This window comes from Asaia prunellae JCM 25354 (assembly GCF_000613885.1).
GTDB classification, from domain to species: domain Bacteria; phylum Pseudomonadota; class Alphaproteobacteria; order Acetobacterales; family Acetobacteraceae; genus Asaia; species Asaia prunellae.
In genome coordinates this window covers 57,414-115,084 of sequence record NZ_BAJV01000008.1, presented here as the reverse complement: position 1 = coordinate 115,084, position 57,671 = coordinate 57,414, and the positions used below count along the sequence as shown (strand labels likewise).

General features: G+C 56.8%; 49 protein-coding genes and 8 pseudogenes (2 of these 57 cut by a window edge). 33 read left to right on the top strand and 24 right to left on the bottom strand.

Annotation, left to right across the window (positions count from 1 at the left end):
* Window positions 1–191: the 3' end of a hypothetical protein gene (locus tag JCM25354_RS08360; RefSeq protein ID WP_148301447.1), read on the top strand. Its footprint begins 379 nt before the window's first position; only the last 191 of its 570 coding nucleotides appear in the window; its start codon lies off the left edge, out of view; the stop codon is at window positions 189–191.
* A 123-nt stretch (window positions 192–314) separates the two neighbouring features.
* Here JCM25354_RS08360 and JCM25354_RS17655 read toward each other — a convergent pair.
* From JCM25354_RS17655 to JCM25354_RS22445, 4 genes and pseudogenes are all read right to left on the bottom strand, one after another.
* Window positions 315–1,345 (bottom strand): annotated as a pseudogene (locus tag JCM25354_RS17655) (methionine synthase).
* A 46-nt stretch (window positions 1,346–1,391) separates the two neighbouring features.
* Window positions 1,392–2,369 (bottom strand): putative oxygenase MesX, encoded by a 978-nt coding sequence (locus JCM25354_RS08350; protein ID WP_025885679.1) that lies wholly within the window; start codon window positions 2,367–2,369, stop codon window positions 1,392–1,394.
* Between the two features lie 166 nt (window positions 2,370–2,535).
* Window positions 2,536–2,973, bottom strand: coding sequence for a LysR substrate-binding domain-containing protein (locus tag JCM25354_RS22450; RefSeq protein WP_243443973.1), 438 nt, complete (start codon window positions 2,971–2,973; stop codon window positions 2,536–2,538).
* Complete coding sequence (locus JCM25354_RS22445) at window positions 2,970–3,407, bottom strand: LysR family transcriptional regulator (protein ID WP_243443972.1); 438 nt, start codon at window positions 3,405–3,407, stop codon at window positions 2,970–2,972. Before JCM25354_RS22445 ends, JCM25354_RS22450 begins: the two co-directional genes overlap by 4 nt.
* 169 nt (window positions 3,408–3,576) lie before the next feature.
* Between JCM25354_RS22445 and JCM25354_RS08340 the strand changes: the two genes are divergently transcribed.
* The 5 genes from JCM25354_RS08340 (at window position 3,577) to JCM25354_RS08320 (ending at window position 9,634) form a co-directional block, all read left to right on the top strand.
* Entirely contained in the window at window positions 3,577–4,386 is an 810-nt protein-coding gene (locus JCM25354_RS08340) for a DUF2076 domain-containing protein (protein ID WP_025885678.1), read from the top strand.
* A gap of 133 nt (window positions 4,387–4,519) precedes the next feature.
* A complete protein-coding gene (gene surE, locus JCM25354_RS08335; RefSeq protein WP_025885677.1) occupies window positions 4,520–5,302 on the top strand; it encodes a 5'/3'-nucleotidase SurE in 783 nt (260 codons plus the stop codon).
* 108 nt (window positions 5,303–5,410) lie between these two features.
* Window positions 5,411–6,943 (top strand): FAD-dependent oxidoreductase, encoded by a 1,533-nt coding sequence (locus JCM25354_RS08330; protein WP_035447077.1) that lies wholly within the window; start codon window positions 5,411–5,413, stop codon window positions 6,941–6,943.
* Window positions 6,944–7,029: 86 nt separating this feature from the next.
* Window positions 7,030–8,826, top strand: coding sequence for an aspartate--tRNA ligase (aspS, locus tag JCM25354_RS08325; RefSeq protein WP_025885675.1), 1,797 nt, complete (start codon window positions 7,030–7,032; stop codon window positions 8,824–8,826).
* Between the two features lie 19 nt (window positions 8,827–8,845).
* A complete protein-coding gene (locus tag JCM25354_RS08320; RefSeq protein WP_025885674.1) occupies window positions 8,846–9,634 on the top strand; it encodes an EipB family protein in 789 nt (262 codons plus the stop codon).
* A 61-nt stretch (window positions 9,635–9,695) separates the two neighbouring features.
* Here the strand turns inward: JCM25354_RS08320 and JCM25354_RS08315 are convergent, their stop codons facing one another.
* The gene (locus JCM25354_RS08315; RefSeq protein ID WP_025885673.1) at window positions 9,696–11,318 is read right to left on the bottom strand and encodes a Hint domain-containing protein; all 1,623 of its coding nucleotides are present in this window, start codon (window positions 11,316–11,318) and stop codon (window positions 9,696–9,698) included.
* Window positions 11,319–11,527: 209 nt separating this feature from the next.
* On the opposite strand from JCM25354_RS08315, the gene JCM25354_RS08310 reads away from it, so the two are divergent.
* A complete protein-coding gene (locus JCM25354_RS08310) occupies window positions 11,528–12,073 on the top strand; it encodes a TetR/AcrR family transcriptional regulator (protein ID WP_025885672.1) in 546 nt (181 codons plus the stop codon).
* Between the two features lie 158 nt (window positions 12,074–12,231).
* On the opposite strand, the gene xth is transcribed toward JCM25354_RS08310, so the two are convergent.
* Together xth and erpA are read right to left on the bottom strand one after the other, a co-directional pair.
* Complete coding sequence (gene xth, locus JCM25354_RS08305; RefSeq protein ID WP_025885671.1) at window positions 12,232–12,999, bottom strand: exodeoxyribonuclease III; 768 nt, start codon at window positions 12,997–12,999, stop codon at window positions 12,232–12,234.
* 6 nt (window positions 13,000–13,005) lie between these two features.
* Entirely contained in the window at window positions 13,006–13,377 is a 372-nt protein-coding gene (erpA, locus tag JCM25354_RS08300) for an iron-sulfur cluster insertion protein ErpA (protein WP_035447137.1), read from the bottom strand.
* A gap of 58 nt (window positions 13,378–13,435) precedes the next feature.
* Here erpA and JCM25354_RS08295 point away from each other — a divergent pair, with 58 nt between their 5' ends.
* The 11 genes and pseudogenes from JCM25354_RS08295 to dld all read left to right on the top strand — a co-directional run bounded on the left by JCM25354_RS08295 (window position 13,436) and on the right by dld (window position 23,441).
* The gene (locus JCM25354_RS08295) at window positions 13,436–14,605 is read left to right on the top strand and encodes a deoxyguanosinetriphosphate triphosphohydrolase (protein ID WP_035447074.1); all 1,170 of its coding nucleotides are present in this window, start codon (window positions 13,436–13,438) and stop codon (window positions 14,603–14,605) included.
* A gap of 39 nt (window positions 14,606–14,644) precedes the next feature.
* Window positions 14,645–14,932, top strand: coding sequence for a hypothetical protein (locus JCM25354_RS23025; RefSeq protein WP_279379561.1), 288 nt, complete (start codon window positions 14,645–14,647; stop codon window positions 14,930–14,932).
* Window positions 14,933–14,952: 20 nt separating this feature from the next.
* Window positions 14,953–15,921, top strand: coding sequence for an arginine--tRNA ligase domain-containing protein (gene argS, locus JCM25354_RS23020; protein WP_279379560.1), 969 nt, complete (start codon window positions 14,953–14,955; stop codon window positions 15,919–15,921).
* Window positions 15,884–16,447, top strand: a complete 564-nt coding sequence (locus JCM25354_RS23015) for a DALR anticodon-binding domain-containing protein (RefSeq protein ID WP_279379559.1) — start codon at window positions 15,884–15,886, stop codon at window positions 16,445–16,447. The genes argS and JCM25354_RS23015 overlap by 38 nt, the downstream gene beginning before the upstream one ends.
* Window positions 16,444–17,490, top strand: coding sequence for an SPOR domain-containing protein (locus tag JCM25354_RS08285; protein ID WP_025885668.1), 1,047 nt, complete (start codon window positions 16,444–16,446; stop codon window positions 17,488–17,490). The genes JCM25354_RS23015 and JCM25354_RS08285 overlap by 4 nt, the downstream gene beginning before the upstream one ends.
* 5 nt (window positions 17,491–17,495) lie before the next feature.
* Window positions 17,496–18,284 carry a segregation and condensation protein A gene (locus JCM25354_RS08280; protein WP_051537315.1) on the top strand — a complete coding sequence of 263 codons (789 nt, stop codon included), beginning with the start codon at window positions 17,496–17,498 and terminating at the stop codon, window positions 18,282–18,284.
* A complete protein-coding gene (scpB, locus tag JCM25354_RS08275) occupies window positions 18,284–18,859 on the top strand; it encodes an SMC-Scp complex subunit ScpB (RefSeq protein WP_025885666.1) in 576 nt (191 codons plus the stop codon). Before JCM25354_RS08280 ends, scpB begins: the two co-directional genes overlap by 1 nt.
* A 38-nt stretch (window positions 18,860–18,897) precedes the next feature.
* Window positions 18,898–19,386: a Sec-independent protein translocase protein TatB gene (gene tatB, locus JCM25354_RS17640; protein WP_084294682.1), complete on the top strand. Its 489-nt coding sequence runs from the start codon at window positions 18,898–18,900 to the stop codon at window positions 19,384–19,386.
* A gap of 106 nt (window positions 19,387–19,492) precedes the next feature.
* Window positions 19,493–20,272: a twin-arginine translocase subunit TatC gene (gene tatC, locus JCM25354_RS08265; RefSeq protein ID WP_035447072.1), complete on the top strand. Its 780-nt coding sequence runs from the start codon at window positions 19,493–19,495 to the stop codon at window positions 20,270–20,272.
* A 22-nt stretch (window positions 20,273–20,294) separates the two neighbouring features.
* Window positions 20,295–21,570 (top strand): annotated as a pseudogene (gene serS, locus JCM25354_RS17635) (serine--tRNA ligase).
* Between the two features lie 135 nt (window positions 21,571–21,705).
* Window positions 21,706–23,441, top strand: a pseudogene (gene dld / locus JCM25354_RS17630) (D-lactate dehydrogenase).
* A gap of 512 nt (window positions 23,442–23,953) precedes the next feature.
* Here dld and JCM25354_RS17625 read toward each other — a convergent pair.
* Window positions 23,954–26,403: pseudogene (locus JCM25354_RS17625) on the bottom strand (DEAD/DEAH box helicase).
* 101 nt (window positions 26,404–26,504) lie between these two features.
* On the opposite strand from JCM25354_RS17625, the gene JCM25354_RS08245 reads away from it, so the two are divergent.
* The 3 genes and pseudogenes from JCM25354_RS08245 (at window position 26,505) to gorA (ending at window position 30,659) form a co-directional block, all read left to right on the top strand.
* Window positions 26,505–28,166, top strand: coding sequence for a S10 family peptidase (locus tag JCM25354_RS08245; protein WP_035447128.1), 1,662 nt, complete (start codon window positions 26,505–26,507; stop codon window positions 28,164–28,166).
* 141 nt (window positions 28,167–28,307) lie between these two features.
* Window positions 28,308–29,167 (top strand): annotated as a pseudogene (locus JCM25354_RS17620) (ferredoxin--NADP reductase).
* A gap of 101 nt (window positions 29,168–29,268) precedes the next feature.
* Window positions 29,269–30,659 (top strand): annotated as a pseudogene (gene gorA / locus JCM25354_RS17615) (glutathione-disulfide reductase).
* Between the two features lie 36 nt (window positions 30,660–30,695).
* Here the strand turns inward: gorA and JCM25354_RS08230 are convergent.
* Window positions 30,696–31,526, bottom strand: coding sequence for an alpha/beta fold hydrolase (locus tag JCM25354_RS08230; RefSeq protein ID WP_025885663.1), 831 nt, complete (start codon window positions 31,524–31,526; stop codon window positions 30,696–30,698).
* A gap of 671 nt (window positions 31,527–32,197) precedes the next feature.
* On the opposite strand from JCM25354_RS08230, the gene JCM25354_RS08225 reads away from it, so the two are divergent.
* From JCM25354_RS08225 to JCM25354_RS08215, 3 genes are read left to right on the top strand one after another with little or no spacing between them, the layout of a single operon-like run.
* A complete protein-coding gene (locus JCM25354_RS08225; protein WP_025885662.1) occupies window positions 32,198–33,556 on the top strand; it encodes a sugar porter family MFS transporter in 1,359 nt (452 codons plus the stop codon).
* Window positions 33,557–33,612: 56 nt separating this feature from the next.
* The gene (locus JCM25354_RS08220) at window positions 33,613–35,847 is read left to right on the top strand and encodes a beta-glucosidase (protein ID WP_025885661.1); all 2,235 of its coding nucleotides are present in this window, start codon (window positions 33,613–33,615) and stop codon (window positions 35,845–35,847) included.
* Window positions 35,848–35,858: 11 nt separating this feature from the next.
* Window positions 35,859–37,250, top strand: coding sequence for a carbohydrate porin (locus JCM25354_RS08215; protein WP_025885660.1), 1,392 nt, complete (start codon window positions 35,859–35,861; stop codon window positions 37,248–37,250).
* Window positions 37,251–37,325: 75 nt separating this feature from the next.
* Here the strand turns inward: JCM25354_RS08215 and JCM25354_RS22440 are convergent, their stop codons facing one another.
* Complete coding sequence (locus JCM25354_RS22440) at window positions 37,326–37,712, bottom strand: hypothetical protein (protein ID WP_025885659.1); 387 nt, start codon at window positions 37,710–37,712, stop codon at window positions 37,326–37,328.
* A gap of 137 nt (window positions 37,713–37,849) precedes the next feature.
* On the opposite strand from JCM25354_RS22440, the gene alkB reads away from it, so the two are divergent.
* The 7 genes and pseudogenes from alkB (at window position 37,850) to JCM25354_RS08170 (ending at window position 46,673) form a co-directional block, all read left to right on the top strand.
* Window positions 37,850–38,506: a DNA oxidative demethylase AlkB gene (gene alkB / locus JCM25354_RS08205; protein WP_025885658.1), complete on the top strand. Its 657-nt coding sequence runs from the start codon at window positions 37,850–37,852 to the stop codon at window positions 38,504–38,506.
* Between the two features lie 62 nt (window positions 38,507–38,568).
* On the top strand, window positions 38,569–39,963 hold the full coding sequence (locus JCM25354_RS08200; protein ID WP_025885657.1) for a class II 3-deoxy-7-phosphoheptulonate synthase: 1,395 nt from the start codon (window positions 38,569–38,571) through the stop codon (window positions 39,961–39,963).
* Window positions 39,960–41,164: pseudogene (locus tag JCM25354_RS17610) on the top strand (nicotinate phosphoribosyltransferase). Before JCM25354_RS08200 ends, JCM25354_RS17610 begins: the two are co-directional and overlap by 4 nt.
* Complete coding sequence (locus JCM25354_RS08190; RefSeq protein WP_025885656.1) at window positions 41,161–41,535, top strand: hypothetical protein; 375 nt, start codon at window positions 41,161–41,163, stop codon at window positions 41,533–41,535. The pseudogene JCM25354_RS17610 and the gene JCM25354_RS08190 overlap by 4 nt, the downstream one beginning before the upstream one ends.
* Window positions 41,535–42,293, top strand: a complete 759-nt coding sequence (locus JCM25354_RS08185; RefSeq protein WP_025885655.1) for a hypothetical protein — start codon at window positions 41,535–41,537, stop codon at window positions 42,291–42,293. The genes JCM25354_RS08190 and JCM25354_RS08185 overlap by 1 nt, the downstream gene beginning before the upstream one ends.
* Before the next feature lie 74 nt (window positions 42,294–42,367).
* Complete coding sequence (gene gltX / locus JCM25354_RS08180; RefSeq protein WP_025885654.1) at window positions 42,368–43,702, top strand: glutamate--tRNA ligase; 1,335 nt, start codon at window positions 42,368–42,370, stop codon at window positions 43,700–43,702.
* Between the two features lie 700 nt (window positions 43,703–44,402).
* On the top strand, window positions 44,403–46,673 hold the full coding sequence (locus tag JCM25354_RS08170; protein ID WP_025885652.1) for a TonB-dependent receptor: 2,271 nt from the start codon (window positions 44,403–44,405) through the stop codon (window positions 46,671–46,673).
* 80 nt (window positions 46,674–46,753) lie between these two features.
* Here the strand turns inward: JCM25354_RS08170 and JCM25354_RS08165 are convergent, their stop codons facing one another.
* The 3 genes from JCM25354_RS08165 to JCM25354_RS08155 all read right to left on the bottom strand — a co-directional run bounded on the left by JCM25354_RS08165 (window position 46,754) and on the right by JCM25354_RS08155 (window position 49,394).
* Window positions 46,754–47,566, bottom strand: coding sequence for a CDP-alcohol phosphatidyltransferase family protein (locus tag JCM25354_RS08165; RefSeq protein WP_084294681.1), 813 nt, complete (start codon window positions 47,564–47,566; stop codon window positions 46,754–46,756).
* A gap of 111 nt (window positions 47,567–47,677) precedes the next feature.
* Entirely contained in the window at window positions 47,678–48,355 is a 678-nt protein-coding gene (locus JCM25354_RS08160) for a phosphatidylserine decarboxylase (protein ID WP_025885650.1), read from the bottom strand.
* A 31-nt stretch (window positions 48,356–48,386) separates the two neighbouring features.
* Entirely contained in the window at window positions 48,387–49,394 is a 1,008-nt protein-coding gene (locus JCM25354_RS08155; RefSeq protein WP_148301445.1) for a methyltransferase domain-containing protein, read from the bottom strand.
* Here JCM25354_RS08155 and gloB point away from each other — a divergent pair.
* Both gloB and JCM25354_RS08145 read left to right on the top strand, forming a co-directional pair.
* Window positions 49,382–50,101, top strand: coding sequence for a hydroxyacylglutathione hydrolase (gene gloB / locus JCM25354_RS08150; protein WP_025885648.1), 720 nt, complete (start codon window positions 49,382–49,384; stop codon window positions 50,099–50,101). The genes JCM25354_RS08155 and gloB overlap by 13 nt on opposite strands.
* Before the next feature lie 17 nt (window positions 50,102–50,118).
* The gene (locus JCM25354_RS08145) at window positions 50,119–50,718 is read left to right on the top strand and encodes an HAD family hydrolase (RefSeq protein WP_025885647.1); all 600 of its coding nucleotides are present in this window, start codon (window positions 50,119–50,121) and stop codon (window positions 50,716–50,718) included.
* Here the strand turns inward: JCM25354_RS08145 and JCM25354_RS21065 are convergent.
* The 11 genes and pseudogenes from JCM25354_RS21065 to JCM25354_RS17600 all read right to left on the bottom strand — a co-directional run.
* Complete coding sequence (locus JCM25354_RS21065; protein WP_148301444.1) at window positions 50,699–50,830, bottom strand: DUF2474 family protein; 132 nt, start codon at window positions 50,828–50,830, stop codon at window positions 50,699–50,701. The two genes, JCM25354_RS08145 and JCM25354_RS21065, sit on opposite strands and share 20 nt — an antisense overlap.
* Before the next feature lie 12 nt (window positions 50,831–50,842).
* Entirely contained in the window at window positions 50,843–51,865 is a 1,023-nt protein-coding gene (gene cydB / locus JCM25354_RS08135) for a cytochrome d ubiquinol oxidase subunit II (RefSeq protein ID WP_025885646.1), read from the bottom strand.
* A 73-nt stretch (window positions 51,866–51,938) separates the two neighbouring features.
* A pseudogene (locus tag JCM25354_RS08130) lies at window positions 51,939–53,282 on the bottom strand (cytochrome ubiquinol oxidase subunit I); the annotation flags it as partial.
* A 256-nt stretch (window positions 53,283–53,538) separates the two neighbouring features.
* Window positions 53,539–54,375, bottom strand: a complete 837-nt coding sequence (locus JCM25354_RS08125; RefSeq protein ID WP_025885644.1) for a hypothetical protein — start codon at window positions 54,373–54,375, stop codon at window positions 53,539–53,541.
* Between the two features lie 330 nt (window positions 54,376–54,705).
* Window positions 54,706–55,287: a lysophospholipid acyltransferase family protein gene (locus tag JCM25354_RS17605; protein WP_369345752.1), complete on the bottom strand. Its 582-nt coding sequence runs from the start codon at window positions 55,285–55,287 to the stop codon at window positions 54,706–54,708.
* The gene (locus JCM25354_RS23420) at window positions 55,185–55,460 is read right to left on the bottom strand and encodes a hypothetical protein (RefSeq protein WP_369345754.1); all 276 of its coding nucleotides are present in this window, start codon (window positions 55,458–55,460) and stop codon (window positions 55,185–55,187) included. The genes JCM25354_RS17605 and JCM25354_RS23420 overlap by 103 nt, the downstream gene beginning before the upstream one ends.
* Window positions 55,461–55,685: 225 nt before the next feature.
* Window positions 55,686–56,276: a YdcF family protein gene (locus tag JCM25354_RS08115; RefSeq protein ID WP_025885643.1), complete on the bottom strand. Its 591-nt coding sequence runs from the start codon at window positions 56,274–56,276 to the stop codon at window positions 55,686–55,688.
* The gene (locus tag JCM25354_RS08110) at window positions 56,273–56,656 is read right to left on the bottom strand and encodes an FtsX-like permease family protein (protein ID WP_159103468.1); all 384 of its coding nucleotides are present in this window, start codon (window positions 56,654–56,656) and stop codon (window positions 56,273–56,275) included. The genes JCM25354_RS08115 and JCM25354_RS08110 overlap by 4 nt, the downstream gene beginning before the upstream one ends.
* Entirely contained in the window at window positions 56,653–57,180 is a 528-nt protein-coding gene (locus tag JCM25354_RS21355) for a hypothetical protein (RefSeq protein ID WP_025885641.1), read from the bottom strand. Before JCM25354_RS21355 ends, JCM25354_RS08110 begins: the two co-directional genes overlap by 4 nt.
* Entirely contained in the window at window positions 57,177–57,425 is a 249-nt protein-coding gene (locus tag JCM25354_RS23415; RefSeq protein WP_369345751.1) for an FtsE family protein, read from the bottom strand. Before JCM25354_RS23415 ends, JCM25354_RS21355 begins: the two co-directional genes overlap by 4 nt.
* A protein-coding gene (locus JCM25354_RS17600; RefSeq protein WP_369345750.1) for a cell division ATP-binding protein FtsE crosses the window boundary here: on the bottom strand, window positions 57,392–57,671 show its 3' portion. The gene runs 239 nt beyond the window's last position; the window shows 280 of its 519 coding nt (coding positions 240–519); its start codon lies beyond the right edge, outside the window — the gene reads right to left on this strand; its stop codon occupies window positions 57,392–57,394. The genes JCM25354_RS23415 and JCM25354_RS17600 overlap by 34 nt, the downstream gene beginning before the upstream one ends.

The window sequence follows — 57,671 nt, the reverse complement described above, 5'->3', positions numbered from 1 at the left end:
TTAATCTGAGATTCCAGGAATCCGAGCTCCATCTTGCGGATTTGGGGGGACAAGGGGCTTATCTCTCTTATGAGCGAAAAAGAGGGAGTGTTGCCTTTTTCGCTACAGGAGGGTGGGTAAGTGAACCCTCAAGCATTGGGAGGCTGACTGACACATGCATGACGGTTTTTGGTACAGGGACTCTAGACTAAGCGGGGTTACATGATGGCGCTATCCAGCTTTTCGGGACGCCGAGCAGCCCTCGCAGGATGGAAGGGCCAATAGCAGCCGTGGGCCGACAGATTTTGGCGGCAATAGCCATATGGTAGCTCTGATCAGGAGCAGGTCAGTTCCTTGCGGACGATCTCGGCGCCGGCGGCCAGCGCCTTGAGCTTGCCTCTGGCCACAGTGCGCGAGAGCGGAGCCATGCCGCAATTGGTGCAGGGGCAGAGATTTTCCGCGTCGACGAATTGCAGCGCTTTGCGCAGCGTTGCGGCAACTTCTTCCGGCGTTTCGATCCGGTTGCTGGCCACATCGATCGCGCCCACCATCACCTTCTTGCCACGCAGCAATTTGATCAGTTCCATTGGTACATGCGAGTTCTGGCATTCCAGCGAAACCATATCGATCGCCGAGGCCTGAAGCCTGGGGAAGGTGCGCTCATACTGGCGCCACTCATGGCCAAGCGTCTTTTTCCAGTCCGTATTGGCTTGATGCCGTAGCCATAGCAGATATGCACGGCGGTCTGGCATTTGAGCCCTTCAATGGCGCGCTCGAGTGTGGCGATGCCCCAGTCATTCACCTCATCAAAAAACACATTGAACGCAGGCTCGTCGAACTGGATGATATCGACACCGGCCTGTTCCAGCTCTTTCGCCTCTGCGTTGAGAATGGCGGCAAATTCCCAGGCCAGCTTCTCGCGGCTCTTGTAATGGGCATCATAGAGCGTATCGATCATCGTCATGGGGCCAGGGAGCGCCCATTTGATAGGGGTCTTTGTCTGCTGGCGCAGGAATTTCGCGTCTTCGACAAAAACAGGCTTCTCGCGTGCGACGGCACTTACAACGGTCGGTACACTGGCCTCGTAGCGGTTGCGGATCGTGACCGTCTCGCGCTTCTCAAAATCCACGCCAGCAAGATGCTCGATGAAGGTCGTCACGAAATGCTGGCGTGTCTGCTCGCCATCGCTGACAATATCGACCCCGGCAACCTGCTGCTCGAGCAGCGAGACTCTCAGCGCGTCCTGCTTCGCCTCGATCAGGGCATCCCCTTCCATCTTCCAGGGAGACCAGAGTTTTTCCGGCTCGGCGAGCCATGAGGGTTTGGGCAGGCTGCCCGCAGTGGCGGTGGGAAGGAGCTTGGTCATAGGTGTGACGTTCCGGAAAAGAAGGATCAGTGTTCGGTCGAGGGAGTCAGGCTGCGCGCCGGGTTACCCATTGCTCGAGAAAGGCGCGGTGAGGGGCGATGAAATGTTCACCCGCAAATTGGCCCTGCTCGATGGCAAGGCGCGTACGCTCCTCGCGGTCGTAAATGATACGCGTGTTTGAATAATCGCTCTGTTTGAGGCTGGGCCTGTACTGAGCGGCCGCCGCAGAATTCGCATTGTAGATTTCAGGACGGTAAATGCGCTGAAAGGTTTCCATCGTGCTGATTGTGCTGATCAGTTCGAGCGGGGTGTAGTCATTCAGCAAATCGCCGAAGAAATAGAAGGCCAGAGGCGCCTTCGCGCCAGGCGGCATGAAGTAACGGACCTGCATGCCCATCCGGCCGAAATAACGCTCGGTCAGTGAAGCCTGATCGGGCGTATATTCGACTCCCAGCACGGGATGCCGGTTGGTGGTGCGTGTATAGATCCTGTTTTCTGATACGCTCAGGCAGATCACCGGGGGTTTTCTGAAATGATCCTGATAGCTCTTCGAGGCAATGAAGGTCTGAAAGAGGCTGCCATGCAGCACACCGAAATCTTCCGGAACGGAGAACCCGTCACGCCCGCGATTATGCTCGGGCAAAACCACGCTGAAATCATAGTCGCGCACATAGGATGAGAAATTATTGCCCATGATGCCGTCGAGGTGCTTGCCTGTAGTGCGGTCAAATATGGTCGTCTGGAGCAATTCGATCGCCGGAAAGCTTTCGCGTGAGCCTGCAACAGTCATTTCGATGGAAACGATATCAAGCGAAAGCGTGTAGCGTGTCCCATCAGGGTTGTCCCATTCCGCGAGATCGTTGAACCGCTGATCAATCATCTGCAGGGCTGCGCGCAGATTGTCCTGACGGGACTCTCCTCTTGCAAGATTGGCGAAATTGGTGGTCAGCCTGGTGCCGGGAGCGGGAGCGTAATGCTCGTCAAAGCGCAGCTGTTTAATCGTAAAAGCGAAATCGTTGGTCATGGGGGGCGGGTATCCCGTTCTGGATCCTGTTTTCCGCGCCACGTGCTTCGTGCCGCCGCGCGGTGCGAGCGAGCCCCGGTTATCCAGCACAGCAATGCATGAACACAAATGATTATATATCGTTATAACATGACTTTTTGTCATGTTCTGGATGGGGTGCCCGGCCCTAGATCTCGACAGTTGCTGCAAGCCGGATAAAGCCATCCAGATAAGATGGGGCCAGGCCCGCGCGATGCCCCAGATGGATGGATTTGAGAATGCCATCCCCGATCCGGATACCTTTTACGCCCTTTACCTTGCGGAGCAGCCAGTCCGGGGTGGCGCTCACGGCGCGACCCGAGGCCACCAGGCGCAACATCAGATCGGTCGTCTCGACTGTGCGGTGACGATGTGGTGCGGCGTGAGCGGGAACAAGAAAGCGCGTGTAGATATCGAGCCGTTCGCGTGAGACGGGGTAGGTAATCAGCGTTTCGGTCGCTAGGTCCTTGGGGTCGATATGATGCTTCTGTGCCAGAGGGTGCGTCTCGGCCACCGCAAGAACGAGCTCGTAATCAAAAACAGGCGTGAACAGGAGTTCCGGGCGCTCCATGGGATCCGGGGTCACGAGAATATCGATCTCGTGCCGAGCAGTGCCGTCAGCCCGCCAAACTGGAAGGCTGTCGTAACATCGAGTTCCACATCGGGCCAGGCAGAAAGGAACGGATCCACAACCTGCATGAGCCAGTCCTGACAGGGATGACATTCCATGCCAATACGGATGGAGCCGCGACGGCCACGGGCATAATCCTCAAGTACCCCCGCACCATGTTCAAGCTGGGGAAGAACCCGCTGGGCGAGGTCGAGCAGATAGGTGCCGGCCAGAGTGAAGCGCAGCTTATGCCCTTCGCGCTCCAGCAGCTTGACGCTGTGCCGCTCTTCAAACCGGCGAATGGCATGACTGACGGCTGATTGTGTCAGGCAAAGCTGCTCGGCGGCCTGTGTCAGACTTCCGGTGCGATGGATCTCGCGCAATATGGCCAGAGGCTGAATGTCAATCATCAATCATGAATTCCTGTCATGAAGTCGTCGTGTCTTCTGACCGGATATAATAGCTCTGGTAGCTCCTGACCAATGTCAGGCAAGGCAGACTGGTGCCCTCTTGCAACTCTTGCGACCGCCAGCCACATTATAGAGCAATATCATTCTGACCGGATGGAGAGTCATCCCCATGAACCAGCAAGAGCGTGATCTTATTTCGCAGTTCGTCGCCCGTGTCGGCGGCGCGCCGAATAGCGGGTTCGGCGGCTCTCAGACCCCGGCCACTCTGCCGCCCGTCGATCCGGAGGCGGATCGCTGGATAGCAGAGAATTTCCAGAAATATCCGGAGGCCCGCTACCGTGTGACGCAGATGGCGGTTGTGCAGGAAGTGGCGCTGGCAGAAGCGCAAAATCGCATCCGACAGCTCGAATTCCAGCTCCAGCAGGCGCAGTCACAGCTCCAGCAGGCCCAGCAGCAGCGCCCGCAGGGTGGTGGCGGTCTCTTCGGGGGGCTGTTCGGTGGCGGTGGCAATCGTCAGCAGCAGGCAGGTCCGCCACCAGGATGGGGCGGTCAGCCGCAGCAGGGTTATGGTCAGGGTTATGGTCAGGGCTACGCCCCGCCGCCGCAGGCCAATCTTCCTCCCGGTTATGCGCCCGGCATGTTCCAGCAGCGCGGTACAGGTTTTCTGGGTTCGGCCCTGACCACGGCGACAGGCGTTGCAGGCGGTATGCTGGCAGCGAACGCCATTGAGAGTCTCTTTTCAGGTCATCATGGTGCCGGAGGCATTGGGAGTGGCGAGACCATCATCAACAATAATTATGGAGATGGTGCCGGCAACGACCCGTTTGCGGGGAATGGTGAGGATGCCGGGCAGAACTACGATGCCAATGACTGGGGCAACGGCGGCGGCGGTGACTGGGGTGGTGACAGTGGCGGTGGCTGGGGGATGATTCCTTCTGACTTCTCGTCAGGTCCGACACAGACTCTGACAGGCTTGTGATACCTGTTTGTGAAAACCCGGCCTCTGAGCCGGGTTTTCTTTTTTGCGCTGACCCTTTCTGTTGCCGGTGCCGTATCTGGTGTGTTGGACCATACGCGACAGGCAACGCGTTGCGGTCCAGGGAGTATTCTATATGACAGAGTCGATGTTTCGTCGCGTATTGCTGACCAATGATGACGGGATCGATGCACCGGGGCTTGCCGTGTTGCATGAGGTGGCGTCACAGCTGAGTGATGATGTCTGGGTGGTTGCTCCTTCTCAGGACCAGAGCGGTATCTCTCACGCACTCAGCCTTCATGATCCGTTGCGCGTCCATCAGCACGGAACGAAACGCTTTGCGGTCAATGGTACGCCGGGTGACTGCGTTGCGATTGCTGCGCGCCACATCCTGCGTGATGCCCAGCCGACACTGGTTCTTTCAGGCATAAACCGTGGCGCTAATCTGGGCGTGGAGACCATGTTTTCGGGCACTGTAGGGGCTGCCATGACGGCAATGCTTCTGGGGCTGCCGGCTATTGCTCTCAGCCAGAGTTTTGGTCGCGGCAGGGAAGTCCCATGGGCGACGGCAAGGGCACTGGCGCCGGATATCATCGCCACGCTTGCCAGTCGCCCCTTGCCTGAACCCGCCTGTCTGAACGTGAATTTTCCTGATTGCGCGCCAGAAGAAGCGGGGGCTCTGAAGGCTACCACGCAAGGCCGTGGCTTTTTGCGTGATATCGAGGTCGCCACCCGCGATGATATGCGACGCTTGTCCTATCACTGGCTGCATCTTCAGCGTGATCATGCAGGCGATGATGAGGGCACGGAGACAGCAGCCATTGCAGCCAATCATGTGAGTGTTACGCCGCTTTCCTTCGGGCGTACCAATCCGGGAATTCAGGACTGGCTGATCAATCAGGGAATTGCTGCTGCCTGAGCATACTGTCTGTAGCTTATCCAGGGATCTCTGACGAAAAGCCTTTGCACAGGTTCCAACCCTAGTCCTTCCGTCACGTTACCTCTGCATGTCGAATACAGAGAGTGGATGGACGGGCATATGTGCGCAGAGTTGATGGACTGGACCGATGTTCTTGCTTTTGGTGAGCTTCAGGACGGCGCGATCACGCCCGTAAGCATTGGAGACAAAGCTCTTGTTCTGTACCGTGAAGGCGATGAAGTGCGCGCCTTTGACGGAAAATGCCCCCACAAGGGTGCGCCCATGGAGCAGGGTGTCGCCTGCAAGACCCGTCATGGCGATGTGCAGCTTGTCTGCCCGTGGCACAAGGCCAGTTTCTCGGCAGAAACCGGGCGGTTGATCGAGCCCCCGGCGCTCGATCCTCTGGCGCGTTATCCGGTCGAATTGCATGACGGGCGTGTTCTTGTGGGCAAAGTGGCCATCAAGCGTGAGGCACCGGCACCAATGCGTCAGCACGAGGTGATCGCGATTGTCGGCGCAGGAGCCGCGGCGATTGCGGCAAGCGTGACACTGCGTGAGGAAGGTTTTGCCGGTCGTATTCTTCTGATCGGGCCTGAAAGTGATCTCCCTTATGACCGAACGGCGCTCAGCAAGATGACCCTTGCCAACGCCGATCCGGAAGCAACCCCTCCGGCTTTACGGCCTGAAAGCTGGTATCAGGATCATCGGATAGAACGTGTGATCGATCGTGTTGTCAGTCTCGACACCGAAACCAGAACGGTTACCCTCGAGCAGGGTGAGCCGGTGACCCCTGACCATATCCTTCTGGCAAGCGGGTCCAGAGCGCGCGGGCTCGATCTGCCAGGCAGTACGCTTGAAGGCGTTCATACGCTACGCAGTGCAGGAGATGTACGCGCGATCGCTGCATCGGTGTCGGAAACAACAAGCGTCGTTGTGATCGGCTCAGGATTTATCGGCATGGAAGCTGCGGCCTGCCTGCGCAAGCGAGGGGCGGGCGTAACCGTTGTCTCGAAGACAGAACTCCCCTTTGAAAAGCAGCTTGGCCGTGAGATCGGCACCGAGATGCGGAGCCTTCATGAAGGTAAGGGCGTAGCCTTTATTCCATCATGCAGCGTCAAGACGATCAACGGAGCCGATCGTGTTCAGTCCGTTACACTGGAAGACGGGAGTGAAATCACAGCGGATCTGGTGATTGCCGGTATCGGTGCCGAACCGGCTCTCGATTATCTGTCAGCCTATGCCCGTGCGGATGATGGTGGAATCGAGGTGGATGAGACCATGTGTTTTGCCCCTCATATCTACGCGGCAGGCGACATTGCCAGCGTAGACCATGAGGGCAAGCGGTACCGCATTGAGCATTGGCGTACGGCGCAGATTCAGGCCCGCATTGCGACGCGTGCCATGCTCGGACTACCGGCTAGCACCTTGTCGACACCCTGGTTCTGGACGCAGCAATATGACCGCAAGATCGAATATCTCGGCTGGCCCGCGCCATTTGATCATGTCGAGATTGATGGCGATGCCAGGAGCTTCGATTTTACAGCACATTATGTCGATGAGAGTGGCAAAACACTGGCTCTGGCGGCAGCAGGTCGCCCAAAAGAGATGTGCAAGGCGGCTGTAACCTTCGACGATGCTTGACAGGGAAGGGGTGGAGCGGCTTCCTGCGCTCCATTGGCAGGGGTTCGTCCCCTGCGCCCCCGAGGTTACGAATCAGGAAGACGCCCATGCATCCCTATCGCACTCATAGCTGTAGCGCCCTGCGCGAGAGCGACGCCGGCCAGACCGTTCGTCTGTCAGGCTGGGTTCACAGCAAGCGCGATCACGGTGGGCTTCTCTTTATCGATCTGCGCGACCAGACCGGCATGACGCAGATCGTTATTCCTTCTGGCACTGATCTTCTGGACATCGTCGAGCGTCTGCGCGTCGAAAGCGTGATCACGGTCACGGGCGACGTGGTTGCACGCGAGGAAGGCCAGCGTAACCCGCATCTGCCGACTGGTGCGATTGAATTGCGGGCCCGGGAGATCGAGGTGCGTTCGCATGCTGCTGTCCTGCCTTTCCAGGTGGCTGGCAGCGAGAATTACCCCGAGGATCTGCGTCTCAAATATCGCTATCTCGACCTGCGCCGTGAGAAGATGGCGGCGAATATCCGCCTGCGTTCAGCGGTTATTGCCTCCATGCGCTCGCGCATGATCGGTCACGGCTTCACCGAGTTCCAGACGCCGATCCTTACGGCGTCTTCGCCAGAAGGCGCGCGCGACTTCCTTGTCCCGGCGCGTCTGCACCCCGGCAAGTTCTATGCCCTGCCGCAGGCACCGCAGCAGTTCAAGCAGCTGGCCATGGTGGCGGGCTTTGACCGTTATTTCCAGATCGCGCCATGCTTCCGTGATGAGGCCTCACGCGCCGATCGTAGCCCCGGCGAGTTCTATCAGCTCGATTTTGAAATGGCCTTCGCGACGCAGGAAGACGTGTTCGCTGTGCTTGAAGACGTACTGAGCGGGCTGTTTGCCGAATTCGGCAAGGGACGCAAGGTTGATACCGCACCATTCAAGCGTATTCCCTACGATGAGGCGATGCGTCTGTATGGTTCTGACAAGCCTGATCTGCGCAATCCGCTGCTGATCAGCACGGTCACCGAAGCTTTCGCCAATTCCGGTTTCGGCCTGTTCGCCCGTATTGCTGCCAATGGTGGCGAAGTGCGCGCCATTCCCGCACCCGGTGCCGGAACGCGCCCGCGTGGCTTTTTCGACAAGCTCAATAGCTGGGCGCGTGAGGCCGGGGCTGGTGGTCTGGGCTACATCATCTTCGAGGAAGATGGTGGCAAGGGCCCGATTGCCAAGAATCTCGAAGCCGATCGCGTCGAGGCCATTCGTGAAGCCTGCGGCCTCAAGGCGGGTGACGCCGTGTTCTTTGCTGCAGGCGAAGGCGATGCCGTGGCCAAGTTCTCGGGGCAGGTGCGCACACGCATCGCTCAGGAACTCGATTTGATCGAGCAGGACGCTTTCCGTTTCTGCTGGATCGTCGATTTTCCGATGTTCGAGCGCAATGAGGAAACGGGTCAGGTTGATTTCTCGCATAACCCGTTCTCCATGCCGCAGGGCGGGCTTGAGGCGCTGAATACGCAGGATCCGCTGACGATCAAGGCCTATCAGTACGATATCGTCTGTAACGGCATCGAACTGTCTTCGGGTGCGATCCGTAACCATCTGCCGGAAGTCATGATCCGGGCCTTTGCCATTGCAGGCTATGGCGAGGATGTGGTCGAAGCCCGTTTCGGTGGCATGCTCAACGCCTTCCGCTATGGTGCCCCGCCACATGGTGGATCGGCACCGGGCGTGGACCGTATCGTGATGCTGCTGGCCGATGAGCCGAATATTCGCGAGGTTATTCTCTTCCCGCTCAACCAGAGTGGTGAAGACCTGATGATGGAAGCGCCGGCCCCGGTTGAGCCTGCCCGTCTGAAGGAGCTTTCTCTGGCCATTCTGCCGCCCAAACCAAAGGCAAATGTCCAGAAGGACTGAGCCGGAAAGGCAGGCAGGCGTGAAACGGTTTCTATCCGGTTTTTTTGCAGGGCTCTTCGCCCTGCCTTTCGCTGTGCGGGGAGAGGCCCTGCAACCGCACAAGGCCGTTTATACATTGAGCCTGTCTCGCCTGAAGGCGGGTGCCTTCGCCGGTGCGAGTGGTTCTGCGACCTATCAGTTGCATGATCTCTGTACTGCCTGGTCTGTCAGTCAGAAGCTTGATATCGAGATCGTTAATGGTGATGGCAGTTCGAACAGCGTCAGTTTCCAGTCAGCTACGCTTGAAGACAAAAAAGCGCACAGGCTGATCTTTCACACGATCCAGAGCCAAGATGGTCAGGTAACAAGCGAGACAGCTGGCGAGGCGCTGCGTCAGCGTCATGGTGAGATTGTCGTACATTATACGAAGCCCCAGACTAAAAACGTGACCCTGCCAGCACGGACCGTCTTTCCTGTTCAGCAGACCCAGGCCCTTCTGGCTGCTGCTCACAGAAAGACCCTTCATCTTGCTCTTGATCTGTTCGACGGTAGCTCGGACTCCGGGAGCATACCAACCTATGCGACTCTGGGCGTGTTCGCCTCGCATGAGGCAAGTCTGGCAAGCCCTCTCTTGCACGGTCGCGATGCCGTCCCAGTCTCAATCGCCAGTTTTGGTGCCGGGACAGGGACCTTACTACCGGACTCTGCTTATAGTGATGTGCTCTGGACCAATGGCATTGAAGATCATCTTCTGATTGATTTCGGCGATTATGTGCTCAGCGGTAAGCTGACTTCCCTCGACGCTTTGCCGCACCAGCAATGCGAGTGATCTAATCTACGAAGGAAGCTGCTTTGTAGCCGATATTGCCCTACATACATGTTATCTGCGTTTAAATACTGTCATGGATCGCCGTACTTCTGATCTGGTGATCATGATTGATAACCAGATCCACGAGGGATGCTATGGCAGCAGACGGATTCTCTCGTGTTAGCAAATCCTGCGGACGGGAAAAGCGGGGCAGGCTGTGCTCTGGATGCGCTGGCAGCGTGAAATAAGTGCCCGTTGCAATAACTTCGATAGAGATGACCATCACAGCATCCATTATTCTCTCATCCGGAAAATCTGGACCGATATCCAGCCTCGCATGGCCGTTCGTCCACCGGTGAGTTTTGGTTTCTATGGCATGCCAACCGTCTATTTCCTGGTTTTTGAGATGCTCTGTGTAATTGATCTGTCCTGTACTGCTATACAGGCTGATCTTTCCCACAAGAACTCCCAGTTCACGTCGGTCGTCATACCACGGGCCATAAGATTGGCTCGGTATAAAAATATTCGATACAATCCAGAATCTCTCGACGTCATGAGGAACGAAAAATATATACTGTCCGTCTTTTATTCTCGCTGGCCTTATCTTCCTGTGATTATCTAGAGCAAGATGGAGGTCAGGATTAGGCGTGATCGTCGGCTGTATCGTGGCGGGTGCGTAGTCTTGCATTGCAGCACGCATGGCAAGAGCATCGTGCACAGGTTTGATTTGTTCTGGCGCGATGCAGATAGGCGCCGCAGAGATACGGCATGCCGTATCTGAATTGCCCAGAGTCAGCGATCTCGCATTCTCGCCAAGCATGAGATGTTTGTTTCCTGTATCAAGGAAGCTTTCGGAGCTCGCACCATTAGCGAAAATGATCGAATGCTCTTCCAGCTCAAGATGGAAAACCTCAAATTCAGTCTCATTACTGATCGCGATCGAACGACCATTGACGAGCGTGCGCACAGGAAAGAGCCTGCCATCAATGAAGAGGCAATGCTCTGGTGTGATCAGCAGGTCCCTGTTCGGTACTCCGGATTGCAGTGCATCTTTCCGGACGCGAACGAGTTTTTCAGCTTCATCTGTGGCGATCACGCGACGCGTTCCGACCCAGGTGATGGTAGCTGCCGTTCTGCCTTGATCTTTATATGTGATGACCTCGTCTCCAGCGCGGAGATCTTCGATGAGGCGCTCCCCGGTTGGTGTTTCTATCCGGGTCCCCCGGGCATAGCAGACAATTTTGATTAGACCGCTATTGTTGTCGGTCGGGAAGGATACCGTCTTGCCAGCGGGGAGGCCCAGTGAATTGAAGCGGATGCCGATGTTCAGAGTGACTGAATGGCCCTGCCCATCACCCAGAATAAAGGTGATGATCGTCTTCGTTCCGTTCCACAAGGCAGTTACGGATTTCTCCGTTCCGGAGAGCAGATAATTGATTGTGACGTTAGCGACGGGTTTTGTATTTTCTATCTCGAGTTTGAATATCTTGTTCACAGGGTTGGCGTAAAATGCGCGTTCGTCGAAATGGACATAAATATTTCCTGCCACGGAAGCCACATGGCCATAATTTGTTGAGGTCGTATCTCGAAGACCAAGAAGACCCTGATCTGTGTCAACGGTAATTGTACCGCCATTCAGCATGTACAGACCGCCTCCATCCTTGTAAGGCGCAGGGACGCCGGGAGTGACATTCAGATAGGGCATGGCTTACTCCATTACGAAAATGCTTGTTTGGGACGATCTGATTTTTATTTGCGTTTCTTCTGTCTGCGTTTCTTCATTCGGTTCGACGGAATGAAGAAACGCGGATTTCCTCATGGCTCGATACCGGCACTGAGCTCTCGGACCGGGAAGGATCAGGAGATTGTTGAGAGAGTATTAATACGATCGTATTCTAATTGCAAGGAGCAATTGTGGGACGTCCGAAAACCATAGACAGGAACGAAGTCCTTGAGGCGGCTGAGCGGGTCATCTTGACGGCAGGCATTGGCGCTTTTTCTATAGGAGCCGTCGCGAAGGAGGCAGGAATCACCAAGGGAGGCGTGCAGTCCTGCTTTGGCTCGAAAGAAGAGTTGACGGAGGCGCTCGTCGACAGATGGTTTTCCCGTGAGGAGGCGGCTTATTCCAGCAAAGCTGGCCAAAATGGCACGGAGAGCGACAAGATAAGGGCGCATGTCGAGACAGCGAGGAATCTGCTTTCAGAGCCGGATAGCAAGATATGTAGTGTTCTCGCCGGTCTTCTCGCACAGGAACAGTCCAACGGCAGAGCACGCCAATGGTACCGGCAGAGATATGAGATGCTTGCCGCAAATACGCGGGACAACAGAAAGGCCCGCCTCGCCTTCATCGCAAGTGAGGGTATGTTCTATATGAAATTTCTTGGGTTATTCGATGTGGATACCGAGGAGTGGAACGAGATTTACGACGATATTCAGAGACTCGCTGAAGGAAGCCTCTAGGAAAAGCGTATGCGCTGGAGAGCGTCGAACACAGGCCGATAAATATCACTCTAAACCTGTGTCCGATCCGCAGCAAAAGCTCCGACTCAGTGTCGTTGGGGCTTTTGCGCGTCGCGCTTGTCAGGAAACAATCCGCCTCTGGAAGATCCTCGCAGAGCTCAGGCCAGGGTCACGATCAGCGGAATATGATCCGAAGGCTGATCCTTCGCCCGTTCATCCCGGTCCGGTATGACCGAAACAAGGCGTTCTGCCAGTCGGGGGGAGAGAAGGGCGTGGTCGATACGCAAACCTGAGTTCCGCTGGAATGCGGCATTCTGGTAGTCATAGAATGTGTAGTGTCGACCGGCAGGATGGATAGCACGCAGCGCATCGGTAAGCCCGAGCCAGAGCAGCCGGTGCCAGCCCGCACGGCTTTCAGGACGCAGGAGGGCATCGTCGGGGCTCAGCGCGCCGGGGGCATAATCCTCATCAGTCGGGCAGACATTGAAGTCACCCGTGAACAGGAAGTCCTCTTCAGCCTCCAGAAGTGCGCGCGCACGTTGGGCCAGTGCGTCAAGAAAATTGAGCTTTGTGGCAAAACCGGCAGCCCCGCCGGAATTGCCGTTGGGCAGATAGAGATTGCCGATTACCATGCCGGACAGTCGCAATTCGACATAGCGTGAAGCGTCGTTTTCGAAGCCGGGCAGGCTCAGGCTGGTTACTTCTGCCGGTTTGCGCGTCAGCATCGCGACACCGTTATAGGCTTTCTGCCCTACCACGACCGGATGGTAGCCGGCTTCTGCAAAGCTCGCCGGAAAGAGATGCGTCTCGCATTTCAGTTCCTGCAGGCAGAGCAGGTCAGGTTTTACGCGGTCGAGCCAGTCCAGAACATGACGTTCGCGCTGGCGAATGGAATTGACGTTCCAGGTGGCAAAAGTGAAGCTCATGATCGGTCAGGCCAGAGAGAAACTGGTGCCGCAACCGCAGGATGAGGCGGCATTGGGGTTGCTGACCGTGAAGTGCGCACCCATCAGTTTGTCCACAAATTCAAGCTGAGCCCCTTCCAGCAGATCAAGGCTCACCGGATCCACCAGCACCGTGGCGCCATCCTGTTCGATCACCACGTCATCAGCGGCGCGCTCGCTGTCGAGTTTGAACTGATACTGGAAGCCGTTGCATCCCCCGGCCAGTACCGCAACGCGCAGGGCAAGCCCTGACGGGTCAGCCTGCTGCGAGATGATCTCCGAAATCCGGGCGGCGGCACCGGCAGAGACCGAAAAGCGGCCCGGAAAGGGCGCGGCGGAAGGGGGCGTGGTCTGGCTCATTTTTTCCCATATAATGCGGCAATGCGCCCGCTCAAAGCGGGCGATGTGGAGAAACATGATGATCAGCCAGGATGTCGCCCCCTATGCCGTGCGTCGCGAGACCGCGAGAGGCCGCCTTCATACTGAAGAAGATGCCCCCACGCGCTCACCCTGGCAGCGTGACCGTGATCGTGTGATCCATTCCGCCGGGTTTCGTACCCTGCAATACAAGACGCAGGTCTTCATCAATCACGAGGGTGACTTCTTCCGCACGCGTCTGACCCATTCGCTTGAAGTGGCTCAGATCGCACGCTCTGTCGCACGGCAGCTCAAGCTGGATGAGGATCTCACCGAGGCGTTGGCTCTGGCGCATGATCTTGGTCACACGCCTTTTGGTCATGCGGGCGAAGATGCCCTGAAGCTCTGCATGAAAGACTGGGGCGGATTTGATCATAACACCCAGTCGCTGCGCCTCGTGACCCATCTTGAAGGCCGTTATCATGCTTTCGACGGATTGAACCTCACCTGGGAAACGCTTGAAGGTCTTGCCAAGCATAACGGGCCGGTCAAACGTCCGACGTCCTATCTGTTCGACTACGACCAGCGGCACCATCTCGATCTCGCCAGCTATGCTTCGGCAGAAGCACAGGTGGCGGCCCTTTCCGACGATATCGCTTATCATGGCCATGATCTCGACGATGGCTTGCGCGCCGGTCTGCTCGCGCTTGATGATATTGCAGGCCTGCCCATCGTGGGACCTGCGCTCGAACGCGCCATGGCAGGCGCCCGGGCGGATGACCGTTATGAACGGGAACGGCGTATCCGGCACGAGACCATACGGCAGGTCATCAATGTGCTGGTCACTGATCTGACACAGCAGACCCGCGCCAATATAGAAGCCCTCAAGCCGGAATCGGCAGATGATATCCGCCATGCGCCCATGCCTGTCGTGGCCTTCAGCGAGACCATTGCACGAGAGAACAAGGAGATCCGCAAGTTTCTCTATGCGCGCATGTATCGTCACTGGAAGGTGAACCGCATGACGCGCAAGGCGCGCCTGGCGATAACCGCCGTTTTCGAGATATTATCTGAAGATCCGAGCCTGTTACCCGATGGCTGGCGCGAAAAAGCCAGGACCTCGGACGAGGCTGGTCGGCGTCGTGTTGTGGCCGATTATATCGCAGGAATGACTGATCGTTTTGCGATGGATGAACATCGACGGTTGACGGAACTCTCGATGCTGGGTTGATACAGGCAGCAAGAACCACGTCAGGAACGCAAGGCCCTCATGTCCGATACACAAGCGCCCACACACGATTGCCTTTTTGCCCGTTATCAGGGGCAGGTGCGAGAGGCGTTGCGTTCTGTCGTAGCGGATCTGCCGGACGAGATCGCCGCACGTGTCGAGCTTACCCCCGCGCGTGATGCGGCTCATGGAGACATGGCCACCAATGCGGCGCTTCTGGCATCGAAATTTGCCCGTCGTCGCCCGGTCGATATTGCGGCAGATCTGGTGCCGCTGCTTTCGGCACTCCCCGGTGTTGCCAGGCAGAATCTGCAGGGCCCGGTTTTGTAAATCTGACGCTCAGCCCCGACGTGCTGCAATCGGTCGCGCGCTCTGTCATTGAGGCGGGGCCGCGCTTTGGTGAGTCGCGCATCGGTGCAGGCCGTCGCGTGAATGTGGAATATGTCTCGGCCAATCCGACAGGGCCCATGCATGTCGGTCACTGCCGCGGGGCTGTTGTAGGTGACGCGCTGGCCAATCTTCTGGCCAAGACCGGTCACAGGGTTACCAAGGAATATTATATCAACGATGCAGGCGCGCAGGTTATTGCGCTTACCTGGGCGGCTTACTGGCGCTATCTGCAGGCCATCGGGACGCAGGTCGATGTCGAAGCATTCTCTGCACTTACGCCCACCGGCCTGCAGTATCAGGGCGAGTATCTGATTCCGGTCGGTGAGACGCTCGCTGCCGAACATGGCAAGAGCCTTGCTGATGTCTCCGGCCAGCCCGCTGACCCGTCTGTCTGGTTCGAGATCGTGCGTACTGCAACTCTCAGGGTCATGATGGAAGAGATCCGCACTGATCTCGGGCTTCTGGGCATTAATCACGAAGTCTTCTCATCTGAAGCTGAAACCCTTGCCAGCGGCCAGGTTGATGAGGCGATCAACGCACTCGACGCCAAGGGCCTTCTTTATGAAGCGTGCTCGAGCCACCCAAGGGCAAGACACCGGAAGACTGGGAGCCGCGCCCCCAGACCCTGTTCCGCTCCACGCAGTTTGGTGACGACGTTGACCGTGCATTGCGCAAATCTGATGGCAGCAACACCTATTTTGCCAATGATATCGCTATCATGCCCAGAAGGCACGGAACGCCGACGAGCTGATCGACGTGCTTGGCGCCGATCATGGCGGCTATGTCTCTCGTATGCGGGCTGCCGTGAGCGCCCTGACCGATGGCAAGACGGGATTCGAGGTTGTGATGTGCCAGATCGTGCGCATCATGAAGGGCGGCGAGCCTGTGCGCATGTCCAAGCGTGCCGGCACCTTCGTCACACTGCGTGATCTGCTGGACGAGGTGGGGCGTGACGCTGTGCGTTTTACCATGCTGACACGCAAGGCTGACGCCCAGATGGATTTCGACCTTGATGCGGTCGTGGCCCAGACACGTGATAACCCTGTGTTTTACGTGCAATATGCCCATGCACGGTGTCGCTCGGTCATGCGCAGTGCCGAGGCGATGTTCGGTGCCGATGTGACAACCGACGCCTCTCTGACAGGGGCAGAGCTGTCCCGTCTCGGGTCTGATGTCGAGCTTGCCGTGCTGCGTCGTCTCTCGACCTTCCCGCGTGTGGTCGAGGGCGCGGCCCAGACGCGTGAGCCGCATCGCATTGCCTATTATTGCGGCGAACTGGCAGCTGATTTCCATGCCTTGTGGAACAAGGGGCGAGAGGATACGACGCTGCGCTTCCTGCATGAACATGACAAGGCAGCGAGTCTGGCCAAACTCGCACTTGTGGTCTCGGTTGCCAGCGTGCTGCGTTGTGGTCTGGCCATTCTCGGCGTCGAGCCGGTTGAGGAGATGCGATGAACGACGACACGCCAGACTGGCGCGACGACAGGCAGACCGGGGAAGAGAGCCCTCGCCAGCCGGGTGGCAGTGACCGACGCGCCAATGATCCGCGTTTCACCGATACGCGCCCCCCTTCTTACGGGGCAGAGTCTTCTCCGATGCGCGAGAATCCTCGTACGTCGCCGCCGCGCGAGCGTCTGAGTGCCGATTATGATGAGGAGCCTGTTTTCCGTCGTCGCAGTGCAACAGGCGGGGGACTGAGCGCCCTGCTTGGCTCCGATGTGATGACGCGTCGTCTTGTTTACGGTGCGGTAGGGCTCGGGGCTCTTCTGGTTGTGGGTGTTGGTGGCTGGTCTCTGCTGGGCGGCCATTCTGGCGGCATCCCTGTTATTGGTCCGCCCCCTGGTCCTGTGCGTGATCGGCCCGCCGATCCGGGCGGCATGCAGATCATGGGTGATGCTACCGATCTTGACGTGTCAGGGCAGGGCGAGGCCCATCTTGCGCCCGAACCCGAGCAGCCACGCCCCGAGGCTCTGGCGGCACGCACAGCTCCCGAGACGCCGCCGGCAGCACCTGCTGCAACACAAGCTCCTGTGGATAGCGGGACAGACAGTGCTGCGCAGCCCCAGACCAGCGCAACGCCACCTGCAGCATCCCCGCCACCGGCGCCGAAAGAAGCAGCGCCGGAAAAGGTGACAGAACCGGCGCCACCCAGACCTGAAGAGCTTACGCCAAGGCCCGAGACCAGGGTCGCGCCGAAAAAGGAGGAAGCAAAGCCTGCGCCTGCGCCAACACCGGCTGCCAAAAATGACAGTGGCGGGCATATGGTTCAGCTTGCGGCACTGGGCAGCGATGCCGATGCCAGGGCGACCTGGACGCGGCTTTCAAAACAGGCGAGTGATCTTCTGTCTGGACGTGAGCCTGTTATCGAACAGAAGACAATCAACGGTCATGTCTTTTATCGCCTGCGTGTAGGCGGGTTTGACTCATCACAATCGGCGCGCGCTTTCTGTGTGCGTCTGCATGCACGATCCATCGCGTGCACACCGGCGGTCTTCTGACAGCAATGGGTGAGGGAGGTTCCGTTTTTCTGGCAGGTGAGACACAGGAAACCGTGCCTCATCTGTCCCTGACCGGTTTTGAAGGGCCGCTTGATCTTCTGCTCGACCTGGCACGTGCCCAGAAGGTTGATCTGGCACAGATCTCTATCCTGCAACTGGTTGAGCAATATCTCGCTTTCGTTGAAGGCGCCCGTCAGATCCGGCTTGAACTGGCTGCAGACTGGCTGGTCATGGCGGCCTGGCTGACCTGGCTCAAATCCCGTCTGCTTCTGCCAGCAGAAAACGAAGCTGATGGTGAGGCCGAGGAAGCCGCGGGTCTCCTTCAGGGCCGTCTGCTCGAACTTGAGGCCATTCGCGGGCTTTCACTTTGGCTGGATAATCGCCCCCGTCTGGGCGAGCATGTCTTTGCCAGAGGATGCGGCGAGGACATGACCCAGATCGATCGCTCCGGTTTGCGTGTTGATATGGTTGGTCTGATCACTGCCTATCTTGCCATGACGCGCCGCAAGGGGCGCAAGCGTTTCTACGCACCACCCCGACCGCGCTACTGGACCGTGACGGAAGCCGTTTCGGCATTGCAGCGCCTGCTCAATGCCAGCGAGATCGCAGGCTGGCAGAAACTGACCTCTTTGTTGCCCGCCCAAGAGAGTACGGCACCTCGCGCGCGCGCCGCAGCTCTTGCCAGCGCACTCGTTGCAGGGCTCGAAATGGCCAAGAGTGGCGCTGTCGAACTGAAGCAGGATGGTGTCTTTGCTGAAATCATGCTCAGGGCCCCACAGAAGGAAGAAGAGTAATGGATGCGCTGACGTCTCTCTCCCGGCTGGTGGAAGGGCTGATTTTTGCCAGTGTCGAACCGGTTTCGGAAAATGCGCTCAGACAGTTTGTGGTTACGCAGGGTGCTGATGAGAATATACTTGGTCCGGTGCTTGCTGAAATTCGCCTGCGTTATGAAGATCATGCGGTTGAACTCGTGGCCGTTGCCAAAGGATGGCAGTTTCGCACCCGCTCTGAAATTGCACCCGCTCTGACGCGTATTGTTGAGAAACCCCGCCGTCTGAGCCGTTCCGCCATGGAAACGCTCGCGATCATCGCCTATCATCAGCCCTGCACGCGCGCCGATATAGAGGGCATACGTGGCGTTTCGCTAAGTCAGACCGTGCTCGACACGCTGATCGAGGATGGACTGATCATGCCAAAAGGGCGCAAGGAAGTTCCGGGACGGCCCATTCTCTGGGGAACCTCGGCGCATTTTCTCAGCAGTTTCGGCCTGAGTGATCTTGGTGCTCTTCCACGTCGGGATGAATTGCTGCTCGATCCTGATGCGGCCGCGCAGGCAGGACGGATCGTGACCCAGCAGGGCATAAAATAGGCGCCCCATAAATCGGGCTTTTGTGATGAGTGGGGAACATGTTCGATTTCAGCTGGTCGGAAATTGCGCTGATTGTTGTTGTGGCGCTGGTTTTCATCGGCCCCAAGGATATGCCGACTGCCATTCGCGCTGTCAGTCGGGGCATCAAGGCCGTGCGCCGTATGGCGTCAGAATTTCAAGGGCATGTTGATGAAATGATCCGTGAGGCTGATCTGGGGGAAGCCCGTGATCATCTGCGTGATCTCAAGCGTTTCGACTTCCGTGATCGAATTGCCCGCACTATCGATTCAGATCAGACGATCAGCAAGAGTCTCGATTTCACGCCGCCGCCTTCATTATCAGCTCCCGGAACAGGGACTGCGTCTCCCTCTGTTATCCCTGTGAGCGGCCCCGGAGTCACCAGTACAGAACCTGTCGAACGCCAGCCTGAGGAAACGCGGGGTCCATCCATCATACCCCCTCTCACGCGCGCCGACTGCATCATGAACAGAAGCTATGGCATGCACCCGCAGTCATACCACCGCTGAGAGTTATTCATAACGGGCGTCGTGTCGCACTTGATCCGCCGCCGCCAACGACCGAGCCTGCCGCTCCGAACGTGACCCATCTTCAGACAGACTGTCCGACCGCGCCATGACGAATGATAACTCTCTCGACGACAAGGCGATGCCGCTGCTTGAGCATCTGATCGAGTTGCGCAAACGTCTCATCTGGTCGCTCGCAGCTTTCATCATCGCCTTTCTGGTCTGCTATCATTTTTCCGAGCAGATCTACCTGTTTCTCGCTGACCCGCTGGCGCGGATCATGCGTCAGCAGGGTGAAGAGCCCCATCTTATTTATACGGCGCTTTCGGAAGCGTTTTTTACCTATGTGCGTGTCGCGTTTTTCGGAGCAGCTTTTCTGTCGTTTCCGATCATCGCCATGCAGGCCTGGATTTTTATCGCGCCGGGCCTCTACAGGAACGAGAAGCGCGCTTTTGCTCCGTTTCTGATTGCCACACCGGTTCTGTTTCTGGTCGGCGCGACGCTTGCCTATTACTTCATTTTCCCGATTGCCTGGCGTTTCTTCCTGTCATTCCAGACTGCTCCGGCAGGGTCTCACGGCATGCATATCGAATTGCAGGCCAAGGTCTCAGACTATCTCTCTCTGGTCATGAAGCTGATTCTTGCTTTTGGCGTGGCGTTTGAACTGCCCGTGGTGCTGACGCTGCTTGCGCGTGTCGGGATCGTGACAGCAGCAGGGCTCAAGAAATTCCGCCGCTATGCCATTGTCGGAGCCTTTGTGATTGCTGCTGTTCTGGCCCCCCCTGATGTGATCACGCAGGTGGGCCTCGCCGTTCCGCTGATCTTTCTGTATGAAATCTCGATTATTACGGCCCGGTTTGCCGAGCCACGCCCTGTAACGATTGACTGACACCTGACGGGATAGAATTCACATGCATGACTTGCGCGCCCTTCGCGCCGATCCGACCGGTTTTGATGCTGCTCTGGCCCGTCGTGGCCTGTCGCCCGTCGCTGGTGATCTGGTTCGTCGCGATGAGGAGCGTCGCGCTGCCCTTCAGGCTCTTCAGGAACAGCAGGCCCAGCGCAAGATTCTAGCGAAGGAGATTGGCCAGGGTAAGAAGACAGGGCAGGACACGACTGCGCTGGAACAGAAAGCTGTCGAGCTGCGTGACCACATCGCGGCGCTCGAAGCCAGCGCCTCGGCCATTGAGAGCGAGATCACCGCGACCCTTGCAAGCCTTCCCAACCGTCTGGATGATACCCGTGCCCGAAGGGCGCGATGAGGACGCCAATCAGGTCGTTCATCAATGGGGTGAGGTACCGGTTTTCGATTTCGAGCCGAAGCAGCATTTCGAACTCGGAGAACAGCTGGGTCTGATGGATTTCTCGACTGCCGCAAAGCTGTCTGGCGCCCGCTTTACCGTGCTGCGCGGTGCTCTTGCCCGCCTGGAACGTGCGCTGGGTCAGTTCATGCTTGACGTCCATACCCGGGAATTTGGCTATAGCGAGACCATCGTACCGCTGCTTGTCAATGACGCAGCCATGTATGGCACAGACAAGCTGCCGAAATTTGCTGAGGACTCCTTCCAGACGACTGATGGTCGCTGGCTGATTCCAACGGCAGAAGTGCCGCTGACCGCCAGCGTGGCAGGCGAGATACTTGATGCGAAGACGCTGCCCATACGCATGACGGCGCTGTCGAACTGCTTCCGCTCCGAAGCAGGTTCTGCCGGGCGTGATGTGCGCGGCATGTTGCGTCAGCACCAGTTCAGCAAGGTTGAACTCGTCTCTGTCACGACACCGGAGGCAAGTGCGGATGAACATGAACGCATGACGCGCTGTGCTGAGAGTATTCTCGAGCGTCTGAATATTCCCTATCGCCGTATGCTGCTTTGTGCGGGTGATACCGGTTTCGGTGCAGCCAGAACCTTTGATCTCGAAGGCTGGCTGCCTGGACAAAAAGCGTGGCGTGAGATCTCGTCCTGTTCGAACACGCGCGATTTTCAGGCGCGTCGCATGAACGCACGTTATCGCAGTGAAAACGGTCCTGCCTTCGTTCATACGCTCAACGGATCAGGCCTTGCAGTCGGTCGTACGCTGATTGCGGTCATGGAAAATGGTCAGACGGCAGAAGGTACTGTCGAGATTCCTCAGGTGCTTCAGCCTTATATGGGTGGTCTGAGCCGTATTGACCGATCCTCAACGTGATTTTTCTGTCCGAGGCGTAAGATGACGGGAGCTTTTTTCTGGAGGAAAAGGGTTCCCCCGAGAGGGAGCAGGCAATACCCGATAGGTGCCTGAACTAATCATGCCACGGGTATCGCGAAGCAAAGGAAGACGATCATGCGCCTGACGGAACCCACCATGCATGCAGACAGACTGCTGGTTCTTCTGCGACAGATCGTCGGGACACCTCATGTGCTGGTCGCCCCTCATGCGACAGCGCCCTATACTAGAGGGTACAGATTTGGCTCGGGTCCGGTCCGGGCCGTTATCCGTCCTCGTACATTGGTCGAATTCTGGCGCGTTGCCGAGCTTTGCGTAGCGGCTGATCAGATCCTGATTGTTCAGGCCGCCAATACAGGTCTGACAGGCGGCTCTACCCCCGATGGCGACAGTTATGATCGCCCTGTTATCCTGATCAGTACCCGGCGTTTGCGCGGCATGCATCTGCTCGGTGGGGGCAGACAGGTGATCTGCCTGCCAGGCACCACCCTGCACAAACTGGAGACCACACTGGCACGTTACGGGCGCGAACCCCATTCGGTAATCGGCTCGTCCTGTATCGGTGCTTCTGTGCTTGGAGGGATCAGCAATAATTCAGGCGGGGCGTTGGTACAGCGAGGTCCTGCCTATACCGAGATGGCTCTTTTCGGTCGGGTTACGGCAGAAGGAAGACTCGAGCTTGTCAATCATCTGGGCATCAGACTAGACAAGGACCCGGTCAAGGCCCTTGCCCGCCTGGAAAGCGGGGCCCTGAGAGCTGACGAGATCGATTGGCCCGATGCAAGGGGGCATGATGATCGTTATGTTGCCCATGTACGCGATGTGGAAGCAGATACACCTGCGCGTTATAATCAGGACAGCGCCCGGTGGTTCGACGCTTCAGGGTGCGCGGGCAAGCTGATTGTCTTTGCCGTACGTGTTGATTCCTTCCCGGCGGAAAAGAACAGCCAGGTCTTCTATATCGGCACCAATAGCCCAGCCAGGCTCGAAGCTCTTCGCCGTTATCTGCTGACAGCCCATGACGAATTGCCGATTGCCGCTGAATACATGCACCGGGAAGCCTTTCGTATTGCAGAAGCCTATGGCCGCGATACGGTGGCACTTATCCGTTATCTGGGTACAAATTCTATCCCGGGATTGTTTGCAGCCAAGGCATGGCTTGATAATTATCTGTCTGGCTTCAATTTTCTGCCGCCCCATATCACTGATCGTGTGATGCAGAAGATCGGACGTCTCTTGCCAGACCAGATTCCGGAAAAAATGCGGATTTTCGAAAACGTTTCGAGCATCATCTGATGCTACGCGTCTCTCATGATCTTGCCGGAAAAGTCAGGAAACATCTTCAGGAAATCGATACCGGAGAGAGCAGCGGTCAGGATGGATTTGACTGGTTTGCCTGTAATGACGATGAGGGCAAGCGTGCCTTTCTGCATCGTTTCGCTGCAGCTGGTGCTGCCTTGCGTTGTCGTGCTGTAAAAGGCTCCACAGCGGGGGAAATCGTGGCGCTGGATATTGCCCTGCGTCGTAATGACCCGGACTGGTTCGAACATCTTCCCGAGAGGATCAGTCGCCGTATCAAGCACAAAATCTATTACGGACATTTTCTTTGTCACGTAATGCACCAGGATTATGTGCTTGAACCCGGTGAATCAGCAGAAGCTGTAGAACACGAAATGCTGGAGCTGCTTGCTGCACGCGGCGCGCGATATCCGGCAGAGCATAATCTTGGTCATCTGTATGAAGCAGGCACTGAAATACTTGACCACTACCGGGATCTCGACCCGTGCAACTGTCTGAACCCCGGTATTGGTAAATCAACAAAGAAGAGACATTGGAAGGCAGAAGAGGTCTGAAACCGAGACCGAGGTGGCCCTGCGCATTTCCTAACCGGAGAGGAACGGCGGAGGGCCGAGGCGCACCTTTACGGTGGGCCAACCCCGTTATATTTGGCATCTGCAAAGAAAACCCTGATCGAGGTCATAGTTTTCGACGATAATGTGCTTACGGAAAGACCAGACGACATATCTGTATTCCTTCTTCACATGGCGCAAGATACGCACTGTTTCGCGTTGGCCGTATTTTACTTCATTCTTCGAAGTAATTTTCGAAGAATTATTTGAAGCAACTTCGGTTGCCGCAAGGAAACGCTAGCCCGGTTTTTATGAAGAATGGAAGAACTTTTTTACGTCAATCTGGCGAAAAAAATTGCTCTCCCCCAGAGTGGGGGTAAAAATTCCTAGTGATTTCAGTATATTGACTTTCCTGAAATCACAAAAAAACAGCAGACAGGCGAGTCGTAACGCCGCAGGTGCCTCTTTGAGGGGCAGACCTTCGCCTGTCGGAGCCGGAACTTCAGATCGAGCGCTTATCCCCGTCCGGGTCTGCGTTTTCTCATGGTCTTCGGGTCCTTCGGGGCACGCCCTTCATGGGGTGAGCGTGAGTCGCGCTCTGGCTGACGTTTGCTGAAGGTGCGTTTGCCCCCTGGTCTCTGACCCGGGGCTGCACGCTTCTGATGTTTGCGCTCACGGCTTTGCTGACGCAATACGGCTTCAATCCAGTCATTGAGGGCGGTCGTATTCTCTTCGGCTGTTTGCCTGTCGGTATAGGCATCAGCAAAGCGCAGGGAGAGCCAACGCCAGGCAACAAGACGCTTGTGGCGTTTCTCGGCGCGCTCCAGTTCTTCTCGTCCTGCCTGTGAGGGCTGAACGAGCCGTCCTGTGCCGGGGGGCGGTACGCGTCGTCCGGCTGCATGGTCACTCGCCCAGCCAACAAGACGGGAAATGCCGTTATCGCGCTCGTCAATCGGGCACATCGCATAAACCCAGCGTTGCGTCAGACCAAGCCCTTCAACACCTTCCAGCGCCGAGGCGATTTCGAAAGCCTGATCCATATCGGCAAGGCGATAATTCGGGTCATCGGCGCGCAGAACGGCGCGTTTGATACGCACCAGAACGCCGTAAAGACTATCCGTCTCGATTTCCTCGGCCACGGCACGCACGATATCGGAATCCGGCTGGACGAGCGGGCGCAGCTCGGTAATCGGCTCTGGCGGTGCGGCCAGCATCTTGCGGATATGCGCAGGCGTTCCAGCCTCGCCCAGTACAGCCACGATACCGTTCTCATGATGGCCGTAGCGTCCGGCGCGGCCGCCGATCTGCTTGATTTCCTGCGCTGTCAGGTCACGGGTCTGCTTGCCGTCATATTTGCGTAGCGCACTGAACACCACACGCTTGATCGACAGATTGAGCCCCATGCCAATGGCGTCTGTCGCGACCAGGATTTCTGCTTCGCCATTATTGAACCGTGCGGCCTCGGCACGACGGACTTCCGGGCTGAGTGCGCCGTAAACCACGGCGACACGTTTGCCGAGAGTCAGCAATTCTGCGCGCAGATCAAGCACTTCACGACGCGAGAAGGCAATGAGCGCATCGCCTGCCTCAAGGTCGCGCAGCCTGACCGGAGCGCTGGCGGCACGCAGGGGCGACTTGCGTTCCAGCGTAATTTCGTCGAGCGGATCGTCGCAGAGTTCCGCAATGCGCCGGATGAGAGGAATGCAATCCGGTGCGCCCAGAATATAGAGATGACGGGCCGGAACGCCCATGATCGCCGCCGTCCAGGCAGCGCCACGGTCGGGGTCCATCAGCATCTGCGCCTCGTCGATCAGAGCGACATCGACGGGGTTGTGAAATGGGCACATCTCGACGGTCGCCGCCAGATGGCGCGCCCCGGGAAAATCGATGCGTTCTTCGCCAGTAGCCAAGGAGGCTGGTACCCCGCGGGAAAGCAGCGATTCGCGAAACTCATGTGCCAGAAGGCGTAGCGGGGCGAGGGCTAGACCGCTCTCTGCATTGGCCAATGCATTCAGCGCGGTATAGGATTTGCCCGAGTTGGTTGGCCCCGTCACCAGCGTGATGCGTCGCTTGAGTGAGCGCGCCGTGCGAAAATGCGCCACATAACGATCAAGAGCTGCCACGCGTGCAATGACGGCATTACCGACCTTGCGGCCCGTGAGGCAGGGGTGCCGCGCGCGCCACCGCGCCATTCCGCAAGCTGCGCACGCAGGCGCTTGAGAATCTCGGGATCGAACTCGAACTTCTCGGTACCGTCAGGCTGTGGTGTGCGACGGGTAACCGGCAGACGGTTCTCGGCTATCCAGCGCAGCGCCTCACGCGGAGTACAATGCAGAATGGCAGGCACCTGATCGAAGCCTACAAGGCTCTCTTCCCAGGCTTTGAGCCGTTCGTTCTCGCGTTTGCGCCGGGCTTCCGCGCGCGCTTCGATCCGTTCTTCTTCCTCACGCCGGGCTTTCTCGCTGGCGATCAGCTCGGCTTCGAAACCCGTATCCTCGACACCAAAGGCAGAGGCGACAATCTGCGCCAGACGATCAATCTGCCCGCCGGAAAGGAAGGTTCCGGCATCGCTCAGATCGGCCTGTACCGCTTCAAGCACGTCGCGCGGTGTATGGCCCATTTCGCGCAGACGGCCTGCCAGGGTGTCATTGAGCGTGTTTCGTAACAGATCGAGACCGGCACGCGGATCATGCACACGACCCACCGCATCGAGAATATCCGCCTTGCTGATCCAGAGTTCACCCGCGCGGCGGGTGGCATTCATGAGCTGGGCTGCCCAGTCCTTGCGGCGGACGTCGCAGAGCAGACGTTCATATTCCGAAGGCAGGATACGCTCGGCCCCCGGCACAAGGTTGCGGGCGATCAGTTTGAGAAGGCGAGGCTCCTCCTTGGGGGTAGGAGAAAGGCCGGTATCCTCAATGGCCAAGGCAAGAGCGTGATCAGCGGGGGAGCGTGCAGAATCCATGAGAGCGTTTGTGCGTTATGACACGGTTTGCTGCAACGGCAGACTTGTCGAAGCGCGCGTTTCGTTCTCCTATACGATTTCGTAACGATCTGAAGGAGCCCATGGTGCGGTTCAAGCAAGTCCCGAAATTTTCTGCCATTCTCGGTTTCACGTCTCTTCTCGCGGGCACAGCCCTCGCCGCGCCGGATATGCCGCCGCATATGGGACCACCACCGCCGCCGCCCGGTCCCGATGGTGGTCCCGGTGGGCTACAGGGCCCTGCTTTCCTGATGAAACCGCAGCATGTGCTGAGCGATGGCAGCGTGACTATTCGTGGTCAGGCCATTCCGTATCAGACGGAATCCGGCACGCTTATCATCCATCCCGCCGGATGGGACGACGCCAATCCAGACCCCAAGGCGCCTCAGGCCGTCGCGTCCGTTTTCTATGTCGCCTATTTCAAGAAAGGCGCGCATCCCGAAAACCGTCCGATCACCTTCGTCTATAACGGTGGCCCCGGCTCCTCCACGGTCTGGCTGCACATGGGCGCGCTCGGGCCAAAGCGTGTTGTGACGGTCGACGATCAGCCGACACCTGCCGCCCCTTACAAGGTGGTCAATAACGATGATTCGCTGCTCGATGCGACCGATCTCGTTTTCATCGACGCGCCCGGCACCGGCTATGGCCGCGTGATCGGCAAGGATCGCGACAAGGCGTTTTACGGCACCGACCCCGATGCCGCAGCCTTTACCGATTTCATCGCGCAGTTCCTGTCGCGGCACGGGCGTTTCAACTCGCCCAAATATCTCTTTGGTGAAAGCTATGGCACGACGCGCTCGGCCATCATTGCCAATGCGCTGCGCCAGGATAAAGGGATCGACCTCAACGGCGTCATCCTGCTTTCGCAGATCCTGAATTACGGCAATTCCATTGACCGGGCACAGAACAATCCGAGCAACGATCAGCCTTACGTGCTGGGCCTGCCAAGCTTTGCCGCAACGGCCTGGTATCACCACAAGCTGCCCGACCAGCCCACCGATCTGAAAGCCTTTCTGGCCGAGGTCGAGCATTTTGCGCTGACCGATTACACATCGGCCTTGCAGGATGGCACCAGCATCAGTGACGACAAGCTGAAAGCGACAGCCGAGAAGCTGCATCGCTATACGGGGCTGCCGGTCGAGTACATCATCAAGGCCAATCTGCGTGTCAATGGTGGCGAATTCGCCAAGACGCTGCTTGGCGATCAGGGTATGGATACGGGCCGCCTCGACAGCCGCTTCTCCGGCCCGAGCATGGATCCTTTGGGCCAGACACCCGAATACGACCCGCAATCCGCTGCCATGGAATCCGCCTATGTGGCGGCCTTCAATGACTATGCTCATACGACGCTGCATTATGGTGCCGATCCGTCTTTTGGCGATGGGTATATGGAATATCGCGTCAGTGCCCATAGCATCGGCAAATGGAGCTTCACGCACAAGCAGCCCGATCAGCGCGGACAGGCGCGTGGCGAGCCAAATGTGCTGCCCGATCTGGCAGCGGCGATGAAGGCTAACCCGGCGCTTCAGGTGATGCTGAACCAGGGCTATTACGATCTGGGTACGCCTTATTTCGAAGGTGTGTATGAAATGCGCCATCTGCCGATCCCGCGTGCGCTCGCCAGGAATATCGAGATCAAGCAATACGCGTCGGGCCATATGGTCTATGCGCATCTGCCTGCGTTGCATGAAATGCACGATAATGTTTCGCAGTTTATCTCAAGGACGCATCCAAAATCGTCGTAATATTTTAAAACAGACAGGGCTGTGGGGTTTTCAAAGGGCGAGAGGATGTTTTAGAAATTTCGCCACTTTGGGCGGTGTCAGACCGCCCGCCCCCTGCTTCCTTGCGAAAGAACGCCGATGAACGCGCCTGTCTCACTGCCGATGCCAACCATTGCCGAGCCGCTTTCTGGGCTCCTTCCTGTCGAGGGCCATCCCGGCCAGTATCACCTGGCGCCGCCGAGCAAGGAATATGGTCACCTTCAGGCCTGCGAGGTTCTGAGCGTGCATCACTGGACCGACCGCCTTTTCACCTTCACCTGCACGCGCGACCCTGGGCTGCGCTTCGAGAACGGCCAGTTCACGATGATCGGCATCGAGGTCGAGGGCAAGCCGCTGCTGCGCGCCTATTCCATCGCCTCGGCCAATTATGAGGAAGAGCTGGAATTTTTCTCCATTGCGGTGGAAGACGGCCCGCTGACCTCGCGTCTGCGCCACGTCAAGGTGGGTGACACGGTTCTGGTCGGTCGCAAGCCGGTCGGTACGTTGTTGCTCGACAATCTGCGCCCGGGTCGCAATCTGTATTTCCTGTCGACCGGCACCGGGCTTGCACCGTTCATGAGCCTGATCGAAGACCCTGAGTGCTATGAGCGCTACGAGAATGTGGTGCTAAGCCATACCGTACGTATCTCGGGCGAACTGGCTTATATGAACCATATCCGCCACGACCTGCCGAACCATGAATTCCTCGGCGAATTTGTGTCCAAGCAGCTCAAATACTACCCGGCCGTCACGCGTGAAGACTTTGCCGTGACCGACCGCATCACCACGCTGATTGAAAACGGTAAAATCTTTGCAGATCTCGGCCTGCCGAAGCTCGATCCAGAGCATGACCGTGTGATGATCTGCGGTTCGCCCGAAATGCTGGCTGATACTGAAAAGCTGCTCGTTTCTATGGGCTTTGAAGAAGGCAATATGAGCAAGCAGGCTCTTATGTTGTCGAAAAGGCTTTTGCGGAACGCTGAGCCTGCTACGCCCGTTCTGTAGGGGCGCAGGACACAGTAGTGATTATGATATGCGCGGCCGGGAGTTCTTCCGGCCGCGTTTTCTTTTGGAGACAAGTCATATGCCGGATTTCGATCTTTTCGTCATAGGGGCCGGGTCGGGCGGTGTGCGCTGCGCCCGTATCGCCGCACAAAACGGTGCCCGTGTCGGTATTGCCGAAAGCCGCCATTGGGGAGGCACCTGCGTCAATCTCGGCTGCGTTCCCAAGAAGCTGATGGTCTATGCATCAGAAGGGGCTGAGGCCGCTGACGACGCCCGTGCCTATGGCTGGGATGTCACGATCGGCGCGCATGACTGGCCCCGCTTTATCGCAGCCAAGGACAAGGAAATCGAGCGTCTCGACGGGATCTACAAATCCATGCTCGACAAGGCAGGGATCGGCCTTTTTACCGGTCGGGCAAGGATGATCGACGCTCATACAGTCGAGATCGGCCCGGGCCCGCTCGACGAACAGGCGACGCCGCAGCGCGTGACGGCCGAGAAGATCGTCATTGCGACCGGCGGTCGCCCCGTGCGCCCGCCCATCGACGGAGCAGAACTCGGGATCATCTCCGATGAGGCATTTCATCTGACCGAACGGCCCGAGCGTGTCTGTATTATCGGCGGCGGCTATATCGGCGTCGAATTTGCCGGTATTTTTGCAGGACTCGGCTCAAAGGTCGATCTTGTTTTCCGTCAGGATCTGCCTTTGCGCGGTTTCGACCAGGAGTTGCGTCAGAAACTGCTCGAGGCCCTGCCCAAGCATGGCATCACCGTTCATGCTGGTGTCTCGCCCGAAAAGATCGAGGCCCTCAAGGGCGGCGCCCGTCAGGTCGTGTTGTCCAATGGGACGCAGGTCGAAACCGATTGCGTGTTCTTCGCAACGGGGCGCAAGCCAATATCGACGGTCTGGGTCTTGATGCGCTCGGTGTCAAAACCGAGAAGGGGGCCGTGGTGGTCGATGCGCAATCGACCAGCTCTGTGCCGGATATCTATGCCATCGGCGATGTCACCGACCGGATCAACCTGACCCCGGTGGCCATAGCCGAGGGTCATACGCTTGCCGAACGCTTGTTCTCGAAGCACGCGCCTCGTGACTGGGCTTACGACACCACGCCCAAGGCTGTGTTCTTCTCCGAGACACTCGCAAGTGTAGGACTGACGGAAGAGGAAGCCGCGAAACAGGCTGATCTGGATGTGTTTACGGCGTCCTTCCGCCCGCTGCGCCAGACATTGATCGGGCGTGACCGCAAGGCGTTCATGAAGTTGATCGTCGAGCGTGATAGCCAGAAAGTGGTCGGTGCACACATGATGGGCGATGCCGCGGCAGAACTCATGCAGGGCGTGGCAATCGCCGTTACGGCCGGGCTGACCAAGCGTGATTTTGATCGCACGATCGGCATTCATCCGACTACGGCTGAGGAGTTTGTAACCATGCGCAGTCCGACCCGTCAGGTCAGCCGCGCATCCTGAGGCAGTCCCCGGCCCGCAAAGGGCCGGGGAGCACAGTCAGAGTTTCGTGCTGCTCAGGAAGCTGAGCAGATCGCGGTTCAGGGCTTCGGCATCGGTCGCGAACAGACCATGCGGTGCGCTGTCGTATTCAACATAGCGCGCATGGGGCAGCCGCTCGCTCACACGCTTGCCGGTCAGCTCGTAGGGCACTGTCTTGTCGCCGGTGCCATGGACCACCAGAACCGGGAGGGTCAGCGCAGCCAGATCCGGGCGGAAATCGGTACGGCTGAAGCTGTCGATACAGTCCAGCGTTGCGTTCGGGCTGGCCATAATGCCAAGCGTGAAGCTCCAGTCAATCAATGCCTGACTGACCGGCTTGCGGATCAGGCTGACGCCGTAGAAACCCTTCAGGAATTCGGCCAGAAAGTGAAAGCGGTCGCGACGTATCTGTGCCTTGAATTCGGCAAACACATCGACCGGTACACCATCGGGATTGTCATCTGTCTGGAGCAGGAACGGTACGACAGACGCGATCAGACCGACACCGGCAAGACGCGTCGGGCCAAAACGGCTGACATAGCGTGTCACCTCTCCACCGCCCATCGAGAACCCGATCAGGGTAAGATCGGTCAGGTCGAGATGATCGATCAGCTCGGCAAGATCTGCGGTAAGCGTCTCATAATCATAGCCACCAAAGGGATGGCTGGACTGGCCGAATCCACGACGATCATAGGTGATCACGCGATAGCCAGCTTCGAGCAGGGCCAGAGTCTGGTATTCCCACATATCGCCGGTCAGTGGCCATCCATGGACCAGCAATACCGGCCGTCCGGCGCCCATATCCTTGTAATGAAGAGTATTACCGTCACGTAATGTCAGATAAGACATGGTCGTGTCCTTTTCAGGCAGATAAGAGGTCTTAGGCCAGAACAGACCTGAAACAGGGGAGTTCCCGTCTGGTTAAAAGCGCATCATTCAAAGATTTGCCAGGGTTGCGCAGATTTCCTGACAGTCCTGTCTTGCCGGCAAGGCTTTGTCGGAAAGGGAACAGATGTATCGGGTCAATCTGGTTACAAACAGATATCTTATATTTATTATATAAACAAATATAGATCATAGTAAAATATGAATTTGTATAATATGTATATACGAAATTACAAATATTATTGGTAAAAATATTATTTTCTGACGTCAGTGCCCTGAAACAGGATGCTTGAGCATGGGATGGGTAATCGTCCCTCTCTGAGATAATTTATCAAAATAAAATATGCTGGTAGTCATTTACAGAATCGTATTCTGTAATTTTTGACGTCTCAATCAGAAAAAAATGTGACTATATAAAAATTAACTAGGCATTTGTTTTTATAGAAGAATTTTTACAAATAAAAACCAGCGACAAAATAGTCGCGATTATGTGACTCCAATTATCCATCCTTTGAACTATCTCATTAAAAATGATACATGTTACGAGATTTTGTTAGATAAATGTTAGCGATGGGGCTTCAGAAAAAGTAATGAGCTACACGTCATATGAAATAGAAAGAGAAAAAAAGATACCAATGGTCGGAAAGATGTTGCTTGCAGCAATTCTTGCCGCTGTAGCTGGTCTTATGTTTGGTCTTGATATTGGCGTTATTTCTGGAGCTCTTGGTTTTATTGCAAAAGAGTTCCATGCAGGAGATGTCGCTCAGGAATGGATTGTTTCTTCCATGATGTTCGGAGCGGCAATCGGGGCGCTTTGTGCCGGACAGCTCTCCTATCGTTTTGGTCGAAAGAAATCACTTATACTGAGTGCTGTTCTTTTTATGCTTGGTGCCATGCTTTGCGTTGTTGCGCAGGGTATCACAGTTCTGATTGTGGCCCGTGCTCTGCTTGGTCTTGCTATTGGTATCGCAAGCTTTGTTGCACCACTTTATATTTCAGAAGTGGCAGATGAGCAGCATCGCGGAAGTCTGATTTCGGTTTACCAGCTGATGATTACGATCGGTATTCTGCTCGCTTTCGTATCGGATGCGGTTTTTTCCTATTACGGCGCCTGGCGCTGGATGCTGGGAATTGTCGCCGTGCCAGGGGCGGTCTTCATGCTGGGCTCGTTGTTTCTGCCTGACAGCCCGCGCTGGCTGATGCTGCGTGGGCGTCATGACGAGGCGCTTGAAACGCTTGCAAGCCTTCGTCCTTCGCGTGCAGAGGCTGAGAAGGAAATCGGCGAGATACAGGACAGGCTGAAACAGAAGCAGCGTGGTTTCTCGATGTTTCTTGAAAATCCGAATTTCCGCCGCTCGGTTTTTCTCGGTATCGGATTGCAGATTGTCCAGCAGCTGACCGGCATCAATGTCGTCATGTATTATGCCCCGCGCATTTTCGAGGTCGCGGGTTTCGGTCAGGATGGCCAGATGTGGGGAACGGCAATTGTCGGCCTCGTGAACATGCTGGCGACCTTTATTGCAATCAGTTTTGTCGATCGCTGGGGTCGACGTCCCATGCTGATTGCCGGGTTCGCCATTATGGCGCTCGGAATGGGGGCTCTTGCTATCCTTCTGTCCGTCGGAAGCGATTCAGGCACCGCAATGCATTACCTTTCGGTTGCGGTTCTGCTGCTTTTCATTACGGGCTTTGCCTTCTCTGCGGGCCCGCTGATCTGGATCCTCTGTGCAGAGGTCCAGCCGCTTGAAGGGCGTGATTTTGGTGTTGCCTGCTCCACTTTCACGAACTGGATCGCGAATATGGCAGTCGGAGCAACATTCCTGACCCTTCTGGGCAGCCTCGGTGCCTCGCATACTTTCTGGCTTTATGCCGGGCTCAACGCGCTCTTCATTGGCTTTACGCTCTTCTTTGTTCCCGAAACTCGCGGCGTTTCTCTCGAATCTATCGAACAGAAACTCAATAGCGGCGCGAAATTGCGCGCAATCGGGCGCTAGAACTTCCGAATACTTTAAATCGGGACCCCCTGTTTATTCGAATAAAGGACAAGAAAATGTCTTCGACCTATCCTGTGCGCAAAAAGCATCTCGTTCTGGCCATTGGTATGGCAGCCTTTCTGACAGGTTCTCTGGCTGTGGCAGCCCCGGCGCCATGGCAGGATCGCTCAGCTTCGACTCAGGATCGTGTCGCTGCGCTGATGCAGCGCATGACGAAGGCTGAAAAACTCTCGCTTGTGACAAGCGAGCTTGCCATGGAGTTCGGAAATTACAAAAAGCCAGCGGGAGCAATCGGATCAGCAGCCTATGTCGCGGCGATCGGCCGTCTTGGCGTGCCAGCTTTGCAGATCAGCGATGCCGGGCTCGGTGTGACCAATCCTGTGAATGCGCGCCCAGGTGATGGTGCAACGGCTCTTCCTGCCGGTCAGGCGCAATCAGGCGCGTTCGACCTTCAGTTGGCGCGGGAGGGAGGTGCGATGATCGGTGCCGAAGCCAAGCATCGTGGGTTCAATGTTCTGCTTGCGGGAGGCATGGACCTCGTACGCGATCCCCGTAACGGAAGAAATTTTGAATATATGGGAGAGGATCCCATTCTTGCCGGGCAGATTGCCGCCGCTGAGGTTGCAGGCGTGCAGAGCCAGCACGTCATTTCCACGATCAAGCATTATGCGGTGAACTCCTATGAGACCGGCCGCATGATGAGCAGTATGGATATGTCGGTCCCTGCGATGCAGGAATCCGATCTCCTTGCTTTCAGGATCGCGGTCGAGGAAGGAAAGCCAGGGAGCATCATGTGCTCCTATAACAAGGTCAATGCGGTCTATGCCTGCCAGAATCCTTATCTTCTGACGGATGTCCTGCGTGGTGAGTGGGGGTATGACGGTTTCGTCATGAGTGACTGGGGGGCGCTCTCTGATGGTGCTGCCGCCGTGACTGCGGGTCTGGATCAGGATTCCGCCTCGACCCTCGATCGCGGGCCGAAATTTATTGATGCCATGCGCAAAATGGCCAATCGCCCTGAGGGTGAGAAAGTTCTCGATACCAAGGTCCGTCATATTCTCACGGCAATGATCGCTAATGGCGTTTTTGACGATCAGGCTCGCCCGGCGGAGGGGGATGCAGAAATTGCTGCCCATATGGCTGTTGCGCGTCGTATCGAGGAAGAGGGGGCCGTCCTTCTGCGCAACGAAAATGCGACTTTGCCACTTGCGTCAGTCAAGAAGATCCTGGTCGTTGGGGGGCATGCAGACAAGGGGGTGATTGCCGGCGGAGGCAGCTCTGCTGTCCTGCCGCGTGGTGGCAGCGCTGTTATCGATCCGGTACAGCCCAGTCTCGAGACAATGCCCCACCCGATTGTCTTCGAACCCAACCCGCCTCTGGATGCGCTGCGCAAGGCGATGCCAGGCGCAAAAATCGTCTTCAATTCGGGTGAAAATCCCCGGGAGGTTGCCGAATTGGCACAGAAGGCAGACGCCGTTGTTGTCTTCGTTACCAAATGGCAGGGAGAAAGCCTGGATGCGCCCGATCTCGAACTGACAGAGGCCGATAACGCTCTTATTGAGGCTGTGGCGCAGGCTAACCGGAAAAGCGTGGTCGTTCTGGAGACAGGTAATCCTGTGGTCATGCCCTGGTTCGGCAAGGTGGGGGCAGTGCTTGAAGCCTGGTATCCCGGGTCTGCAGGCGGAGAAGCAATTGCCAATCTGCTGAGCGGTAAAGTGGCCCCCTCAGGCCGTCTCACGACCACATGGCCCAAAGCCCTGACCGATCTCCCCCGGCCGGAACTGCCTGGTGCGGGGCATCATGCCGGAGCGTTTCCTTTCGACAAATCCAATATTGCTTACCTCAAGAACTATGACCTGAATATTGAAGGTGCGAATGTCGGTTATCGCTGGTTTGCCGAGCGTAAAATCGCGCCGGCTTTTCCTTTCGGTTTCGGATTGAGCTACACGCAGTTCTCGCATGACGGACTTACCGTTTCAATGAGCGGCAAGACAGCGGTCGCGCATGCGAAAGTCACGAATACCGGCAAGCGGGTTGGTGATGATATCGTCCAGATTTATGCCCACGCTCCTGACGGCACCCCGCTGCGTCTGGCCGGATATGGTCGTGTTACCCTTGCTCCCGGTGAGAGCCGTATAGTTGACGTTCCTCTCTCTCCCTATGCGACGGCGCGCTATGACGTGGCCCAGAAAAACTGGAAACAGTCTGCAGGCACCTATCGCTTTGTTTTCGCTCAAAATGCTGCAGACCAGACCGGCCCTTCAGCCAGTCTCTCAATCGACGCAGAGTGAGGGGAGGGCTCATGCGTGTTTCTCCCTTTCCCAAGGGCAGAAGGGCAATCGCTGAAAGGCGATTGACCCTTGGCTCCGGGCTGCTGGCTGTCATGGTCTGTGGCGGCATTGGTTCTGCGGCAGCGCAGGAAACCAATTACACCAATTTGCCTTCTCTCGATGCCCAGAGAGCTGCTGTAAAGATCGATGATCGGTGTCACGACTATGACAAGATGATCACCAAGGGATCCGAGTCACCGATCATTACCACATGTGATACGCTTTTTCCGGATCAGTTCGGTCTTCGCGACAAACTGGCCAGTAAAGGTATTCTTTTCGAGGGATATTACTCTTTCGGAGAGATCTATGATGTTCTCGGACATCAGGGTAAGCCACAGGCCTATAACGGCCAGAGTCCCAATTTTTCAGGTAATCTCTGGCTGAACATGACCTATGATATGGAGCGTGTCGGGCTCAATAAAGGCTCACAGCTTACTCTCTCGATGAATAACTGGCAGACCGCCTATCCCGGTGCAGGGATACGGGGGACGGCTCTCAGTCAGGCAACGATTTTCCAGACGTTCTTCAACGGTCGTATCACTGCACAATACGGGTATTATGGTCTTCTGGGGCAGTTTTACGGTCTTTTCCTGGGAACAAGCACAGCCTCGACCGCTCTGGGCCCGACCAGTATCATTCCAAATCAGGTTGGTATGTCGATGTATATGCCGACTCCGGGGCTTGATATCCGCATGTATGCGCATGACAGGCGCTTTTATAACCATTTCGGCTTTGCCCGTAGCCAGAGTCCGGACGGTTTCGGCGCGGACTCACGTGCAAATCCCTCTGGTGTGAATTTTCGCGTCAATGGTGCGCGGCCAATCTATGTCGATGAAATCGGCTTCAGGCAGCGTCCCTCCAAAGGGAAGCTCATGACATGGCTGCGCGCCGGGGGCATTTATAACAGTTCATCCTATTATGATTACCGTAAACGCGCTTTTGGCCATTCCAACTCGGCATTCTATGTCGTTTTTGATCAGCAGCTGATCCAGACCAATCCGGCGATTCCTTATCTGGGATGGTATATTGATCTGAAGACCGATCATGCGGATCGTACCAGCAATGTCTTTACGGATGATTATGCTGCGACGATCTACTCACTTGGACCGTTTCGCGGGCATGAAAAAGACATGCTGTCGATCGGATTCACCTATAACAAGATCGGCTCAGCCGCGCAGCAGAACCTGCAACAGTTCTCGCCCCGAAAATTCGATCACAGCACGACCTCCTCGATCGCTTACGCGGCTCATCTTCATCGAGGAATCTATTTTGTAGGGACGACAAGCTACACGACCCATCCTGTCGTCTCCCGTCTTTATGCTGACGCCCTTACCCTTCAGGGGCAGTTTACCCTGTCATTCTGACTCAGGCACCGTCTTCAATCGGAAGGTAAATTGCTCACCTGATCCAGGGCGCTATAGGTGCCCTGGAGTTAAGGGTTAGCGTGGGGCTACCCAGCCATTACCGGTCGCATCACCAAGCTGGCCACTCTGAACCGGGCTGCTGTTCGAATACGCTGTCCCGAACTTGCTGAGATCAGCGCCGGTTACGGCATCACGCTGAATGTTGTCGGCATGGTCCGGATCCGGACCGTGATTGAATTCGGTGCTTGGCGTTTCCTGATAACCGGGTGGGAGCGAATGGCGTCCCTTGGCGGTCAGGTGTTCCCCTTTGCCACGATACTCCACACCGGTATCATTGGTGCTTGCCTGGGGCGCATGAGCATCGCTCGGGGCATTCTGTCCCGTGAACTGGGCCCAGGCCGTTCCTGCCGGCAGAACCAGAAGTGTAGCGGCCAGAAAAGCGCCGCGTCGGAGCTTTGCCATCGAAGCATTCCCTTGCAGTTTCGTCCCGTTACAAATGACGTAGAGGGACGGTGGTTGCCAATTCGGAAATAAGCCCGATCTCTGGCGCTGATAGAACGTCAAGTAAGCGGTGAGGCTGGAGGCGGCAAGAGGGTTTTATGATGGATGACCTGCTTGGCCCGCTCAGAGGGCCGGAGACCTTGGCGCCAGGTGCCATTTTCCTGCCGGGCGTTGCGATATCGCGACAGGAAAGGATGATGGTGGAGATAAGGCAGATCATTGCCTCAGCCCCGCTTCGCCGTCTTTCAACTCCGGGCGGAAGGCGGTTCTCGGTAGAGATGACAAATTGTGGCAATCTGGGCTGGCTCTCTGACGCATCAGGCTATCGCTACGAATCCCGGGATCCAGTCACGGGCGCCTTATGGCCTTCTATTCCCGGAGGATGGATCACATTTGCGGAGGAGATGGCGGCAAGGGCAGGCTATGCAGCGTTCCGCCCACAAGCCTGTCTCATCAATCGATATGCAGCTGGTGCCCGGATGGGGTTGCATCAGGACCGCGATGAGACGGCGCTGAATAATCCGATCGTCTCTGTTTCTCTCGGTGTCGGGGCCTATTTCCTGTTTGGTGGCGCCAAGCGCGATACCCCCGTCAGGAAGCTGCGCCTGCTCAGTGGCGATGTGGTTGTATGGGGAGGGAGGTCGCGTCTTTTTTATCATGGCGTGGCGCCACTTCCTGCGGATGAGCATCCTCTGACCGGTGTCTATCGCTGGAATCTGACCTTCCGTCGTGTGACCGTCCCGGATAGGCCCTAGGCGGCACGATTAATCCGCTTCATACTGGTCACCCTCTTTTCTGTCTGAAGGAAGACGCACTCATGCACCCGAACCGCGAACCCGCCCTGAACGCCGGCTGGACGCCGTCGAGCTGGCGGTCGCACCCCATTCGCCAGGCGCCTCAATATCTGGATGCAGCCGCGCTCGACTCAGTCGAAGCCCGTCTGCGGCGATATCCGCCACTGGTGTTTGCGGGCGAGACGCGGCGTCTGAAAAGCCAGCTTGCCAAGGCAGCTCGCGGTGAGGCGTTTGTATTGCAGGGCGGGGCCTGTGCCGAGAGTTTCAACGAGTTCACGGCCGATATCGTGCGCGACACGTTTCGTGTGTTGTTGCAGATGGCAGTTGTCCTGACCTTTGGTGCCAAGGTGCCGGTCATCAAGATTGGTCGTATGGCCGGGCAATATGCCAAGCCGCGCTCATCCGATACCGAGACGCAGGATGGTGTGACGCTGCCATGCTATCGTGGTGACATCATCAATGGGCCTGAATTTACTGAAGCTGCGCGCATTCCCGACCCGGCGCGCATGGAAACGGGGTATTTCCAGTCGGCTGGTGTCATGAACCTGCTGCGCGCCTTTGCCTCAGGCGGTTATGCCAACCTGCACGAGGTGCATCGCTGGAATCTGGGCTTTGTCAAGCGTTCGCCTCTGGCAGAGCGTTATCAGGATCTGGCACAGCGTATTGATGAAACCCTGTCTTTCATGGGCGCCTGCGGTTTCAATCAGAGCGCACCCCAGATCAACGAGACAGAATTCTATACCTCGCATGAAGCGTTGCTCCTGCCTTATGAGCAGGCGCTTACACGTATCGATAGTCTGAGCGAGAACTGGTACGATTGCTCTGCACATTTCCTGTGGATCGGCGATCGTACGCGCCAGCCTGATGGCGCCCATGTCGAGTTCCTGCGTGGCGTCGGCAATCCGATCGGCATCAAGGTTGGCCCGACCACCACGCTTGATGATCTTGAGAAGCTGCTTGATATCCTCAATCCACGGGATGAAGCCGGACGTATCACCCTTATCTCGCGTATGGGGGCCAGCAAGGTGGGTGATTTCCTTCCGCCCCTGCTCGACAAGGTTCAGGCGAGTGGCCGCACCGTCACATGGTTGTGCGATCCGATGCATGGCAACACCATCAGCACGGCAGACAAGGTCAAGACGCGCTCTTTTGACTCCATTCTGAATGAAGTGAAGGGTTTCTTTTCCGTCTTCCAGCAGGCCGGGCTACGTCCTGGTGGCATTCATATCGAGATGACGGGTCAAGACGTGACCGAATGTGTGGGCGGTGCCCAGTGCCTCACCGAGGCCGATCTGGCAGGACGTTACGAGACTTTCTGCGATCCGCGCCTCAATGCCGAACAGTCTCTTGAAATGGCCTTTCTTCTCGCCGAGGAACTGACAGGTCACTTCCGCGATCATGGAGTACTCAGGGGATGAGCCGCAGCGTGGCTGATGAGGAACGCGCCGCCATAGGCGCTGCCCTCAGCCCGAAACTCGCTCTGAACCAGAGCGAGATCGCGGCGCGTACCGACGCCTATTTCAATCGCACTCAGGCCATTGTCTCGCATTTTGGCGAATGTGAAGTCACTTACGCAATCTTCATTCGCAGACCTGTTATTGCTGCCCATGGGCTGATGATCGCATGGCTTGAAAATGTTGCGCGCGAACAGGGTTTTTCGGTCAGGATCGATATTGTCACGCCCGAAGGCAGCTGGGTTGGTGCAGGCGAACCGCTGCTTTACCTGACCGGCCCCTTTACACGTATGGCCCCTCTGGAAACCTTGCTGCTTCAGAAGCTGGGCTCTGCCTGCGTAGCGGCTCATAACGCCTATCAGATGGCTCTCGCCCTGCCTGACGCCGCCTTCATGGCGATGGAAGCCCGTCACTGCGCCGGGTTCGAAATGCAGGAAATCATGGGTTATGCAGCCTCTGTCGGTTCGCGCGCTGCACAGCGTGAGGGGGCCAGAGGCTTCATAGGCTCTGCCAATGATATAACCGCCCCGTTCTTTGGCTGCGAACGTGGTCTTGGCACCATGCCTCATGCACTGATCGGCTATGCGGGTTCGACCCTGCGTGCGGCTGAGATGTACCATGAGGTCTATCCCCAGGATCCGCTGGTGGTGCTGGTTGATTATTTCGGGCAGGAGATTACCGACGCCTGGCTGTCTGCCGGCGCTTTCCTGAGCTGGCAGCACAGGGGCGTATCAGCGTGCGCCTGGATACCCATGGCGGGCGTTTCATTGAAGGGCTTGATCCCCAGTCATCCTACGGGGTTCTGGAACGCCATACACCGGGTACGATCAGGCGTTATCGTTCCGATCATGAGCTGAAAGATCTGGTGGGAACAGGTGTTTCGGCTGCGGCAATCTGGTGGATGCGTGAATCGCTCAACGAAGCCGGATTCCCTGAGGTAAAGATCATCGTCTCGTCCGGCTTCGGTCTCGAGAAATGCATGACCATGCGTGACTCGCATGCGCCTCTTGATGTCGTTGGTACGGGATCTTTCATTCCTGTCAAATGGAACGAAACCTATGCAACCGCCGATATCGTTGCTTACGACGGCGAAAAGCGGGTGAAAGTCGGACGAGAGTTTCTCCTGCAGAAAGTTGTCGCCAAAACGAAGGAGAGCGAAGCGTGAGCAGTTCTGAAGCAGAGCCCGATCGCGGCTGGTTTGTCCGTATTCTTGATAATTCGGGTGGTGCGGAAGAAGGGATCGTTGAAGAGGTCAAGGACTTTCAGGATCTTGCCCACGCCAATGCCTATGCGCGCGCTTATGTGCGTGACAGCGTTGAGCGATGCAGGGTAGGCGGCGCTGTCGGTCGCGAGGTGCTGGAATCCTGGTTCTCGTTCGGAGAAGATGCGATTGTGGTCGAAGCCGGTGACGATGGGTGGAAATCGGCCTCGGAACTTGAAGATTTCGCGGCCACACCCGCGACCCCTATGGAGCGCGACTGGCGTACACTCGATCCGCGTCGTCTCGTCGAAGATGATGAACAGGTTGAGCTCTGATGACAGTTGATCGCCGCAGGATTCTTCTGACCGCGCTCGGGCTTGGTGCGGCTATGCCGCTTGAGGGTTTTGCAGCTGCGACGCTGACACCCTCACCACAGCCACAAAGCGGACTATCTGCCCTGAGCCGCCAGCTTGCGGTCCTGCCGCGCAGGCGCGCATTCAGGACACTGCCGCGTTTGCTTGATCACCCCGATCTTTGGGATGATGTCGCTTTTGACGCCTTACTGACCTATCGTGGTGCTCAGAAAATGCTGGGTACGGGCACGTCCCTTGAGGGAAAATGGGCAGTCGAGGCTCAGAATCTGCTCAATGCAGAAGTCTTTTCTTTCGTACATCCCGACGCCCTGCTGGTCATGGGCTTGTGGGGTGAAGCCCAGCTTGCACTCTATAACGAAGCGTCCTGGGCACATTTCAATCTCGCACGTCTCGTGACGCCTGGTCAGAATGCCGCTTCCTTGCATCAGACTCCGGCAGGTACATCACGTCATCATCAGGATGAGGAGGGCGTTTACGGAGCTGCGGGGCGCAGCATTCCTGCGCTTCAGGCGCGCGGTGTGGTATTTCTGGCCTGCCACAATGCAGTCTGGGCACATGCCGGTCGGCTGATTGCTCTTGGTGCCGGACCTGCCGGACTGACCCAGGAACAGCTTGCTGCCGAACTGACCAATGCTCTTGATCCCCGGGCAATTGTCACACCGAGTGCTCTGGGCGCTGTGGCTGAGTTGCAGCGGGCCGGGTTTTCAAGGATTTTCTGAAAAGCTTTCTTTTCTGAACGGTCGGGTGTGCGGAGGCTCTGGCAAATTGCCTGCGTGCTTGGCATAGAAGCAGCATGAAACTGCGCTTCGCTCCCAGCCCGACCGGCTATCTCCACGTTGGCAATGCCCGTCTGGCCATCGCCAATGCCTTGTATGCCCGCAACCATGGCGGCAAGTTCCTGCTTCGTATCGACGACACGGATGTCGAGCGGTCCAAGCCGGAATATGAGCAAGGGATCAAGACGGATCTTGAATGGCTCGGTCTGAACTGGGACGAGACCGCTCATCAGTCCGAGCGTCTTGATCGTTACGCTCTTGCTATCGAGGCGCTCAAGGCATCAGGTCGGCTCTATCCCTGTTTTGAAAGCGAACTGGAGCTGGCTGCCAAGCGTGAGGCACGGCTCAAGGCCCGCAAGCCGCCCATCTATGATCGTGCCATGCTGCGTCTGACACCCGAACAGCGCGAACGTGCCGAAGCCAATGGCAAGACACCTTACTGGCGTTTCCGTCTTTCGGATGGTCATAAAAGCTGGCGTGATCTTGTCATGGGGGATCTGTCGGTAAAGCTCACGGCCATCTCCGATCCGGTTCTGGTGCGTGCTGATGGTACCGTACTCTACACCCTGGCTTCGGTCGTAGATGATATGGAGCTGGGCGTAACCCACATCATCCGGGGCGAGGATCATATTACCAATACAGGTGTGCAGCTCGATATCATCGAGGCACTCGGGGGACGTCCCAATCGTTTTACCTTTGCCCATCTGCCGCTCCTGCTTGATGAAGGTGGAGGAAAGCTCTCCAAACGTTTCGATTCCCTGTCATTACGTGCATTGCGCCATGACGGAATGGAACCCCAGGCAATCGTGTCCTATCTGTCCAAGATCGGCAGCTCGGACGATCCGGTGCCCATGACACTGGCACAATCGATTGCCAGTTTTGACCTGTCTCATGTGTCGAAATCGGCGGCACGGTTCGATATGCAGCACCTGCTTGGCCTCAACCGTCGTCTGCTGCATGGCATGTCTTTTGAACAGGTGCAGGACCGTCTTCCTGAAGGCGCCGATGAGGCATTCTGGAACGCGATCCGCGGTAATGTCGACCTGACGGGTGAAATTGCTTTCTGGTGGGATGTGGTGCGGGGAGAAATTTCACCTCCCTCTTTGCGCGATGAAGCAGGTTTTCTGGAGCAGGCCGAACAGACACTGCCTCCGGAGCCCCTGAACGCCGACAGCTGGAAGCTCTGGACCAGTGCCTTGAAAGAGGTTTCAGGACGCAAGGGCAAAGCGTTGTTCCATCCTCTTCGTCTGGCTTTGACGGGTGAAGAGGCCGGGCCGGAACTGCATGCGCTTCTGCCATTGATGGGACATGAGCGCGTTATCAGGCGCCTGAAGGAAGCGGCTCTGAGCTAGAAGGAAGGAAGCATCCCCTTGGCTCCAGCACCGTCGAGCCAAGGATGCAGTTCGTCCTCAGATCTCTCGTGTTGGTCCGGGTCCGTGTCAGAGACGGTGTCTTATCCGTGCGGCCGATACAAAACCCGGGAAAAGAAGATAAAGCCGGAAGATGTCAGGAGATAAGTGAGATAGTATGCACTTATCCAATCCGATCTATATGCATAATACGCTAAACGTTTACATATTATTAACAATTATCGTTCGATATTAAATATGAAAACAAAGAAAAACTAATATTAAATATTAAAGTCGTTTCAATATATATTTAATAATCCATACTTGTTTCGACACAAAACTGTTCCGAATTCGCTCTAAATGAAATCCGCCGGGTCAATTCCTGCGCGGTCAGCGCCCCGGTTTTTTTTGCGGATTGAATGAAGCCGGGTGTTTCGGTCGGGAAAAATCCGATCGGATGCGGGCGGGAGACATGTTTGTGTTGAAAGGTAAAAGACTGTGCCTTGTGTTCACGTTCCTCTGCTGCACCGGCTCTGCCTATTCTGCGACTAAAAGCGAAAAGCCCCGCGATGGTGGGCAGGTCTCGGCCATGCGTGCTCGAAATGCAGGCAAGGAGAGGCCAGTAAAGCATTCCAAGAAAGTCTCAGCGGTATCCTCTCCTGCGGCAGGTTCTGGTAAAGCAGGCTCTGCGGTCGCCCATAAAATGTCCGCGCACAAGAACATTCCCGAGAGTATTGATGTAATGGCGCAGAGGCACACGAGAGATGTGCAGAAAGAGCCGGCTTCGGTCACTGTTTTTTCAGCCAGGCAGCTTGCCAATCGTCACGTGGTTTCGCTTACGGATCTCGGTGATGGATCGATCCCTTCCTTGCGTATCGCGCAGTTTTCAGGACGCAATTCGGCCCTCGTCGTCAATATTCGTGGGGTCGGGGTACTTGGTGACAGCAATCAGCCTGCCCGTGATCAGGGGGTAGGTGTCTATATTGATGGTGTTTACATCGCCCGTCCCCAGGCGCTCGGCACGGCGCTTTTCGACGTGGAAAGCATGGAAGTTCTCAAAGGCCCGCAGGGTACACTTTTCGGGAGAAATACCGAAGCAGGTGCCCTTAATATCATTACCCGTCGACCGACGGGTAAATTCGGTATGCGCCTGCTGGGCGGGTTCGGAAACTACAACAGCAACAAGGGTGAACTTCATCTTGATCTGCCGGCTTTTCATGATCTGGCGATCAAGATCGATGCGGTAACGGCCCATCGTGCACCACTGGTGGACAATCCCATGCCCAATACGGGCGGTTTTAATCAGTACGACAAGCACGGTTTTCACGTTGAAGCGATGTATCATCCGGTCGATAATTTTACGGCCGATTATGCCTATGACAATTCCTATGACAGTACGACAACCTTGTGGATGCAGCTGCTGAAACCGGGCACCAACAGGCTGGCGCAGATTGCACAGCTCCAGACAAGTCGGGCCAAAAAGGCCTTCATCGGCGTGCCGGAAGAGCCCAGTATTGGCAAGACCAACGGGCATCGCATGACGCTCGATTACAAGGCCATTCCGCAATATCTCTCATTCCGCTCGATCACGGCCTATCGTGAGCTGAGTCAGAGTCAGTTTGATAACGGCATGGCTGCAGGAAGCTTGTCCAATACGACAGGAAATTTTACGGGTATGAACTTCGCCCGTAACTCGCTTGCCGGTTTCTGGCAAAACCAGATCAGTCAGGAAATACAGGCCTTCGGCCATACAAAGCGGTTGAAATATCAGGCCGGTTTTATCTATTTCCGCGAACACGCCTCTGACAATGCACAGGCTTTCTATACCAATCAGTCCACCAACATAGCTGGCAGTGACTACAAACTTCTCAGCGGTCCCGCCTATGAGGACTGGAGCCTGCAACCTATTGATCGTGCCAGCCGGGTAACTTCCAAGAGCTGGGGTGTCTATGGCAACGCGGTCTACACACCGCGCATTCTCTGGGACAAGTTGCATCTGACAGCGGGGCTGCGCTGGTCACATGACGGCAAGCACGGCACACTGACGACGGTCAATAACCAGCTTCCGGTCAATACGGCTGGCGTTTCCGGTCCAATTGACTTCAATGCTGGATGGTCACGTGTCGATCCTCTGCTTGAGGTCAGTAGTGATCTGACCAGGCACGTGCTGCTCTATGGAAAATGGAGCACAGGCTACAAACCCGGTGGCGCCAATTCACGCGCGCAGGACTATGAGGCTTTTGGTCCGGAATCGGTCTCTATGTTCGAATTCGGGTCAAAAACCGAGTTTCTCGATCAGAGAGTGCGGTTCAACGTCGCCGGGTACTGGGGTGATTATAAAGATATCCAGGTTGATTTCAGCAAACCCTATCAGATCGGCAATCAGCTTACGACCCGTACAACAACGTCAACCATCAATGCACCGGGCCATGGTGATCTGAGTGGTGTCGAGGCTGAGCTGAATGTTTCACCGATGCGCTATCTGACCGTGGGCTTTTCGTACGCTTATAATTACGTGCATATACCGCCCACAGCGAACCCCTATCAGAACTCGCTTGGCGTGATCAGCACCATGCTGGTACCGATCTATCAGAACTATACCCCGGCAAACTCGGGCAGTTTCCAGATTGACTATAGACGGCCTTTCCATGGTTTTACGCTTCTGGCGCATCTCGATGGCAATATTGATAGCGGCTATTATGCCAGTACGACTGATCCGGTTTATCTGGGGATCGGTAATGCCCGGAATGTCTATCAGCCCAAGGGTGAGAGTGGACTGATCGTCAATGGACGTATTGCCATTTCGAATGTTCAGCTTGGCAATACCGGCACAAAAGCGACTTTTTCGCTCTGGTCGCGTAATCTCTTCGCGGAGCAGCATGCTTATTTCAAGACGCTGGGCGTGACGACGGGATTGCAGAGCTATTTCAACGAACCCCGACAATTCGGCGGCCAGATCGAACTGGCATTCTGATTACAGGCTGGCTGGAGCTGGCAGGAGTGCCGCGATGTGGGCGCAGGGAGAGATCCCTGAGCCCATATCTGTAATGAAGATCAGGCTTCCGGGACGTCTTCTGACAGCGCTTCCGCCTGGGCTTTCAGTCGATGAAAACTGCGTCTGCTGAAGGGGAGCATGAGCAGATAGATAAGTCCGGCAGCGGCCAGAGCCAGCCAGGGATCGGCGACAAGAATGGCAGCATAGAGCAATGTGCCGAGCATGAGCGGCAGCACGTAGCGCGCAGCAACCTTGAAGTTCTTGAATGACCAGACAGGCAGGGTCGAGACCAGTAATGCCGCGGTCAGCAGGAGAGTGCCAGCTGCGAGGATAGGCGAGCGTGCCAGTGAATCGAGAAAAGGCCAGTGCATTTTTTCGGCTTCAAGACCAAGAAAGATCGGAAACAGCACGACACCTGCACCAGCTGGCGCAGGGACCCCTGTAAAGAAATTATAGGAGTATTCCGGTTTTTCCTCATCATCCAGGCTTGCATTGAAGCGCGCCAGACGCAGGGCCATGCAGACGGTAAACAGAATGCATGGCACATAGCCATAACGCCCGCCTGTACCATGCAATGTCCAGAGATAGAGCAGAAAGGACGGAGCGACCCCGAAGCATACAAAATCCGACAGGGAATCGAACTCTGCACCAAAGCGCGATGTACCGTGCAAGAGACGCGCAATGCGGCCGTCCAGCCCGTCGATACAGGCGGCGATGACCAGCGCGACGGCTGCATAGGAGAATTGCTGCTCCAACCCGTAACGAAGGCTGCTCAGCCCGGCACACAGTCCCAGCATGGTAAGCAGGTTGGGAATGAGCCGGTTAAAGGAAGGTCCGCGGACACGGACGCGTCGCGGACGGATTCGCCTCAGGCGGCGACGTTTGCGCCCCGGACGGGAGGGGGGCTCTCCAGCAGATCTGGTCGGGGCATCGGACTATCCGGTGCAGGAATGGGGCTGGGGTCCGACACGGGCTTCGATGGATCAGAGATGAGCAATAACGGTTTCGCCGCCAACCATGATCTGGCCGGTGCTGACCAGGGGCGTTACACCCTGAGGCAGATAGAGGTCGGTGCGTGAGCCAAAGCGGATCAGTCCGAAGCGATCGCCGGGTTCTACTGTGCTGCCTTCTTCCACATAGCAGACAATACGGCGGGCAATGAGGCCAGCAATCTGAACGATAGCCATGTGACGTCCGTCTTCAAGCGTCAGACGCACTTCATTGCGCTCGTTCAGGTCCGAGGCCTTGTCCAGACTGGCGTTGAGGAACTGCCCGGCATGGTAGGCGATCTTGGTCACTGTTCCGGAAGCAGGCATGCGGTTGATGTGCACATTCAGCACCGAGAGGAACGTGGCTACACGCCAGACCGGCTCGCTCCCCATACCAAGCGCTGCGGGCGGTGTTGCAAGTTCAACCGACACTACACGGCCATCGGCGGGAGCAAGGGCAAGGTCGGTACGTGCCGGCGGAAAACGCTTCGGATCACGGAAGAAATACAGGCAGAAGGCGAACCCGCCCAGTGCCAGATTGCCGATCAGGCGTGTCGCACGCCAAGGCGTTGCCCGGCCAAGAACGGTCAGACCGCCCGTCAGCGCGAGAAACGGGACAGCGGCGCGGTGAGGCGGCGCCAGAACGGATTTGATCGATTGAATCAGGGACATGAGTGCAGTCTTACGACACCATGGTTCCGGGTCAAGCTTTTGCGTTTCCGGACCCGGATAACGGCCCTCTGGAAAGATCCGAGTAGCCGCTTGCGGAGCCTGCAAGCGTTGTGACGCGTCGGGTGAAATTCAGCGCGGCGCGCTCGGCTTCAACCGGCATGCCCGAATAGAGATCCTTGCAGGCGGTTATGAGATGCACCCCGCCAAGACGACGCCCGAGCAGACTGAAGATGCGATCTCCTGCAAGCCCCGCCCGCTCGCCAAGAGAGAGCAGACGCAGTGGCCCACTGAGCCCGGTTGAACAATGCTCGATGCGGAACAGGGCTCGTTGCAGCACCCTGTCGAGCTGACCTGAGGAAAAGGGGGTACCGTGGCCAAAAGGCAGGGTGTCGTCCTTGGCGGCCAGGCCGGTTCGGTTGGGAACAATCAGCACCAGTCGTCCGTGGTCAGCCAGTACCTTCCAGATCATACGCAGGAGCGGATGCGGATCGACCAGTTCGAGACCATGAACCAGTACGACCAGATCGATGCTGAGATCGTCGAATGGCAGACAATCCGGCGCGACCAGGCAGGCAGGCCAGAGACCGGTTTGCGGGGACTCGTCGTTTCGTCTTCTTGTGAGCGGGGTATCAAGCTGGGCCGAGGCGACCCAATGCGCCATGGCAAGGGCATCCCATTGGGCAAGGACAGGCTGGGCATAGCCCAGCCCCAGAACGCGTAGTCCTTTTGGCTCCGGCAGAATCGGGGCCAGTCTCGACATCAGGAGCGATGTCACCTGCTCTCCACGTCGGCTGGCATAAAACCCGGCGGCATCGGTCGGCACGGGCTGGTTGGGACGTTTCTGCATGGGGGCCAGGTTAGCCCGAACCACAGGCAGGGGCCAGACCCATCCGTCATCGTCAGGAGCAAGAGCAAGAGTGATCGCCTGTATGCACCATCCCCCCGTGCGCTCGAGGGTGAACAGGAGTAACCTGCCCTGCGTTAACGCTATCGATAATGATGTTACGATATGAGGATCCAGTTGCGATGACTCTTGCAATCCGGGCTATTCCCTATGCGCGGGATAATTACGCATGGCTCCTGACCGACACGCAGACAGGCGTTGTCGCCATTGTGGATCCGGGTGAGGCCCCCCCCATCAGCGCTGTGATTGGTGAGGGTCGGCTGGATCTGATCCTCCTCACACATCATCATGCCGATCATATTGGCGGTGCCGAAACCCTGCGTCAGCAATATGGTGCGCGTATGGCTGGCGCTGAAGCCGATGCAGCCCGACTGCCGCCGCTCGATCTGCTTTTGCATGATGAGGATCGTATTGCGGTCGGCCATGAGCTTGGTGAGGTGATCGCCACACCCGGTCATACACGTGGCCATATCGCTTTCTGCTTCCGTTCTGTCCCGGCTCTGTTTTGTGGGGACACGCTGTTCAGCCTTGGCTGCGGACGGCTGCTCGAAGGGAGCGCCGAGGAAATGTTTGCGAGCCTGCGACGTTTCGCTGGGCTGCCTGATGAGACACTGGTCTGTTGCGGCCACGAATACACCGCAGCCAATGCCACGTTTGCCCTGTCACATATGTCCGATAACGCAGCCCTGCAAAAGCGGGCCGAGGAAGTCCGGGCGTTGCGTACGCAGGGTCAGCCTACTCTGCCGGTTACTCTGGGCGTGGAGCGCCAGACAAACCCGTTTCTCATGGCACCTGATATCGAGACCTTCGCAGCTTTGCGTCAGGCTAAGGATATTTTCTGAAAATAGGAGCGACCACCATGGCTCAGTTTACGCTGTCTGATCATGATTTTGATGCAATCATTTTTGATTGCGATGGCACCATCGCCGATACCCTGCCTGTGCATTATCTCACTTTCAAAGAGGCGCTAGGCGAACTTGGTCACACACTCGAGGAAGACTGGTACCACGCCCGAACCGGCCTCTCAGGTGGAAAGCTGTTTGTTGCGTACGAGCAGGCACATGGTGTGACGCTGGACGGGGATGCTCTGCTCAAGCGCAGCAGTGTTCTGTATGAAAACCATCTGGATACGTTGCGTGAGCATGGTTTTACGGCAGATATTGCGAGAAGCCAGTTCGGACACGTACCGATGGCAGTGGCCTCAGCCGGACAGAAAGATGTTGTAAAGGCTACGCTCAAGACACTCGATCTGTTCGAACTGTTCGAGCATGTTGTGACGGTCGAGGATGTCCAACATCCCAAGCCTGCACCTGATCTTTATCTGCTCGCCGCTGAGAAGCTCGGGATTCCCCCGCATCGCTGCCTTGTTTTTGAGGATACCGATGAGGGGCTCGAGGCGGCTCGCGCCGCCGGGATGAACGCCGTAGACGTCCGTCCTTTCACCACTGGTGGAAAATAACGATCTTGATTGCAGTCGCGACCAAGGCAAGGGTCGCGACCCCACCTGCCCAAAGCCCGACGAACCAACCGAGACGGGCCAGGAAGGAAGAAGGTGCTGTTGTGGCAGGCATGGTCAGACTTCCTCAGTGATAGTGATGATCGGCAGTTACTGTGCCGCGGAAGACCCAGTAGGAATAGATCGTGTAAGCCGTAATGATTGGCAACAGGATCGACGCTCCGGCCAGCAGAAAAAGCTGGCTCTCCGGCGGAGATGAGGCCGACCATATGGTGACCGTCGGCGGCACGATATAGGGCCAGACATTGATTCCAAGCCCCGAGAAGCACAGGAAGAACCAGCCTAGCGCGCAGAGAAACGGCGTCAGACGCGTGGTTGCCTTGCGCAGCGACAGGAAGAACAGCGCCGCCAGAACGATCACGGCAACAGGCACTGGCGCTACCCAGATGATTTCCGGAAAATCGGTCCAGCGGTGCATGTAGGTCGCATGCAGATATGGTGTCCAGACGGAAACGATGGCGATCAGCACCAGCATGGCCAGACCGAGCGGAGCCGAAAGCCGCTGCATGACAGCTTTCAGATCGGTCTCTGTACGCCAGACGAGCCAGGTAGCTCCGAGAAGTGTGTAGCCTACGGCAACGGCAAAGCCACAGAAGAGCGGGAAAGGGGCCAGCCAGTCCCAGGCACTGCCGACGAAAACATTGTTTTCGACCTTGATGCCCATGATCAGTTCACCAAGAATGACGCCCTGCATGATGGAGGCCACCAGCGAGCCCAGGCAGAAGGAACGATCCCAGAAGGTCGTGCCAAAAACGCCGCTTGCCTTGACGCGAAACTCAAAGGCCACGCCACGCAGGATAAGTGCGAGCAGCATGAAAAGGATCGGCAAATAGAGCGCAGGCAGGATGGTGCCGTAGGCTACCGGAAACACACCATAGAGCGTGGCACCGCCAAAGATCATCCAGGTCTCGTTACCATCCCAGACAGGAGCGATGGTGTTGACCATGACATCTCGGTGATCCTTGCGATGTTCACCGAGAAACAGAATGCCGATGCCCAGATCGAACCCGTCGAGGCAGACATAGACAAAAATGGCGAAGGCGGCGAGGGTCGCCCAGACAATGGGCAACCAATAGGCGAGGGTGTTCATCGAGACGCTTACTCCGCCGGGTGATGAGAAATTTGTGTGATGCCAGCAGCACGATGCGCTGATCACGCGGGGGTTCGTGTTCGTCCGTGCTGGGCTCCTTGGCGAAATCGCGTAACAGAATGCCGATACCGGCCGTGAAGACGATGAAATAGACGATAACAAATGCCACCATGGAGATTTCCATGTTCGGCAGTGTCACGGGTGACACGCTATCGACGGTACGCAGCAGGCCATAGATCGTGAAGGGCTGGCGGCCGACTTCTGTGGTTACCCAGCCGCAGAGCAGCGCGATGAACCCGGCTGGCGTCATGAGCAGTGCCCCGCGCAGCAGGATCGGATTGGTGTAGAATCCGCCCTTCCAGCGCAGGAACAGCGAGAAGAAGCCAAGCAGCGCCATCAGGCTGCCAAGGGCGACCATCACGCGGAAGGTATAGAATACGACATACATCGGTGCGCGCTGGTCTTTGGGGAAGTCTTTCAGACCGGGCACCTTGCCGTCGAGGCTATGTGTCAGGATCAGTGAGCCGACGAGCGGAATACCGACCTTGTAGCGTGTCACTTCATGTTCCATGTCCGGCACGCCGAACAGCAGCTCGGGTGCACGGCTTTCCGACTCCCAGTCACCTTCCATCGCCGCGATCTTGGCGGGCTGGTATTTCAGCGTGTTCAGGCCATGGGCATCACCGGCCAGAATCTGGAGCGGAGCCACGATGGCGGCCATCCACATGGCCATCGAGAACATGACCTTGACCGCATCGGTCGGCGCACGGTTCTGGCGCTTGGCCTTGAGCAGATGCCATGCGCCTACGCCCCCAACGATGAAGGCTACACACAGGAATGCGGCCAGTGCCATGTGCACCAGACGGAACGGGAAGGACGGGTTGAAGACGATCGCAAACCAGTCTGCCGGCAGGAAGCGGCCTGTGGCGGCATCGATCTTGTACCCTTGCGGGGTCTGCATCCAGGAGTTGGATGCGAGGATCCAGCTCATCGAGATCAGTGTGCCGATCGACACCATGCAGGTGGCAGCAAAATGCAGATGCTTGCCTACGCGGTTGAGACCGAACATCATGACGCCGAGGAAACCGGCTTCAAGGAAGAAGGCGGTCATCACTTCGTAAGCGAGCATCGGACCAAGGATCGGCCCTGCTTTTTGCGAGAATTGCGACCAGTTGGTGCCGAACTCGTAGGACATGACCAGTCCCGAGACGACACCCATGGCGAAGACGACCGAAAAGACGCGCAGCCAGTATTTGAACAGATCGAGATAGACGGGCTTGTCCGTCTTGAGCCAGAGGCCTTCGAGCACGGCCAGAAAGGCGGCCAGGCCGATGGAGAAAGCTGGAAAGACGATATGAAATCCGACGGTAAACGCGAATTGCAATCGTGCGAGGAAAAGGGCACTCAAATCGGGCATTGCAGTGATCCGCGGCCATCAAGGCCAGTCGTGAAGGGGAACTGGAAACAGCTTCCGCCATAAGGCGTCAGCTTCCCCTCCGGTTCATCGAGAATGCCCTGTTATTATCGCGAGAATGTGATTTTGCAATAAATTGTCATTGCTACCCACCTGCAAAGGCAGATCTATCCGGTCCGGTATCCTTACTGTTTGTTCATCCAGAGTCCTGAAAAGAGGTGCATAATCGGGATTGGCGCGAAGCCAGACGGGAGCATGATCAACGCCGAAGCGGGCAAACTCTCTCATGCCGGTTATATGAGCAGAGTGTGCCCGTTCCTTCATGGTCAAGTGTGCCGCGGGCCACACAGGACAGGGGGCCAAGCAGAAAAGAAGCCTCCTGAATTAAATAGCGTCCATTTCCCGTAAGGCCGGAAAAAGAGGAGGACTCCGCCATCAATGGCTGGATCCCTGGTACCGCCACGATCAGACGCAGGTTGCGGGGAGGGGGTAGGAGGGAGAGCAGGGTTCTCAATCGGTTGGCTGGTGTTTTGTCGATGGTGAACTGAGGCATGGCTGTCTCGGCACGTAGATCGACGCCCAGAGCAGTGGCTTGTCTGTCTTCGGATAAAGGCATCAGGATATGTGCCGTGACGTTCTGGAAACTGATCATCTCCACGCCTGGCAGCGGCGCGCCCGCAACCGTCAAAGTGTCTGTCCTGAGCGTTATCTGACCAGATTTCGGTACGAGACGTCCGTTCAGGGTACCGGTGCCCAGGGTGAAACGAGGCCCCCAGTGTATGATCTGTGTGCCTCTGGCTGAGAGCGACAGGGAGAAAGGATGGAGCAGATCTGTACCAAGCGTGATCTGGCTTCCCGCCCAGAACCGGTCATTCGGGCCGGTCAGAAGGGGGCGAACCACCACGATCCGCGAACCCCACGGGCGCCATATCGTCTCTCTTCCCTGCCAGGCGATATGCCAGCCTTGCGGATCGAGGCGGGCAGGGAGGTGGTCTATTTCATACCCAAGGCGGGTTAGCTGCCATGCCTCAATACCCATAGACAGCAAAGACAGGGCTGCAACAAAAACAAGAGCAAAGAAGAGGCGCTTTCGCATCAGGGAAAACATCCCTGATTATTGCAGAGAAATGCATCTCCACTGGTCGATTTCACATGTCTGATGAGAAACAGCACAAATTATCCCCAGAGGTTGCACAATGGTGTTCACGGAAAAGAAAAGACTCTGCGATACAGGGCTATGAAAGCGCAAATGCCTGTGTTAGATGCCCCGGCCTCCATGGTTTACCGGCATGATATCCGGCTAAAACCTAGATTTTCTGGCGATTGTCTCTTGACTCACCTCCCGGGCAGGTTTTCTCGCGACAGAGTGCGACCGGTCAGCTCTATCCCCAGAAGACGCACTGCTTTTACACAGTATCTTTCCTGATCACCGCACCGGGTCCACAGAGTTATCCACAGGTCGGGGCAATCCGTTTTTCTCGCAGAGTGTATCCCAGGAATTATAGATCGACTCGATCAGTGAGAGGCGTCCGGCATTGGCGGGTAAGGGAGCGCCAATGGCAATAACGATCTCACCCGGTGTCATTATCCAGCCTCGACGAGGCCAGTGCTTCCCTGAATTGGTGGCTACCGGGATGACGGGGGCAGCGGCCTGTTTCGCCAGAGCCACAATACCTGGCTGCAGAGGCGCTCGCTCGCCAGGTGTTGTGCGTGTGCCTTCGGGAAAGATGATGATCTGTCTGCCTTCATCGAAATGGTCCTGGGTTGCTTTCATAAGGGAACGCAGAGCCTTGGCTCCGGCAGCCCTTTCAACCGGGACCATACCCGAGAGCAGGAGCATCGGGCCGATGAACGGAATACGTGTAAGCTCCTGCTTGATCACGTAAGCAGGACGCTTGACCAGAGTCATCCATATGAACCCGTCGAAATAGGCCTGATGCTGGGAGGCGATAAGGCAGGCAGTATCAGGCAGGTTTCGGCGCCGATCACGCGCACCCGGATCCGGCAAAATGTTTTCAGACCCAGAAGAGTGAGAGATGACCAGAGTTTTGCATAGCGCAGGGCAGCTTCGTGACGCTTGAAAACACGTATGGGCATTGCACCCAGCCCCATGATCAGGGTCAGGATGACAAAATAGACAATGAAGCAAACGGCGCGTATCCGGTTCATGAACTCCCCCATTTCCGGCTCGGTAACTGATGTTATCAGAGCCTGTTTCCACGCAGGGTTGCAGATCGGGAATGGGCTCGCCTTTGCCGCGTGCTTCTTCCGATCAGACGATTCGACCTGAGTGGAGGAAGCTCTAGAGCAACATGCGTCGTGATGGAATTCCGGGGGGGAGGAATCGATGTCGCTCGAGACCAGCTGGGATGGCAGGTCGCCTCGCCGGTTGACACGTGACACAGATCAGTTTCGGGGTGCGAGATTGGTTCCGCGTGACAGGCCAAGGTGAGAGCCGATCCACTTTATGTATTCGTGCAGCAAAAGCCTGATGGTTGCGCGATCCGGGCTGCGTCTCAAAGCAGGAGATCGTACGGGATAAGGATGTAATGACAAGGTAGGAGCGGCACGATGCAATTCGACCATGGCCCGTCTGATATGGTAACCCGCCGTAACGACGAGCAGGGAACGGATATGGTTTTTTTCAGACCATTCTGCTGTTTCCGAGCCGTTACCTATGGTTGAAATGGCTCGGCGGCCAAGGGTGATGCGTCTGATCAGTTCCGGACTGAGCGTTATGGGAGAATGTTCTGTAAGCTGGTTCAGTGTTGCATGAGGCCCCACGCCGGAAATCAGGAGTTTTTGGCCTATTCCCTTGTCCAGCAGAAGGAGAGAGGCCTCGATACGGTCTCTGCCGCCTGTCAGAGCCACGATACCGTCGCAGGGGACAGGATCAGGGACCGGATGCAGGGCATCGACGCAGAACCACGCAAAACCGGCACACCAGCTCAGGATGAGGAGCACAAGAACAAGTGGCAGGGCGAGCCAGGCTTTCATGGTAGTCTCTGTAGCCAGAGGCGTACTGTCGCCTGCGCCACGGTAAAACTCAGGACAGAAACCAGAACCGGTACACAGGCCAGGGACTGAAACAGTCCCTGTGGCAGCTCTGTCCATATGGCAAGCCACTCGACAAGACTCCGGGGCCAAAGCGAGAGTCCTGCACTCTGATGATCCAGGAAGGGCAGGATCAGGCGGTGCAATACGGCTAGTGTTGCGCCGCCAAGAACTGTGCCGAGAATACCACCAGCCAGGCCCAGTGCCGCACTTCGCCAGGCGATGCGTCGTGCAATCAGGCTGTCGCGGGCCCCGAAACCATGCAGGATCTCGATTGTGCGTCGCCTGGCAGTCAGGGTCATGCGTACCGATAAGGTGGTCACTCCTGCCGTGGCAAAGCCAGCAAGCAGTACTGCAAGCCAGGCGCAGGCTTGCAGGCTTCTGCCCAGCAGAGCCAGCCTTTCACCCCACTGGGCATTTTCTTCCAGAATGGCGGATGGAGCGACTGTATCGAGAATGAGGACAGATCAGTCGCTTTTACACCGTTTTTGCGCGTGATTGCCAGGATGACGGGTAGATCGGAAAGTCCCCCCTGCATGGAGCCAAGAAAGGGACGCAGACTGTCACGTATGCGGACTTCAGGTAGCATTTCGACAGCAGCGATGCCAGGATCGCTGCTCAGAACCGCAATGAGCTTGTCAGCCGTCGCTTTTGCTTCGCCCGTAAAATCCGGTATCTCGATCGTGACTTGCTGAGCAGCACCATCTTCCCATTCACGTGAGAGACTGCGCGCTGCTGTCCAGCCGCCCAGAGCCAGGGCTGCGATAGCAGCAACTGCCGCGATGACCGGAATGAGTCCATGATCGCGTCGACCCAGATGCAGCCCATCAGGCAAGGCCCGGCTCATGGATGTCTGATCCCTGCCGCGATGTCGTCCGATGTGGAATCCATGGATGTCCCTGTGGGGACAGTGCTCGCGAGGCGACCGTTTTTCAGGATAATGCTGGGATAGTCGATGGCACGCAAAAGGGCTTCGTTATGGGTAGCGACAATAACAGTCGTCCCCTGGCGGCTTAGTGCCTGAAGAGCCTCGATCAGTTGCCAGCTCTGGCTTTCAGCTAGGGCATTGGTAGGTTCATCGGCCAGAAGCAATGCAGGCGCGTGACAAGAGCACGTGCAATGGCAACCCTCTGACGCTCTCCTCCTGAGAGCTGTTCTGGCAGACTGTTTTTCTTACTGCTCAGACCCAGCCAATCGAGGATCGAAGGGATTTCTGCGCTGATTGTCTCACGTGGGGTGTCCGAGAGGCGAAGCGGCAGGGCGATATTGTCGAAGACGTCAAGTTCTGAAAGCAGGCGCAGATCTTGCGGAATGAAGCCGATCTTCTGACGGAGCTGG

What these genes read in the sequence shown, in the direction of transcription:
- JCM25354_RS08350 (WP_025885679.1), bottom strand. Translation starts at nt 2,369, where the DNA reads ATGACCAACGATTTCGCTTTTACGATTAAACAGCTGCGCTTTGACGAG.
- JCM25354_RS22445 (WP_243443972.1), bottom strand. Translation starts at nt 3,407, where the DNA reads ATGATTGACATTCAGCCTCTGGCCATATTGCGCGAGATCCATCGCACC.
- JCM25354_RS08340 (WP_025885678.1), top strand. Translation starts at nt 3,577, where the DNA reads ATGAACCAGCAAGAGCGTGATCTTATTTCGCAGTTCGTCGCCCGTGTC.
- surE (WP_025885677.1), top strand. Translation starts at nt 4,520, where the DNA reads ATGACAGAGTCGATGTTTCGTCGCGTATTGCTGACCAATGATGACGGG.
- JCM25354_RS08330 (WP_035447077.1), top strand. Translation starts at nt 5,411, where the DNA reads ATGGACGGGCATATGTGCGCAGAGTTGATGGACTGGACCGATGTTCTT.
- aspS (WP_025885675.1), top strand. Translation starts at nt 7,030, where the DNA reads ATGCATCCCTATCGCACTCATAGCTGTAGCGCCCTGCGCGAGAGCGAC.
- JCM25354_RS08315 (WP_025885673.1), bottom strand. Translation starts at nt 11,318, where the DNA reads ATGCCCTATCTGAATGTCACTCCCGGCGTCCCTGCGCCTTACAAGGAT.
- xth (WP_025885671.1), bottom strand. Translation starts at nt 12,999, where the DNA reads ATGAGCTTCACTTTTGCCACCTGGAACGTCAATTCCATTCGCCAGCGC.
- erpA (WP_035447137.1), bottom strand. Translation starts at nt 13,377, where the DNA reads ATGAGCCAGACCACGCCCCCTTCCGCCGCGCCCTTTCCGGGCCGCTTT.
- JCM25354_RS08295 (WP_035447074.1), top strand. Translation starts at nt 13,436, where the DNA reads ATGATCAGCCAGGATGTCGCCCCCTATGCCGTGCGTCGCGAGACCGCG.
- JCM25354_RS23025 (WP_279379561.1), top strand. Translation starts at nt 14,645, where the DNA reads ATGTCCGATACACAAGCGCCCACACACGATTGCCTTTTTGCCCGTTAT.
- JCM25354_RS23015 (WP_279379559.1), top strand. Translation starts at nt 15,884, where the DNA reads ATGTCCAAGCGTGCCGGCACCTTCGTCACACTGCGTGATCTGCTGGAC.
- JCM25354_RS08285 (WP_025885668.1), top strand. Translation starts at nt 16,444, where the DNA reads ATGAACGACGACACGCCAGACTGGCGCGACGACAGGCAGACCGGGGAA.
- JCM25354_RS08280 (WP_051537315.1), top strand. Translation starts at nt 17,496, where the DNA reads ATGGGTGAGGGAGGTTCCGTTTTTCTGGCAGGTGAGACACAGGAAACC.
- scpB (WP_025885666.1), top strand. Translation starts at nt 18,284, where the DNA reads ATGGATGCGCTGACGTCTCTCTCCCGGCTGGTGGAAGGGCTGATTTTT.
- tatB (WP_084294682.1), top strand. Translation starts at nt 18,898, where the DNA reads ATGTTCGATTTCAGCTGGTCGGAAATTGCGCTGATTGTTGTTGTGGCG.
- tatC (WP_035447072.1), top strand. Translation starts at nt 19,493, where the DNA reads ATGACGAATGATAACTCTCTCGACGACAAGGCGATGCCGCTGCTTGAG.
- JCM25354_RS08245 (WP_035447128.1), top strand. Translation starts at nt 26,505, where the DNA reads ATGGTGCGGTTCAAGCAAGTCCCGAAATTTTCTGCCATTCTCGGTTTC.
- JCM25354_RS08230 (WP_025885663.1), bottom strand. Translation starts at nt 31,526, where the DNA reads ATGTCTTATCTGACATTACGTGACGGTAATACTCTTCATTACAAGGAT.
- JCM25354_RS08225 (WP_025885662.1), top strand. Translation starts at nt 32,198, where the DNA reads ATGGTCGGAAAGATGTTGCTTGCAGCAATTCTTGCCGCTGTAGCTGGT.
- JCM25354_RS08220 (WP_025885661.1), top strand. Translation starts at nt 33,613, where the DNA reads ATGTCTTCGACCTATCCTGTGCGCAAAAAGCATCTCGTTCTGGCCATT.
- JCM25354_RS08215 (WP_025885660.1), top strand. Translation starts at nt 35,859, where the DNA reads ATGCGTGTTTCTCCCTTTCCCAAGGGCAGAAGGGCAATCGCTGAAAGG.
- JCM25354_RS22440 (WP_025885659.1), bottom strand. Translation starts at nt 37,712, where the DNA reads ATGGCAAAGCTCCGACGCGGCGCTTTTCTGGCCGCTACACTTCTGGTT.
- alkB (WP_025885658.1), top strand. Translation starts at nt 37,850, where the DNA reads ATGATGGATGACCTGCTTGGCCCGCTCAGAGGGCCGGAGACCTTGGCG.
- JCM25354_RS08200 (WP_025885657.1), top strand. Translation starts at nt 38,569, where the DNA reads ATGCACCCGAACCGCGAACCCGCCCTGAACGCCGGCTGGACGCCGTCG.
- JCM25354_RS08185 (WP_025885655.1), top strand. Translation starts at nt 41,535, where the DNA reads ATGACAGTTGATCGCCGCAGGATTCTTCTGACCGCGCTCGGGCTTGGT.
- gltX (WP_025885654.1), top strand. Translation starts at nt 42,368, where the DNA reads ATGAAACTGCGCTTCGCTCCCAGCCCGACCGGCTATCTCCACGTTGGC.
- JCM25354_RS08170 (WP_025885652.1), top strand. Translation starts at nt 44,403, where the DNA reads ATGTCCGCGCACAAGAACATTCCCGAGAGTATTGATGTAATGGCGCAG.
- JCM25354_RS08160 (WP_025885650.1), bottom strand. Translation starts at nt 48,355, where the DNA reads ATGTCCCTGATTCAATCGATCAAATCCGTTCTGGCGCCGCCTCACCGC.
- gloB (WP_025885648.1), top strand. Translation starts at nt 49,382, where the DNA reads ATGACTCTTGCAATCCGGGCTATTCCCTATGCGCGGGATAATTACGCA.
- JCM25354_RS08145 (WP_025885647.1), top strand. Translation starts at nt 50,119, where the DNA reads ATGGCTCAGTTTACGCTGTCTGATCATGATTTTGATGCAATCATTTTT.
- JCM25354_RS21065 (WP_148301444.1), bottom strand. Translation starts at nt 50,830, where the DNA reads ATGCCTGCCACAACAGCACCTTCTTCCTTCCTGGCCCGTCTCGGTTGG.
- cydB (WP_025885646.1), bottom strand. Translation starts at nt 51,865, where the DNA reads ATGAACACCCTCGCCTATTGGTTGCCCATTGTCTGGGCGACCCTCGCC.
- JCM25354_RS08125 (WP_025885644.1), bottom strand. Translation starts at nt 54,375, where the DNA reads ATGCGAAAGCGCCTCTTCTTTGCTCTTGTTTTTGTTGCAGCCCTGTCT.
- JCM25354_RS23420 (WP_369345754.1), bottom strand. Translation starts at nt 55,460, where the DNA reads ATGGGGGAGTTCATGAACCGGATACGCGCCGTTTGCTTCATTGTCTAT.
- JCM25354_RS08115 (WP_025885643.1), bottom strand. Translation starts at nt 56,276, where the DNA reads ATGAAAGCCTGGCTCGCCCTGCCACTTGTTCTTGTGCTCCTCATCCTG.
- JCM25354_RS21355 (WP_025885641.1), bottom strand. Translation starts at nt 57,180, where the DNA reads ATGAGCCGGGCCTTGCCTGATGGGCTGCATCTGGGTCGACGCGATCAT.